Source organism: Rhodococcus sp. IEGM1339, from assembly GCF_050321925.1.
In the GTDB taxonomy this organism is placed as follows: Bacteria; Actinomycetota; Actinomycetes; order Mycobacteriales; family Mycobacteriaceae; genus Rhodococcus; species Rhodococcus pyridinivorans.
This window is the reverse complement of the sequence record NZ_JBNQFT010000002.1, coordinates 230,687-285,555: the sequence shown is the minus strand read 5'-3', so window position 1 is coordinate 285,555 and position 54,869 is coordinate 230,687. Positions and strand designations below refer to the sequence as shown.

Here is a 54,869-nt window from a genome sequence, read left to right as displayed (position 1 = left end):
TGGTGCGGGTGAACTCCCGGTTGACGGTCTTCGGCCTGGTCGGCGGCACGATCGGTGCCGGCGCGATCGCGGCGGCCGCGGCATGGGCATTCGGTTCGTCGGGCGCACTGTGGCTGTGCGCCGGGATTACCGCATTCGGCGCCTATCTGAGCATGCGTATCCCCGCCTGGGTCGAGGTCACCGAGGGTGAGGTGCCGGCGACGCTGTCGTACCACCGCTCCGACGCGCGCACCGAGGTGCTGAACGCCGACACCGTGACCGAGGTGATCGTCACCAAGTCCGGGAAACGGAAGCAGCCGCTGGGACGGGCGGTGGTGACCGGACTGTGGGGCAACGGCACGATCCGCATCCTCACCGGCTTCCTGACCTTATTCATGGCGTTCGTCGCGAAGAACACCACCGGACAGGATCCGCTCATGCAGGCCGCGATGCTCGGTGGTGTCGGTGCCGCCGCCGCGGTCGGCAACTTCGCGGGCAACGCGACCGGAGCGCGACTCGCGCTCGGACGGCCCGCTCTCATCGTCGTGCGGTGCACCGCCGCGGTCGTCGTCGTGTCCGCCGTCGTCGCTGCGACCGGCAACGTCCTGGCCGCCGCGCTGGCGGCGCTCGTGGCGGCGTGCGCCAGCGCGCTGGCCAAGGTCTCGCTCGACGCATCGCTCCAGCAGGACCTTCCCGAGGAGTCGATCGCGTCCGGATTCGGCAGGTCCGAGACGGTTCTCCAGCTCAGCTGGGTGTTCGGCGGAGCGATGGGTGTGCTGTTGCCGACCGAACTGTGGCTCGGGTTCGCTGTGGTCTCCGTCGTGCTGGTTCTCGGATTCGCGCAGACGGTGCTGACATACCGTGGGGGGACATTGCTGCCGGGATTCGGCGGCCGTCGACCCGAACGCGTCTCCACCGAGACGGCTGCCGGGCGGAGGCGCGCCGGTGGATCCCCCACCGAAGATTGGAACAGTTGAGTTGCAGGCCCGGACGAAGAAGACTCTCGCGCTGCTGCTGGTGGCCCTGGTGGTCGTGGTAGCGGGAGTCGCCGCCACGGTGTGGAAACTGGTCGATTCGGCCGAGCCCACGCTCCCCACCATCACCGCGTACGCACGGGGAAAGACCGTGACGGTCGATCCCGCGCAGCACTGCAATCTCTATCTCGAGGACTGCGTGGAGAACCCGATCGGTCAGCTCGACGTGCCGGCCGGCTACCCGCTGCAGCTGTCGCTTCCGAACGAGATCGCCGATGCTCCGTGGCGCATCCTCACCGTCTACGGCGACACGCAGACCGGGCAGACCTACATCGACGGCGCGATGTTCGAGGCCGGTGCACGCCGTGCCCTCACCGTGGAGAGCTCCCCGGAGCTGCAGTTGCTCGGAGTGGAGATCCAGCTGCCGTCGGCCGTCGTCGACGAGGCCGGTGAACCGATCGCGCACGCCGTGTGGGCCGTCAAGACGTTCTGAGTCCCGACCCCGCATACGACGACGGGCCGTCCTCGCACACGGCGAGGACGGCCCGTCGTGGTTCGTCCCTAGTGATCGAGCTCGCGCGCGATCGCCCGCATGACCTCGGAGATGCGCTGCCCGGTCTTGCGGTCGGGGTAACGCCCGCGCCGCAGATCGGGCTGGACCGCTGCTTCGAGCAGCTTGATCATGTCCTCGACCATGCCGTGCAGTTCGTCCGGCGCGCGGCGCTTCTGCTGGGCGGGAGCCTCGCGGCGACCCTGCCGCAACGTGGGCTGCTCGAGGAGCTCGACCTTCAGCGCCTGCGGACCCCGGCGGCCCACCGCCATACCGAACTCGACGCGCTGACCGGGCTTGAGCGCTTCCACTCCCTCCGGCAGTGCCGAGGCGCGGACGTAGACGTCCTCACCCTCGTCCTGGGACAGGAAGCCGAAGCCCTTCTCGACGTCGTACCACTTCACCTTGCCGGTCGGCACCGCGCTCACCTGCTCCTCGAAAGCTGTGCCCCACAGCGGGGCAACCCGTTTACCATGCAAAACAACGCGCCCCGGCTCGGTCGAGCGGGACGCGTAGACACCTGTCAGTGTACCCGCAGAGGTGGGTCCGCCCCCGAATCGTCTTCCCGCTCCCGGACGTCACCGTTCGTCCTTGCGGCGACTACCGTGGTCACGTGGGTACTTCATCTTCGGATTCGTCTGCCGCCCCGCGTAACGGCCTCCTGAAAGCCGCGATCGCCTGCTTCGTCGTCGGTGTGGTGGCGGTCGTCGCCATCTTCCTCATTCCGGCGGTCACCGACGGCACGCCCGGACTCGCGCTGTATCTGGTGACCCTCGCATGGCCGTTGGGTTTCGCCCTCGCCATCGCCTTCGCGCTGCGCTCGGGCCGGCGCGCTCGGAACGGAGACCGGACATGAGGATCCTGCTCAACATCATCTGGTTGATCTTCGGCGGGCTGTGGCTCGCGCTCGGCTACTTCGCGGCAGGTCTGATCTGCTGCATCCTCATCATCACCATCCCGTTCGGCATCGCGTCGTTCCGGATCGGTATCTACGCGCTCTGGCCGTTCGGCAAGACGACGGTCGACAAGCCGACGGCCGGCACCATGTCGCTGATCGGCAACGTCATCTGGATCCTGGTGGCCGGTATCTGGCTGGCCCTCGGCCACATCGCCACCGCGCTCGCCATGGCCGTCACGATCATCGGCATCCCGCTCGCCGTCGCCAACCTGAAGATGATCCCGATCTCCCTGATGCCCCTGGGGAAGGAGATCGTTCCTGTGGATGCCCGCCCGAGTTACATGTGATCTTTCTCACATAACGAGCCGATAACGAGCAGGGCTCGAAACGAAATTTCGGGTACCCGGACCCCACTACCTGGGACTTCATTCCCTGGTCCGCGCCACACACGTCTGTCGCCACACGAATCGGCGCGTTATCAATTGGTGACACTTCGCCCTCGGAACCGTTACCGTCATGTCCGGTCGAACCGCCTGGCTCGACCGGTCCGGAACCGCCGCGCCAAATTCCTGTCCCGTGGTTCCGGAAGTCCCGACGAACGATCCACAGGGGACAGGAAACGGGGGACCCACCGGTCTCCCAGGAACCGATCGGCCCACAGCCGGACGGTGTCCAGGAGGCCCGGGCCGACGCAAGCGCGACGGTCCTCGGGGTGAAGCCGAAGGCGCTCCCAACGGAGCGACACGGCCGGGCGACCTCTTCAGCCCGAACCCGACAGCTGACCTCGTAGGTGCGTACGGAGAGGAACACGGAACCGACATGAGCGGACGCCATCGCAAGCCCACCAATACCGGTCGTACCGTCGCGAAGTTCGCGCTGACGGGCGCAGTCCTCGGCGTCACGGGTGTCGCGTTCAGCGGCACGGCCGCTGCCGCCCCCGACTCCGACTGGGACCGCCTCGCACAGTGCGAGTCCGGCGGCAACTGGGGAATCAACACCGGCAACGGCTACCACGGTGGCCTGCAGTTCTCGCCGAGCACCTGGAACGCCTACGGCGGCCAGGAATACGCCGCCTCGGCCAGCCAGGCCAGCCGCGAGCAGCAGATCGCCGTCGCCGAGCGTGTCCTCGCCGGCCAGGGCTGGGGCGCATGGCCCTCCTGCTCGTCGAGCCTCGGCCTGTCGAGCGCGCCCACGCAGCGCTCCGTCGACGCAGCGCCCGCCGAGACCCCTGCGCCGGCCATCCAGAACGCTGTCCCGCAGCTTCCGGAGACCCCCGCTGTCCCCGCCGAGGTCCAGGGCATCCTGGCCGGCTTCGAGCAGGGCGTCACCGCACTCCAGGACGCCGGTGTCGAGCTCGACCCGAACATCCTGGACGCCGTTCGCGCGGTGCTCCCGCAGTAACACCCCGAACATCCCGGAAGGGCCTCGCACCGTTCACGGTGCGAGGCCCTTCCGCATATGCGGACGACCTTCGTTCATCCCTCACACACGACGACGCCCGGCCCCCACGAAGGGACCGGGCGCCGTACGGAAGAGTCTGTTCGGTGATCCGCGATCGGATCAGCGGTTGATCACCGTCTTCGGATGCGTGTAGGGCAGGTCCTCGACCGGCAACGGGAACACGGTGTCCTCACCGTACGGGGAGAGCGGACCGGAACGCGTGGACGACAGTTCGGTGACAGCGTGCTCACCGTCGGCCAGCTCGGGCCATCCGTGGTCGACGTAATGCTTTTTCGAAGAGGTAGCCATGCGCTCATTTTGGCAGGTGTGTTCGGGGCCTGCTACCGCAGGTCTCTAATCTGGAGGGGATGTCCCCGACCACGCCCGCTCCCGACACCGCCTCGGACTCCCTCGCCCGCTGGCTGGCAGGTCGACGCGACACGGATCTGGCCGCCACGCTGCGCGCCCGTCCGGATCTCGTAGTGCCGCCACCGGCGAGCATGAACGTGCTCGCGAGCCGGGCTCAGCAACGCGCCTCGGTGTTCCGTGCGGCCGACGAACTCGACACCGCCGCCTTCGGGATCATCGAGGTGCTGGCCCGTCTCGGAGCGGTGGACACCCCCGTCTCCCGCGCCGCCGTGCTCGACGAGGTCTCCGGCCGCATCAGCGCGAGGAATCTCGACCGGATCCTGTCCACCCTGCGCTCGCTGCTGCTCGTGTGGGGGTCCACCGACGAACTGCGTCTCGTCGCCGCCGCCGTGGACGCCGTTCCGTGGCGCGTCGGACGCACCGGCGACGTCACCGGACCGTCCCGGCAGGAGCTCGACGACCTCCTCGCGGCTCTTCCGCCCGAGCAGCGCAGCATCCTCGACACCCTGTCGCGTACGTCCCCGATCGGTCGGACCCGCGACGCCGCACCGGACACCCCCGCCGACCGGCCCGTGCAGAAACTGCTCGCCGCCGGACTGCTCTTCCGCATCGACGACGAGACCGTCGAACTCCCCCACCGGGTGGGCCAGGCACTGCGCGACGACGCTCCCTTCGATCCGGCGGCGCTCGCTCCCCCGCGCGCACCGAAACCCACCCGATCGACCGCCGACGTCAATGCGACCGCCGGCGGCGCCGCCCTCGAACTGCTGCGGCACTGCGAAGACGTTCTCGACACCCTCGGTGCGCAAGCCGCCCCCGTCCTCAAGGCCGGTGGGCTCGGTGTCCGCGAACTGCATCGCATCGGGAAGGCGGTCGGACTCGACGACGACGAGACGGCGCTCGTCGTCGAGGTCCTCGCGGGTGCCGGTCTGATCGCGCGGGGCCTCCCCGATCCGCCGACACCGGGGGACGACGATCACTGGGCACCGACCACCGCCACCGACGCGTGGCTCGCGTCCTCCCCCGCCTACCGCTGGGCCGTGCTCGCCGGTGCCTGGCTCGATCTGCCGCGCCGGCCCTGGCTGATCGGCCGGCGCGACCAGAACGACAAGCCGGTCGCCGCGCTGTCCGACGAGGTGAAGTCCCCTACTGCCGCCCGCGACCGACGGTTGCTGCTCGACGCCCTCTCCGACGTGCCGGCGGCGGGCACGGACGTCGCCGACCTGCGTACCGCTGCGGCGTGGCGTCGTCCTCGCTGGGCGAGTCGCTTCGACACGACGAGCGTCGTGGAGACCGTGCGCGAGGCGACGACACTCGGTCTCGTCGCGCACGGCATGCTCGCGTCGCCGGGCAAGGCGCTGCTGCACGGCGGCGACGCCGAGGCCGAGATGGCAGCGGTGCTCCCCGAACCCGTCGACTACGTGCTCGTCCAGGCCGACCTCACGGTCGTCGCCCCCGGACCGCTCGTCCCCGAACTCGGCGAGCGGATCGCGCTCGTCGCCGACGTCGAATCGGCCGGTGCCGCGACCGTCTACCGGATCGGCGAGAGCAGTATCCGGCGCGCGCTCGACGCCGGGCTCGGCGCGAGCGACCTGCACGGCCTGTTCGCGACGCATTCGCGCACCCCGGTGCCGCAGTCGCTCACCTACCTGATCGACGACGTCGCGCGTCGCCACGGACGCCTGCGGGCCGGTGTGGCGACGTCCTTCGTCCGCGCCGACGATCCGGCTCTGCTCACCGAGGTACTGTCCGCCCCGGTCGCCGCCACGCTCGCCCTGCGCGCGGTCGCCCCGACCGTCGCGATCTCGCAGGCGCCTCTTGCCGAGGTGCTCACCGAGCTGCGCGCCGCTGGTTTCGCTCCCGCCGGGGAGGACGCATCGGGAGCGATCGTGGATCTACGGCCCCGGGGTGCCCGCGTCGCGATGCCGCGTGCCCGGGCCCGCTATGCCGGGCCCACCGCGCCGAGCGACGAGCAGCTCGACACCCTCGTGCGCACGCTGCGCGCCGGCGACCGTGCGGAGTCCGCGACACCGACGGCCTCGGCACGTGGTGACGGCAGCCGGTCCGGCGGTGCGGCGACGCTCGCGCTGCTGCAACTGGCCGTGCACGGCAAGCGCAGCGTCACCCTCGGCTACGTCGACGCTCAGGGTGTGGCGACGCGCCGCATCGTCGACCCGGTGTCGGTGGGCGGCGGGCAGGTGCAGGCCTTCGACCCGGCGACCGGCTCGGTGCGCAGCTTCGTCCTGCACCGCGTCACGTCGGTGGCGCTGGTCGACTGACGACGGACCCGGGTGCGGTTGATCGAGCATCGCCTGGAACCGCCCACCACCGGCCCGTGGGCGGAGAGGCTCAGCGCTGCGTCGCGAACCCCACGAACGCCCCGCCGACGGTGAACTGGTTCTCCGGCCGTGGGAGCCCGTAGTGCCCACGCAGGGTGGATTCGGTGTACTCGGTGCGGAACAGACCGCGCTCCTGCAGGATCGGCACCACACCGTCGACGAACTTCTCGAGCCCCGACGGCAGCACGGCGGGCATGATGTTGAAGCCGTCGGCCGCGCCGCTGTGGAACCAGTGCTCGATCGTGTCGGCCACCTGCTCGGCCGTGCCCGCGAAGGTTCGATGGCCGCGACCGCCGCCCAGTCGTTCGATGAGCTGCCGCACCGTGAGGTTCTCCCGTCGCGCGAGCTGCACGATGAGCGTGTACCGGCTCTTGGCTCCCTCGATCTCGTCCTCGGACGGCAGGTTCTCCGGCAGCGGCTCGTCGAGCGGAAGCTGCTCCGGCCGCAACCCGAACCGGTCGGCGAGCTGGTGGCGCGCGTACTCGGGCGAGATCAGCCGGGCCAGTTCGGCGTCGAGTTCGCGTGCCTCATTCTCCGTATCGCCGATGACGGGCACGATGCCCGGGAGGATCAGCACCTGCCGCGGGTCGCGGCCGACCTTGCCGACCCGATCCTTCACGTCGTCGTAGAACGCCTTGCCCTCCTCGAAGGTGGGCTGAGCAGTGAAGATCGCCTCGGCGTACAGCGCGGCGAAGTCCTTGCCGTTCTCCGACGAGCCCGCCTGCACGAGCAGCGGATAGCCCTGCGGCGACCGCGGCACGTTGAGCGGTCCGGCCACCGAGAAGAACTCTCCCTCGTGTTCGAAGGTGTGGACCTTCGCGGAGTCGGCGTGGATCGCCGCCTCCTTGTCGGCGACGATCGCGTCGTCCTCCCAGCTGTCCCACAGCTTGGTCGACACCTCGACGAACTCGGCGGCCCGCGCGTAGCGGCTCTTGTGCGCCGGCACGCCGTCGAGACCGAAATTGCGAGCGGCGTCGTCACCGGCGGTAGTGACGATGTTCCAGCCGGCCCGTCCCCCGCTGACGAAATCCAGCGATGCGAATCGACGCGCGAGGTTGTAGGGCTCGTTGTAGGTCGTCGACGCGGTCCCGATGAGACCGATCCGCTCGGTGGCCGTCGCGATCGCGGTGAGGATGATCGTGGGTTCGAGCTTGCCGCTCGGACGCCGTTCGGGATTCGCGAACAGCACGGGGCTGTCGGCGAGGAACACCGAATCGAACCTGCCACGCTCGGCGGTGCGGGCGAGCGAGATGTAGTGCTGGATGTCGAGATTCGCGTTCGGGTCGCTCTCCGGCAGACGCCAGGCCGCTTCGTGATGGCCGACGGGCATGAGGAAGGCGTTGAGGTGCAATCGACGATCGGTCATGTCTTCTCCTGTCGTGAAAGGTCTTTCGTCACAGTTGCGTGATGACACCGAGGGCGGTGAGGAGGTCTTCACGGATGTCCCGGAAACCGGGATCCGTGATGTAACGGGGCTTGTCGAGATCCACGTGGCAGTCGACGGCGAGGCGCCCTTCGTCCAGCACGACGATCCGATCGGCGAGCACTATCGCCTCGTCGACGTCGTGAGTCACGAGCAGCACGGTGGGACGGTGCGCGCGGACGAGGTCGTCGAGCAGTCCGTGCATCCTGATGCGGGTCAGGGCGTCGAGCGCGCCGAACGGCTCGTCGGCGAGCAGCAACTGCGGCTCCCGCACCAGGGCCCGGGCCAGCGCGACACGCTGTTGCTCCCCGCCCGAGAGTTCGAGCGGCCAGGCGTCCTCGCGCCCGGCCAGGCCGACCTCGGCCAGCATCTCGGATCCCCGGCTCCTGCCCTGCCTGTCGAGCCCGAGCGTGACGTTGTCGAGCACGCGCAGCCAGGGCAGCAGGCGGGAGTCCTGGAAGGCGACGGAGACCTTCTCCGGTACCGCGAGGGCGCTGCCCCGGATCTCCACGTCGTAGTCGAGGCCGGCGAGCGCCCGACGCTCGACCAACCGGAGACCGGCGTCGGATGCCAGACCGAAGATGCCGTAGACGAGCAATCCGACGAGGATGACGTCCGGCTGACCGTAGTTCTGGGCGTTGAACATCATCTTGCCCAGGCCGCTCACGGCGTTGATGCTCTCGACCACGATCAGGGTGAGCCACGCACCGGTCACCGCCAGGCGCAGACCGAGGAAGAATCCGGGCAGCGCTCCTCGCAGCACCTCCTTCCACACGAACTGTGCGCGAGTGAGAGCGAGGACCTCGGCGAGTTCGACGTAGCGCTGTTCGAGGGCCGCGAGAGCGTTGTGCGTCTGGATGTAGATGGTCACGACCGTCCCGAGTGCGATCACCGTGATCTTGAAGGTCTCGCCGATGCCGAGCCACAGGATCAGCAGCGGGATGAGACCCAGCGTCGGGATCGCACGCTTGAACTGCACAGGGCCGTCGATCAGTGCTTCACCGGTGCGCGTCAGGCCGGATGCGAGCGCGAGCGCGGTGCCGATGACACATCCGATCACGAAGCCCAGCACGGCACGGCTCAACGATGCCAGGATGTGTTGTTGCAGAGTTCCTTCCGCGACGAGTTCGACCGCGCTGGTCACCACGGTCCAGGGAGCGGAGAGCTTGCGGTCGTCGATCCATCCGGCACCCGACCCGATCGCCCACACGACGAGCAGCAGAACCACGCCGGTCATGCGCGAGAACGGGACGGCCTTGCGGAGACCGAGCCGCCGGAGCGGCCTGATCCCCTCCGTCGGTGGCTGATCGGTGGGGTCCAGTGGGCGGGCGCCGACCTCCACCGGCCGTGTCAGTGTGCTGGTCACGAATCCGACCCCTTCCGGTACTCCTACGGAACCGACTCCGCGGCAATCGTTTCGAATCTGCGATCGAAGATCTGCTCGACGTCGAACTCGTCGAACCATCCGGCCTCATCGAGCAGTTCCGAGGTCTCCTGCGTCCATTCGATCGCGGAGTCCCAGTCGGTGGGATATGCCGGTTTCTGGCCGACGGTTTCGACCATCCGCCTGCCGTCCTCGTACGACACCCCCTCGCTCTCGACGTAGTACTTCCGAATCCACTCGTCCCGGTTCTCCCACGCCCAGACGTCACCCTGTGCCCACAACGGGATGAATTCCTTGATCGCCGCGACCTTCGCAGGATCCTCGAGCACGGACACCGGAGCCCACAGAACACTCAACGCGTCGACCTCGGGCGTGAACACCCCTCGCGCGCCCTCGGTTTCGTACTGGTTCAGGTACTTCGTGAGGGTAGGTTCCACCAGCGGTGCGACGTCGACCTGTTTCGCCTGGAGCGCCGTGAGGAACTGCGTGCTCGGTAGTTCGACGAATTCCACCTCGTCGAGACCGATTCCGGCCGACTTCAGCGTCCGGAGCACGACGACACCCTGGGCCTGCCCCGGCGACAACGCGATCTTCCTGCCGCGCAGGTCGTCCAACGAATCGATGTCTGGACCGGGTGCCGTCGCGAGCGAGTACTGCGGCGAATCCTTCTCGCGTACGGCGACGATCCTGGCGTCGAGCCCGGTGGCACGGGCCTGGATGGGAGGAATCGCCGCATTGACCGCGAGGTCGACGGCGTCGCCGCGGAACGCCTGGATGACGTCGGGACCGGCCGAGACGTCGGGCCAGTCCGACACCGTGAACGGCAACTCGTCGATACGACCGGTCGCTTCGAGCTGGATACGGGTGGGCTTGACGGCAATGCTCAACGACGTCCCCGGTGGAATCTCCTCGGGAATTTCGGCGTCGGCGGACAATCCCCCGGTCGAACCGCCGGCGCACCCGGTGAGCACGACGCTCAGTGCGGCCGCGACGACGATCGGAGCGCGCGATCTTCGAGAGCGCACGAGTGAGGACACGATCATGAGAACTCCTTGCGAAGGTGAGGGGCGCGACATCGCGCGAATACGCCGACGTGCGCCACCGGAAGACGAGCGGGAACCCGAGCGCGGGCCCGACCGCGAGGACAGCAGTCCCGGAAACCGCAGTCCCGAAATCAGCGGTCACGGTACGGAGAACAGCGACAGTGCGGACAGCCACGGAACCGCGATCGGTGGACGACACGACACCCACGGTGTTCGCGACGCGAGGCACTGCGGCCTGCGATCACGGTCCGGCCCATCGCTCTCCCCCGTCCGCCCGGGCTGTGGACGTCCTCTGTCTGCACAGCATCGCCGGTGACGGTATCGGCCGCGCGGAACTTCCCGACAGGGATCAGCGCACGGTGAAATCAACTCCGGACACCGGAGTACGGAACATTTCAGCGCCGTGTTCGGATGGCGCACAGAATAATTCGAGCGACTGGCTTTTTCCGGGAAATGACGTATGGTGTGGTCTTGTCGAGTGGTTGTTCATCGAAGATGGAGTGACAATGGCCGACAAGGGCAAGAATTCGAAGAAGCCAGCGAAGTCCCTGAAGGAACGTCGTCAGGAGAAGCGGCAGAAGGCCGCCGAAGCCGGCGAGTTCATTCGTAAGCGGAAGCGGAGCTGAATCCGGTTGCAGGCCATGGATCTCGAAATCGCAGCGCTCGAAGCGCTGTCCGACAAGATAAGTGGATTGTCCGGTCGGGAAACGGGCACCGACGCACAGCGGCACGGATATCGCGCCGCCTTGGCGCGTGCACGGGTGTTCGTTCTCGACGAGCGTGCCGGCGCGATGAAACAGCCGGCCTGAGAAAAGAGAAAATCGGTACTGGAATGAAGCGGACGCTGCATGCCCTGGACAAGATCCAGGAACGACTCGAATCGGAACTGGATTCGAGACCTCCCACCTCCGAGAAAGACGCCGGCTACCGGTCCGGTATCTCCGAGGCGCTGGTGTGCGTGATGGAGGTGCGGCAGTCGCTCGCACGGTGAGTACGCCGTGAAACCAGTCGGCCGTGCGTTCCCGCCACGGGGGAACGCACGGCCGTACACCGTCGTGGTGGCGCGGTACGGCCCGAACCTGGAGAATGGGAAAGTTCTACTTTCCATCCACAGGAGGCACTCGTGGCCGACGGACCGCTCATCGTCCAGTCCGACAAGACCGTGCTCCTCGAGGTCGATCACGACCGGGCGAACGAGGCGCGGCAGGCGATCGCACCGTTCGCCGAGCTCGAACGCGCCCCCGAGCACATCCACACCTACCGGGTGACGCCGCTGGCATTGTGGAACGCCCGTGCCGCCGGTCACGACGCCGAGCAGGTCGTCGACGCGCTGGTCTCGCATTCCCGGTTCGCCGTCCCGCAGGCGCTGCTCGTCGACATCGTCGACACCATGAGCCGCTACGGGCGCCTCCAGCTGGTCAAGAACCCCGCCCACGGCCTGACCCTGGTCAGCCTCGACCGGGCGGTGCTCGCCGAGGTCCTGAGAAACAAGAAGATCGCCCCGATGCTCGGTGCGCGCATCGACGACGACACCGTGATCGTGCATCCGAGCGAGCGCGGACGCGTCAAGCAGATGCTGCTGAAGATCGGCTGGCCGGCCGAGGACTTCGCGGGGTACGTCGACGGCGAGGCCCATTCGATCTCGCTGGACTTCGAGACGAACCCCTGGCACCTGCGCGACTACCAGGAACTGGCCGCCGACTCGTTCTGGTCGGGCGGCTCGGGTGTCGTGGTGCTGCCGTGCGGTGCCGGTAAGACGATGGTCGGCGCGGCCGCGATGGCGAAGGCCGGCGCGACGACGCTCATCCTCGTGACGAACACGGTCGCCGGGCGCCAGTGGAAGCGCGAGCTGATCGCCCGCACCTCCCTCACCGAGGACGAGATCGGCGAGTACTCGGGCGAGAAGAAGGAGATCCGCCCGGTCACCATCGCCACCTACCAGGTGATCACCCGCAAGTCGAAGGGTGAATACCGCAATCTCGAGTTGTTCGACTCCCGCGACTGGGGGCTGATGATCTACGACGAGGTGCACCTGCTGCCGGCGCCGGTCTTCCGTATGACCGCAGACCTGCAGTCCCGCCGCCGCCTCGGTCTCACCGCGACCCTCGTGCGCGAGGACGGACGCGAAGGCGACGTCTTCTCGCTCATCGGCCCGAAGCGGTTCGACGCGCCGTGGAAGGACATCGAAGCCCAGGGCTGGATCGCCCCCGCCGACTGCGTGGAGGTCCGCGTGACCCTCACCGACGCCGAGCGCATGGCGTACGCGGTCGCCGAGCCCGAGGAACGGTACAAGCTGTGCTCGACCGCGCGCACCAAGATCCCGGTCGTGAAGTCGATCCTCGAGCAGCACCAGGACGCCCCGACACTGATCATCGGTGCCTACATCGATCAGCTCGACGAGCTCGGTGAAGCGCTCGACGCCCCGGTCATCAAGGGTTCGACGAAGACGAAGGAACGCGAGGCGCTGTTCGACCGGTTCCGGTCGGGCGAGCTGAAGGTGCTCGTCGTGTCGAAGGTCGCGAACTTCTCCATCGACCTGCCGGAGGCCTCGGTCGCGATCCAGGTGTCGGGCACCTTCGGTTCGCGTCAGGAGGAGGCCCAGCGTCTCGGGCGGCTGCTGCGTCCGAAGCACGACGGCGGGCAGGCCCACTTCTACTCCGTGGTCTCGCGCGACACCCTCGACGCCGAATACGCCGCGCATCGCCAGCGGTTCCTCGCCGAGCAGGGTTACGCGTACCGGATCACCGACGCCGACGACCTGCTCGGACCGCAGATCGGCTGACGCGGAGCGTCCCTGCGCGACGCGTCACAGGGACTTCGTGTCACTGCGGCCGGTATTCCTGTTCGGGGCGGCCGGTGGTGCCGTAGCGCAACTGCATCCGCAGGCGTTTCTTCGCGACGAGCGCCGCGAGATAGCGCTGTGCGGTCGCGCGCGACACCCCGATCGTCACGGCCACCTCCCCAGCCGACATCGGTTCCGGTGATTCCCGGAGCGCCTGCATCACGAGCTCTTCGGTCATCGAACGCGAGGGTGCCGGGCGGGCGGCCGGCAACACCGGCCGCAGTGCGGCCAGCGCCGTGTCGATCTCGGTCTGGGTGAGCTCCTCCCCCGCGACGACCCTGCGGTACTGCGCGTAGGCCGCCAGCCGCCGGGCCAGTTCGGTGCTTGCGAACGGCTTGACCAGATACACCAGCGCACCGGCGGTGAGTGCCGCGCGCACCGTCGTGCCCTCGCCGGCGGCACCGAGCACGAAACTGTCGCATTCGAGGCTCCGGATCAGGTCGATCCCGGAGCCGTCCGGTAGGTACACGTCCACGAGGGTGAGATCGACGGGACCGGCCCGAACGGCGTCCCGGGCCGCCGCGATGCTCCCGGCGACCGCGCAGACCTCGAATCCCGCCACACCCGAGACCACGGAGGCGTGGAGTTCGGCGACCCGGAAGTCGTCGTCGACGACGAGGACCTTCAGATCCGTTCCGCCCATCCCGTGTCCCTTTCGTCGAGCATCCCGGGCAGCGTCGCCAGGAAGACCGCACCCCCGGTCGGATTCTCCGGCGTGCGCTGCCCGCCACGGTCCGCCAGCACGACGTCGCCGCCGTGCAGCCGCGCGATGCGCCGTGCCAGCGCCAGCCCCATTCCCCGGCCACCGGGCACCGTCGGATCGCTGCGGGTCGTTGCGCCCTCGGCGAAGACGTCGGGCAGCGCGGGATCGACGCCGTCGCCGGTGTCCGCGACACTCACGTGCAGGTCGGCACCGTCCTCCATCAGTTCCACCTCGACCTCGGCCGGAGCGCGCCCGCTCGTGCGTGCCGCCTCGATCGCATTGTCGAGCAGGTTGCCGAGCACCGTCGTGACGTCGACGGGTGCCCGCACGGTGGCGTGCGCCCACGTGTTCTCGCCGAGCACGAGCGTGACTCCCTGCTCGCGCGCATGCGCGGCCTTCGCGACGAGGAAGGCGTGCAGGTACGGGTCGGTGATCGCGTCGATGCCCTCGAGCTGTTCACCGAGCGGACCCGAACCGAGGATCTGTTCGATGTACTCGAGCGCCTGCTCCGCATGCCCCCGGCGGAGCAGTCCGTCGAGCAGGTGGAGCCGGTTCGCGAACTCGTGCCGTTGGGCCCGCAGTGCCGTACTCATCGCCTTGACCGCGTCGAGTTCGCGCGTGAGCGTCTCGATGTCGGTCCGGTCCCGCACCGACATCACCGTGCCGAGATCCCGGCCATCGCGCACCACACGCCGCGAAACGGCGACGACGACCCGGTCGCCGGTGGTCGCCGCGACCGGGATGCCCTCCGCGGAGCGCAGCACGTCGAGCAACCGCGGGGTCATTCCGAGGGTGTCGACACTGCGACCGATTCCGTCGTCGAGATCGAGCAGACGACGCGCCTCGGCGTTGACGACGGTGACGATACCGCGGGCGTCGGTGCCGACGACCCCGTCGGAGATCCCGTGCAGCACGACCTCCTGTTCGCGGACCAGCTCGGTGAGCTGTTCGGGTTCGAGTCCCAGAGTGAGCCGCTTCCAGCGGTTGGCGAGCAGCAACGATCCGACAGCACCGCACACGAGTGCTGCGAGCGCGATCAGGACGGCATCGGCGAGGTCGCTGCGCAGGTCGGCGCGCACCCGGTCGGTGGCGATGCCGACGCTCACCTCCCCGACCACCCTGCCCGAGACGGGATCGCTCACCGGCACCTTGGCCCGGACCGAATCGCCGAGCGTGCCCGACTCGCTGGTCACGATCTCCCGTCCGGCGAGTGCCTCGGTGGGGTCGGTGCTCACCCTCCGGCCGAGCTGTTCCGGATCGGGATGCGCGAGCCGGAGTCCCTGGTCGTCGGTGACCACGACGAACAACGCTCCGGTGGCGGTGCGGACGGCCTCGGCGGCCTCCTGCACCGCACCGGATGCGAGTTCCGGGTTGTCCGGGGAAACCACCCCGTCGTCGGCGGCCGAATAGCGTGCGACCTCGTCCCGCACGGTCGGGTCCGCGGACACCGACCGTGCGATCGCGAGCGCCCGCTGACCGTGCTCGTCGGTGACTCGGTCCTCGGTGGTGGTGGCGAACACCGTGAATCCGATGCCGAGTGCCACCGCCACCACCGCGGACTGGAGCAGAAGTACCTGGGTGCGAAGTTTCACGGCGTCGCTCCCGTTCGTCCCATCCGTCCAGTGTGGCCCGGGGCCGATCTCATCCGAACGGAATCTGCCCGAGTACCACCCCGACGACGAGCATCACGACCGACACCACTCCGGCGCGCCACAGCACCTTGCGGTGATGGTCGGCCAGTGGCACCCCGGCGAGGGTCACCAGCAGCAGAATCGCCGGGACCAGCGGGCTCTGCATGTGGACGGGCTGTCCGGTGATCGATGCGCGCGCCATCTCGACCGGTTCGATGCCGTACTGCGCTGCCGTCTCCGCCAGCACCGGGAGTACCCCGAAGTAGAAGGCGTCGTTGGTCATGAAGAAGGTCATCGGGATGCTGAGCAGGCCGGTGATGACGGCGAGGAACGGGCCGAGTGCGTCGGGGACGACGCCGGTGAGCCACAACGCCATCGATTCGACCATGCCGGTGCCTTGGAACACGCCGGTCAGGACGGCGGCGGCGAACACCATCGCGACGACCGACACGATGCTCGACGAATGGCGTGCGATCGCGGCGGACTGATCGACGACGCGAGGGAAATTCACGGCCAGCGCGATACCGGCGGCGATCATGAACAGCACGGGGATCGGCAGGATGTCGAGGCCGAGGACGACGAGCAGCGCCACCGTGAGGATCGCGTTGAAGGGCAGCAGACGCGGACGCAGGGTCGGACGTTCGGGGTCGAGTCCGGCAGCCAACCGACCGACCTCCCCGTCGGTCGTATCGGTGCCCTTTCCGACCGTCGTACCCACTCCGGACGGACCAGCGCCGAGCGGCATCAGGTCGGGCTTCCACGTGAGCTTTCCGAGACGGCGACGTTCGACGAAGCCCAGGTGAGCAGCGAAGCCCAGCACGACCACGAGTCCGACGACGAGCGACGGGATCATCGGGACGAACACGTCGGACGGGGACAACCCGAGCGCGCTGGCTGCACGGACCGTCGGCCCGCCCCACGGGATGATGTTCATCGTGGCGTTCGCCAGGCCCGCGACGACGGTGAGGACGACCGGGCTGACCTTCAGTTTCAGGTAGAGCGGCAACAGTGCGGAGGTGGTGATGATGAACGTCGTGGACCCGTCCCCGTCGAGGGAGACGACCATCGCCAGCACAGCGGTTCCGATCACCAGTCGTGCCGGGTCGTCGCGCACGAGCCGCAGGATGAGCCGCACGAGGGGGTCGAACAGGCCGACGTCGATCATGATGCCGAAGAAGATGATCGCGAAGAACAGCAGCGCCGCTGTGGGGGCGAGACTTTCGACGCCGTCGACGATCATGTCGCCGATGTCGGTGCCGGCTCCGGCGATCAGGCCGAACGCGACCGGGATCAGGATCAGGCCGACGACCGGGGTGGCCCGTTTCGACATGATCAGGTACATGAACGTGGCGACCATCAGGAAGCCGAGGACGACGAGCATGGCGGTGCCCACTTTCTGACGTGATCGGGGCCGGTCCGGGCACACGTCGACCACGGGTCGCGGGCGCGACCGGAGGTCTGGTGTGGGGGTCCGGCTCGAAGCCGTGAGGGTTGTGTGATCTCTGCTACAGCAGAGTGTGTGGCCACGTCCCTCACCGAGTCACCGTTGCGCGCGAAAGCGCCGTTGTGCGCATTCTGCTCGAGCCCGTCGTGGTCGGGCTCGCCGCCGGAGGCCGACAGTGGTCGGCCCAAGGGCTCCAATAAGCTGGTGGCGTGCGCCGCTTCGACTTCCCTGTGGACCTGCCCCATGCCAAGGCCGTGAACCAGACCCTCGCGGATGTCCGTCGTCTGCGGTGGTCGGCGATATTCGTCGGCCTGGTGTGCGTCGCGGGTGCGGTGGGTCTGTTCCTGCTCGGCGAAGCCTGGGCGTACATAGTCGCCGCCGTGCTGGCGGTCGCGGCCGCGACGTCGGTGTGGGTGGCGCTGTGGGCGCCGCGCAAGGTGGGGACCATCGAACAGCTCTACCGCGACAGCCCTCTCGTCCCGGCCGTCGTCGCCGCCGAGCGTGCCCGCGGGCTGACGCTGCTCGCGCTCGTCGACATCGCCAAGCCCGAGACGTCCGGCCGGCACTTCGCCCTGGTCACCCGCAATGTGGAGGCGGTGCCGGGTCACCGGATCGCGGTCGGTGAGCGCGTGCCGTGTGCCGCGGTCCTTTCCGACCGCACGACCCGCAACGACTCGGGGGTGTGGCAGATGGTCGGCCCCATGCCGATCGCCTGGGGTACCCGTGATCAGAAGGTCATCGCCGACGCGGTCGCGCAGATCCCCGAGGTGGAGTGGCGCGTGCTGAAGGACAAGCTGAAGATGGTGGGCCAGGTCGATGCCACCGACGAGCGTCGCCTCGAACTGGCGAGCAAGGAACTGCCGCCCGAACTGCGGTGACGGGGGCGTGCCCCGGGACGTTGTGGGTCGCCGGATTGTCGGCCGACGACCCACACGGCCCGTGAACGGCTGGCTCCTCCAGCGCTCAGGGGCAGTGGGCATCACGCGAGGTGCGGGAGCACTTCCTTCTCGAGCAGTTCCAGCCCCGAGGTGTCGTAGGCGGCCTCGGGAACGTAGAAGATCGCGTACTCGAGCCCCTGCTTCTTCAGCGCGGTGAGGTTCTCGACGATCTGCTCGGGGGTGCCGACGGCGGGCATCCCCCGGAAGGCGTCGAGCGCCCCGTCGGCCTTCTCCGCCCCGACGATCGGTTCGAGACGGGCCCGCAGTGCCTCGAGCCGGTCCTGCACCTCGGCTTCGGTGCGGCCGATCGCCACGTTGTAGTTGGCCGATCGCACGATGGCGTCGAAGTCGGTGCCGACCTCGGCGCAGTGCTCGCGCAGGATCTCCGACTTGCGCGCGAACCCTTCGGGTGTGCCGTCGAAGTTGGTGTACTGCGCGTACTTCGCGGCGATCTTCAAGGTCACCTTCTCGCCGCCGCCGGCGATCCACAGCGGAATACCGCCCTCCTGCAGCGGAAGCGGGCGGACGATGGCTCCATCGACGGTGTAATGCCTACCTGAGAACGTCGCGGAACCCGTGGTCCACGCCTGTCGGAAGATCTGCACGCCCTCGTCGAGTCGGCGCAGCCGCTCACCCGGCGACGGGAATCCGTAACCGTATGCGCGCCATTCGTGTTCGTACCATCCGCCACCGATCCCCATCTCGATGCGCCCGCCGGAGATGATGTCGGCGGTGGCCGCGACCTTCGCGAGATAGGCGGGGTTGCGATAGGCCATGGCGGTACACATCTGGCCGATGCGCACACGCTCGGTGACGGCGGCGAAAGCCGACACGAGGCTCCATGCCTCGTGGGTGGCCTCGTCGGTGGGCGCAGGGACGGTGTGGAAGTGGTCGTACACCCAGATCGATTCCCACGGTCCGCGATCGGCGCGGAGCGCGAGATCGCGCATCACCTGCCACTGGTCGGAGGGGTCGATGCCGACGAGGTCCAGTCGCCAACCTTGGGGGACGAACAATCCGAAACGCATACGTGTCCTAGGGTCGAAGTGACGTTGTGCAGTGCCGGTTCGGCCGGCGCCACCTGTTCCAGTGTGCGCCGCGGCCATGGCGAGTATCGCGGAACGAAGCGGAACATGCAGGCCGCTCCGAGCAGAGCCAGACCGCCCACGGTCAGGGCACCGGCGGCCAGGGACAGGGTGGCGACGGCGCCGACGGCGAACGGACCGACGAACATGCCGGTGTCGTGGGTGAGCCGCCAGGCCGCCAGGAACTCTGCCCGGGTCGCAGGTGGTGCCGTGTCGGCACCGAGCGTCATGATCACCCCGTTGCCCAGACCGTTGCCGATGCCGAGCACCACCGCGACCGCCGCGAGAGACGCCAGGTCGTCGGCGACCGGCAGGATCAGGAAGGCCACCCCGATCACGAGCAGCGACGGCACCGCGACGGCCCGTCGCCCGTACCGGTCCATCAGTTGCCCGGCCGGATACGAACAGAGCAGGTCGACGGCACCGCCGATCCCGAAGACGATCGAGACGGTGGCCGCGTCGAGTCCGATATGACTCGCCCACAGCGGCAGCACCGCTTCGCGCGATGCCCTGGCCGCACCCATCAGCAGCGACGCGACGCCGAGTGTGCCGAGCAGTCGGCGGTGCCGTCGCAGGATCGTGCCGAGCGAGGTGTGCGTGCGCTCGCCGGTTCCGGCGTCCGTTCGTCGCCCGGTGTCCGGCGCCCGCGCCATGAGGACGCCCGACAGCACCACACCCACGGCCTGTACCGCGAGGCCGCCCCGAACTCCCACAAGGTGGATGACACCGGCGCCGAGGAACGGACCGAGGAAGAAACCGAGTCGCCACATCGTGGCGAAGGCCGCCATGGCCCGTGCTCGTCGCTCGATCGGCACGGCCTCGGCGAGATAGCTCTGTCGCGCCAGACCCCACACCGCGTTGGCGAACCCGGTGAGCACCGCGCCCGCGGCGAGAACCGCCGGTGTCCAGGCCGTGAGGGAGACCAGGACACCGACGGTTCCCAGGGCGGTACCTGCGAGGATCGCGCGACGCTCCCCCAACCGCGCGACGATGCTTCCCGCCGGCAGGTCGCCGATCACGGCGCCGAGCGCGACGAGTGCGACGACCACCCCCGCCACGGGCACCGACGCGCCGAGTTCGCGCGCGAGCAGTGCCACGACGGGGGCACCGGCACCCTGGCCGATCCCGAAGATAGCCGACGGCACGAAGACCGTGGTGATCAGCGATTTCGGGTCGAATCCCTCCGTCATGCGGCCACGACTCGGGGCTCGGACGGTTCGGCGGGGATCACTGGTCGGCGCGCCACCGCGACAGGCGGCGTTCGATCGCGACGAGGACGCCGTTGAAGACGAGCCCGACGAGCGAGATCGCGATGATGCCCGCGTACATGTCGGGGATCCGGAAGTTCAGCTGCGACGCGGTGATCAGGTAGCCGAGACCGGCCTTCGCGCCGACCATCTCGGCGGCGATGAGCACCAGGATCGACGAGGCCGCCGCCATCCGGACACCGGTGAAGATCGTCGGCACGGCCGCGGGCAGCACGACCTTCTGGAACAGGCGGTGCGCCGGAAGACCCAGCGATCGCGCGGACTTCACCAGCAGCGGATCCACCGTGCGCACACCGGAGATGGTGTTGAGGAGGATCGGGAAGGTGCACGCATAGATCACCAGCGCGACCTTCGAGGTCTCCCCGATACCCAGGATCAGGATGAACACCGGGAGCAGCGCGAGGGCGGCCGTGTTGCGGAAGACCTCCAGGATCGGGTTCAGCAGATCCGCGACCGGCTTGTACCAACCGATCGCCACCCCGAGCGGCACCGCGATCGCGACGGCGACGAAGAACCCTACGAGCGCGCGGGACAGGCTCGCCGCCAGATGGTCGGCGAGCTGACCGTTGCCGATCAGGTCGAGGAACGCTCCGACCACGGTGGTGAACGGCGGCAGGAACACCTCGTCGACGAGCCCGACCCGGGGAGCGATCTCCCACAGCGCCAGGAAGGCGACGATCGCGACGGCCGGCTTGACGAAACGCCACACCAGGGCACCGGTACGCCGCCCGACGCTGCGCACCGAGGATCCGGCCGGCGTGACTGCGGGTGTGATGCGGTCGTCGAGCTCGGGCTTCGTCAGAACGGCACTAGTGCTGGACATGCTGGGCCTCTTCCGTTGCTGTGGCGAGTTCGAGGTCGTGCGCGCGGGCCACCTCCGAGTGCAGCAGCGACCAGATGTCGTGCCGCAGCGCCCGGAATGCTTCGCTCGAGCGGACGTCGTCGACGTTCCGGTCGATGTCGACGTCGACGACGGTCTTGATCCGACCCGGTCGGGACGTGAGGATCGCGACGCGCTGTCCCAGATAGACGGCTTCGTCGATGCCGTGGGTGATGAACAGGATCGTCTTGCCGGTCTCGCGCCGGATGCGGAGCAGTTCGTCCTGCAAGGATTCGCGGGTCTGGGCGTCGAGTGCCGCGAACGGCTCGTCCATGAGCAACACTTCGGGATCGAAGGCGAGGCTGCGTGCGATGGCGACGCGCTGCTTCATGCCTCCCGACAACTCGTGCGGGTAGCGGTCGCCGAATCCGTGCAGGCCTACGAGATCGAGGTAGTGCCCGGCGAGATCGCGACGCTCCCGCTTGGGCAGACCCTTCGCCTCCAGACCGAATTCGATGTTGCTACGGGCCGTGCGCCACGGGAGCAGTGCGTACTGCTGGAAGACGATTCCACGATCCAGGCCGGGGCCAGAGATGGGCCGGCCGTCGAGCAGGATCTGCCCCGAGGTCGGTGTGGTGAGACCACCGAGAAGGTCGAGCAGGGTGGACTTTCCGCAACCGCTCGGTCCGACCAGGACGAGGAACTCCCCGTCGGCGAGGTCGAGACTGATGTCGTCGAGCGCGGTGAAGGTGTCGTTCGTGCCGCGCACCGGGAACTTCTTGGTGACGTGGTCGATCCGGAGTTTGGGCTCGCTCACTTCGCCTCCTCGAGGGGTTCGCCGTTCGGGCCGCTGGTGGGCTCGTAGGTGCCGTTGGCGTAGGGGTTGAATTCGTTCGTGTAGACGTCGTCGAGTTCGATCTGCCCTTCGTCGAGCTCGCCGTTGCGCGTGAGCCAGTCGATCCACGTCCGGATCTCCTGGTCGGTGATCACCCCACCGGGGCCGGCGACGCCGGGGCTGCGCCAGTACGCGACGAGGCTCGTCGACTCGTTGCGTCCACGACCGTCGATGATCTCCTCGAACTTCGCAATCACCTCTTCGCGCGGGGTCACCTGGGTCCAGCGGATGGCACGGGCCGTGCCCTGCACCAGGTCGGCGACGACATCGCGGTTCCGCTCGATGAAGTCGTTGCGGAACACGAGTGTCCCGTAGGAGAACGACCCGAAGAGGGACTCGTCGGTGAACAGCGGCCGGATGCCGCCCCGTTCCACCGCGGTCTCGCGGAACACGCTGCCGAGCGTCCCGACGTCGATCTGTCCTTCGCGTAGAGCCTGCTCGGTGTTGACGGGCGGGACCACGATGAGCTCTACCTGCGCGATCTCCTCGGGGGTCAGGCCCTGCTGAGCGAGCCACTCCCGCACCAGGAATTCGTGGTGGGCACCGAGGGTGTTCATGCCGACCTTCTTGCCGATCAGATCGCGCGCGGTGCGGATCGGGCTGTCCTCGAGGACGAAGTAGCCGTTGAAGGTCTGCTCGTCGGACCCGTAGTAGGCGAGCACGGAGGTCAGCGGTGAGTTGCCGGCCTGCGCCTTGATCACGGCACCGTTGAACGCGCCGCCGAAGTCGACCTGGTTCGTCGCGGTGTTCTGGAGCGACTGGGGGCCGTTGCCGTTGTCGCCGATCCATTCGAGCCCGACGTTCTCGAAGTATCCGAGCGCTTCGGCGAGTTCAGGGAACCCGACCTGTCCGGCCGAGCCCTCGTAGCGGAGAACGGTCTTGCCGTCCGCAGTGGTGGTGGCCTCGGAACCCGAGCAGGCCGTGGCGACGGAGGCGAGGGTGAGGAAGGCTGCAGTCGCAGCGACGACGCGCAGCAGATTTCTGCGCAGGGCGGATGCGGGCATCAGGATTCGAGTCCTCGTGTCGGCCCGTGGTGCGGGCACGGTGATGTGATGCCCGAGCATGCCGGGCACGGTGATGTGATGCCCGAGCATGCCGGGCACGGTGATGTGATGCCCGAGCATGCCGGGCACAGCGAACTACGCACCGGCGGTGCGGTGACGGGCGCTGCTGTTCGTCAGCGGCAAGAGATGTGGTTGTCTCTCAGCGACAACACAACCGACACTCGGACACGGTCCGTCCCCCTTCGAAGTTCTGCGACCGTGACAGCATCCCCGCCCCGCGTGCAGGATCGCAACGATTGTGCGCAGCGTGATCGGAAGTGGCCGATTCCTGCCCCGCGCACGGCGAAGGCCGACACATCGACTGTGCCGGCCTTCGTTGCAGTAGGGACGATGCAGCAGGGGTCAGGAGCGGAAAAGCGAGAACAGGCTCCGCCGGCGCCGTCCGCCGTCCGCGTTGCCGGAACTGCACGTGCAGCGATCGGCTGCGGGAACGGACGCCATCACGGCGTCGACATGCTGCCCACACCCTCCCCAGCCGGTGCTACCGCAGGTCGGGCACGTCACGGGAAAACACATGAGAATCTCCTCGTATCGATTGTCGTATGGGGGTCAGGCGGACAGGCGGGAAGCGACCCAGGCGTTGTAACCGCCGAGCAGGTCGGTGACGTTCTCGAAACCCTGCGCACGCAGCAGTGATGCCGCCACGCTCGAACGCCACCCACCTGCACAGTGCACCACGATCGGTTTACCGACCGGTACCTGTTCCAGACGGGCGCGCAACTGTGCCAACGGAATCGGAACCGATCCGGGAATCACACCGGATTCGCGTTCACCGGGATTGCGGATGTCGACGAGGGTGACCGCATCGTCGGCGAGCAACCGGTCGAGTTCTTCGACCGTCGTCCGTCGGGCGGTCTCGATCAGGCCGGTGAGTTCGGCGGGGAAGACACCGTCGCGATCGACGTTCAGATAACCTGCCGCACCGTCGGATCCGATGCGGGCGAGACGCACCGCGGCATTCTGTTCTTCACCGGGATAGGTGATCAGCACGATCCTCTCACCGACCTCGGCGACCATGCCGCCCGTCTCCGCGAAACGGCCGTCGAATCCGACGTTCACCGAGCCGCGCAGGTGCCCGGCGGCGAAGTCGTCGACACCACGCGCATCGAGAACACGTGTGCCGGCGACGAGTTCGTCTTTCACCTGTTCCGGCGTCAACTCGGGAATCGCGCGGTCCTGCACCAGGAGCGGGTGCATCCGCTTGTTCATCGCCGCGTCGACCGAGAAGTACGACGGAGCTGCCGGCTGGCCTTCGGTGACCAGGCCGACGAAGTCGTCCTCGCTCATGGGCTGCACGGACGGGTTGGTGGCGCGCTGCTCGCCGATGGTCGAGGTCAGTTCGCTCGACAGGTTCTTCCCGCAGGACGAACCGGCACCGTGAGCAGGCATGACGACGACTTCGTCGGGCAATGTCAGCAGCTTCTCGTGCACGGTGCGGTACATCGCGCGAGCCAGATCGGCACTCGAGCCGTCGCCGAGGTTGACCAGATCGGGACGTCCGACGTCGCCGATGAACAGCGAGTCCCCGGTGAGCACTGCGGCCGGGACGGCGCCGGAATGCTCGCGCACCAGCACCGATATCGACTCCCAGGTGTGGCCCGGGGTGGACAGGATCTCGAGTTCGACCTCCCCCAGCGACAACTTCTCGCCGTCACGCAGACGGCGGATCGGGTAGTCGGTCTCCGCCGCTTCACCGAATCCGATCCACGCACCCGTGGCGTCGACCAGCTCGAGATGACCGGAGACGAAGTCCGCGTGGAAGTGGGTGTTGATCACACCCTCGATGGTCAGGCCGTACTTCTCTGCGTCGGAAAGATATTCGGTGATGTCGCGGCGGGGATCGACCACGACCGCCCTGCCCGTGTTCTCGTCACCGATGAGGTAGGACGCATGGGAGAGGCACTCGATGTAGTACTGCTCGAGAATCATGGATTCCTCCGAATGAGTCGATTCGACCTCGTTGTGGACAAGCCTGCCATATACCCCCTAGGGTATGTCAAGTACCCCCGGGGGTATTGAGATAGAGGCACGGCCTTCGCGCAGCGACCGTTCCCGTCTCCCCTCCCGATCCCCACCCCACCGAAAGGCACCCATGACCGAGTCCTCGACGACCACCATCGACCCGAACACCCTGCGCGAATCACTGAATGCCGCCGGCCACGTGCGCATCGTCGACGTCCGTACACCGGGCGAGTTCGAGTCGGTGCATATCCCCGGCTCCTACAACGTGCCGCTCGACCTGCTGCGGGAGCACCGCGACGAATTCTGCGCACATCTCGACGAGGGCATCGTGCTGGTATGCAGATCCGGACAGCGCGCAGGGCAGGCCGAGCAGACCTTGCGGGCAGCCGGCCTTTCCCACATCCGCATCCTCGACGGCGGCGTTCTGGCGTGGGAATCAGCCGATCTCCCCGTCAACCGCGGTTTCGAACGGTGGGATCTCGAACGCCAGGTCCGGCTGGTCGCCGGTTCGCTCGTGCTGTCGTCGATTCTCGGCAGCGTCGCAGCCCCGAGACTGAAGTGGCTCGCGGCGGGAATCGGTGGCGGGTTGGCTTTCGCGGCACTGTCGAACACGTGCGCAATGGGCCTGCTGCTCGCCAGGCTTCCGTACAACCGCAGCGCCGCGTGCGACGCGCAGGCCGTCCTCACGCAACTGATCGCATCGAAGCAGCCGACTCCATCCGACTACCGGGAGTGAGTGCGCCCGACGTGGAGACGACCATGACACTCGCATTCGGTTTCGGTGCCGCGATCGGCGTACTACTGGGCCTGCTCGGCGGTGGCGGCTCGATTCTCGCAGTGCCGGCACTGGTCTTCGGCATGGGGCTGAGCATCGAGGAGGCCATCCCGATCTCGTTGATCGTCGTCGGCGCAGCTTCGACGGTAGGTGCGCTGCCGAAGGTGCGGGCCCGTCAGGTCCAGTGGCGGCTGGCCGGCATCTTCGCTCTCACCGGTCTGCCCGCCACCTTCGTCGGCAGCGCGGTGGGACGGTTGCTCCCGGAGCGCGTACTGCTCGTCGGATTCGCGGTGGTGATGGTGGCGGCGGGAGCGCGGATGCTCGCCGAGCGTGGGAACACCGGGACCGCGTGCTCGACGGACGGTTCCGGGATCGACTGGCGCCGATGCGTTCCGCGCTCGGCGTCGGCAGGCCTGGCAGTGGGTTTCCTCACCGGCCTGTTCGGTGTCGGCGGCGGATTCCTCATCATCCCGGCCCTGGTCCTGCTTCTCGGCGTGACGATGCCGGTCGCGGTGGGCACCTCGCTGGTGGTCATCGTCGCCAACTCGGCTTCCGGACTCGTCTCGCACCTGAGCGGCACGAGCATCGACTGGTCGATCACGGCCGCCTTCGCAGGGGTGGCGATCGTCGGCTCGCTGGTCGCGAGCCGGTTGGGTTCCCGTATCGACACGGGTCGACTACAACGCTGGTTCGCATTGCTCGTGTTCGCGGTGGCTACCTACGTGCTCGTCGATGCCGTCTTCCTGCGACAATAGCCCGTAACATACCCCCGGGGGTACACTGGCGGCAGGTCTACGAAAGGACATTTCCATGGTCGGCGACGAAGACAGCATCGCACTGGTACTCAACCGGTTGCGCAGAGCCCAGGGCCAGCTCGCGGGAGTGATCTCGATGATCGAACAGGGCCGCGACTGCAAGGACGTCGTCACGCAGCTCGCAGCCGTGTCGCGCGCGTTGGACCGCGCCGGATTCAAGATCGTGGCAACCGGCCTGAAGGAGTGCATGAGCGGCAACGCCGAGGAAGGCAAGGAGCCGATGACCGAGGCCGAGCTCGAGAAGCTCTTCCTCGCCCTGGCCTGACCGGCGCTTCGAGAGGAAGGCAGAAATTCATGGCACTCGCACTGACGGCCACGCTGCGCACATCGTTCGGCGATGCGGTCGAACGCACCCGCAAGGCACTGTCCGAACAGGGGTTCGGGATTCTCACCGAGATCGACATGAAGGCCACCCTGAAAGCAAAACTCGGTGAGGACATGGAGGATTACGTGATCCTCGGTGCGTGCAATCCGCCGCTCGCCCACCGTGCGGTGACGGTCGATCGGCAGATCGGGCTCCTGCTCCCCTGCAACGTCGTGGTCCGCACCGACCCCGAGGACCCCGACACCGTGGTGGTCGACGCGATGAACCCGCAGATGATGGTGCAGGTCGCGGACAGTCCGGGACTCGCAGATGTGGCCGATGACGCCACCACCGCCCTGCAGGCCGCCATCGATTCACTGAAAGCGGACACGGTGGCGGACTGACAGACGCGCTGCGGAGGTCGACGACGAGGCGCTCGCGTCGATCGCCGGCAGTTCCTCGTTCCGATGGTGCTGCCGGACTACGGCTCGACGCGGTAGTACCGGCCTTCTTCGTCCAATCGCGTACGCAGCGCTTCCAACACCGGCCGCTGCCCCTTGTGCAGTTTCGTCTCGGCATCCGCCGCGACGATCCAGCGCGCATCGTCGACCTCCGGGATCGTGATCCGCTTACCGGACTTCGGCGGCCATTCGACCTCGCACGTGTTGCTTTCGACGAATTCCAGCTCGTCCGTCGTCTCTCCTGCGTAGATGCTGACGATCTTGCCGGACGACTGCCGGTAGCGACCGAGCAACGACAGCGGCACGTCCGGCGGTTCGACCCCGCACTCCTCGGTGAACTCGCGCAGGGCGACCTCCCGGGGGTCCTCCTCCGGCCCGTACTCCCCCTTCGGCACCGACCAGGCCGCTTCGTCCTTCCCCTTCCAGAACGGGCCGCCGGGGTGGACGAGCCACACGCTGAGCAGACCGGTGTCGTCGACGCGGTAGAACATCAGACCTGCGCTGGTGACGGCCATCATTGCTCCTGTATGCCTGCGACAGGTTGACGCAGAATGGTTTTCAGCTTCTCGGGGGCCGTGCGGCGAGGGTCGGACAGATAGATCTCGTGGTGGTCGCCGGCGAACGTCACCCCTCGTTCGGGCATCACCTGCGTGTGCAGGCACTGCAGGACGGGGCCTTCGTCGTCGTACGGCCCGACGTGCAGGATCTGCAGCGCCCTGCCCTCCGCCAGCCGGAACGGCCGCATACGCGGCAGGGACGGGAGCGGATTCTTCTTCGCCCGGGCCTTGTCGCCCGCCATCTCGATCGCGTCGTTCATCATGTCGCCGGTGATCCAGGGCGGCTGCGCGATGAGCATGCGCCACGACCAGGAGTCCTTGTCCCGCGTGAGGAAGGTGGTCATGTCCTCACTCCACCACAGGCCTTCGAGAGGTCCGACGACGAAATCCCGCCCGAGTTCCTTCTTGGAGGTGAACTTCAGGGTGTACGCCACCGAGTAGAGGGCCTCGACGGCATCGGCGTACTCCTCGGAACCGTTCGGATCACCCTTGCCGTCCACGGCGAGGTAGTCGAACTCGGGAGCGTGCACCTCGGCGAAATCCTCGGCCGAGCACGAGTACAGCTCGCGGTGCTCACGCTTGATGTCGTATTTGTCCACGGCGCCCCTTCCGTTCGAGGACGAGAATAGGCGCCCGACAGCATCCGTACGCGCGATCGACACCCCTTCGCCCCGCAGCCGATCGCGTCTAGCATCGTCCCCATGCTCGACGAGAGCACCCAGAAGACATTCGAGGAGAACCGCACCCACCTGCTGTCGGTGGCGTACCGCCTCACCGGCAGCATCGCCGACGCCGAGGACGCCGTGCAGGACGCATGGCTGCGACTCGTGGGCGCGGATGTCTCCGAGGTGCGCGACCTGCGTGCCTGGCTGACGACAGTCGTGGGACGGTTGTGCCTCGACAGACTGCGCTCGGCCGCGGTGCGCCACGAGACCTACGTGGGCCAGTGGCTGCCCGAACCCGTCGTGGCGCCCCTCGGCTCCCTCGCTCCCCCGGACCCGCTCGACGAGATCGTGCGCGACGAGGACAACCGCCTGGCCGCGCTCGTCGTCCTCGACAGCCTGACGCCGGCACAGCGCGTGGCGTTCGTGCTCCACGACGCGTTCGACATCTCGTTCGACGACATCGCCCGCATCCTCGGCGTCGCCACCCCGACCGCCCGCCAGCTGGCCTCCCGCGCCCGCCGTACGGTCTCGGCCGTTCCACCGCCGAGTTCACCGGCCGAACACGAGGAGGCCGTCGGGCGGCTCGTCGCGGCCTTCGCGGGCGCCGACCTCGACGCCGTCGTCGCCGCGCTCCATCCCGACGCCCGCATGATCGGCGACGCCGGCGGCACGACCCGTACGGCGCTGAACGTCGTGGTCGGAGCCGAGAAGGTCGCGCGGTTCATCCTCGGACTGCTGCGGCTCTACGGAGCCGAGGCGTTGACGGCCTTCGAACCGGTCCTCGTCAACGGCGAGATGGGTCTGTTGAACCGCGGTCGCCCGGCCGAGGACGGTCGGCCGGGCTTCCCTCCGCGCGTAACGGCGTGGACCGTGCGGGACGGACGGATCTGGGCGGCCTACGACATCGCGAACCCCGAGAAGCTCGGACGCGGAGTGCTCCTGCCCTACAGCATCTTCGACTAGGCGTCATGCGTTCCCGGCTTCGTCGGCCCAGGGTACCCGGCAGGCGTCCGTGCTGAATCCCTGATCGTGGATGCCCAGCGCCGAGTTCATGCGCGCACGCATGTTCTCGAGCGCGATCTGATAGGTGAGTTCGACGACGCCCGCCTGCCCGAAACGACGCTCGAGGTCGGCGACCTGTTCGTCGGTGACCTCCTTCGCCACGTCGCCGGTCATCGCATCGGCATAGGCGATCGCGGCTTTCTCGTCGTCGCTGTAGAGATCGGAGGTCTCGTACTCGGCGATGTGGGTGAGTCGTTCGGTGTCGAGTCCGTCCAGTCGCTGCAGCATCGTCCCGAAGTCGAGGCACCACGAGCATCCGACGGTCCACGCCACGCGGTAGACGGCGATCTCCCGGACCGCGGCGGGCAGGACGGTGGAGGCGCGTTGGGCGAGCATCTCGTGGACTCCGCTCGTACGCATCAACCGCGGATGGTGCGCGGCCACCGCGAAGGGTTCGGGGACCGAACCGAACCTGCGGCGGGCGAGCGCATACATCGCACGGGTCATCGGACCGGTGCGGTCGGGAGCGACGGCTTCGAGTCGTGCCATGACGGTGTCCTTCCGGTGCGACCGACGGATACTCCGCCGGTTCGAGGTGGCCTACATCATGGAGACGAGGCAGACCTCACGGATGTGACACCGCGGGCGCTACGCTGCAGGAATGGCTGATTCGACGACTTCGGGACGAGTTCGTACGGTCTCCCGGTTACGACCGTTCGCCTCGACGATCTTCGCCGAGATGACCGAACTCGCCGTCCGGCACGGCGCGATCAACCTCGGGCAGGGATTTCCCGACGTCGACGGCCCGCCCGCAATGCTCGAGATCGCCCGCCGCGCCATCACCGAGGGGGTCAACCAGTACCCGCCCGGGTCCGGCATGCCGGTCCTGCGCGAGGCGATCGCCGCCGACCGCGCCGCACGGTACGGCCTGCACCACGACCCCGAATCCGAGGTGCTCGTCACCGTCGGTGCCACCGAGGCGATCAGCGCCGCCATCCTCGGGCTCGTCGAACCCGGAGAGGAGGTGCTCCTCACGGAGCCGTACTACGACTCGTATGCGGCCTCGGTGGCGCTCGCCGGCGCGACGCGACGGACCGTGCCGCTGACCCGTTCCGGGAACGGTTTCGTGCTCGACGTCGACGCCCTGCGCGCCGCCGTCACCGACCGGACACGGATGCTGGTCGTCAACAGCCCGCACAATCCCACCGGCACCGTCTACGACCGTGAAGCGCTGACCGCCCTGGCCGAGCTCGCCTGCGAACGCGAACTGCTGGTGCTGTCCGACGAGGTGTACGAGCATCTGGTCTTCGACGGCCGCACGCACATCCCGCTCGCATCGTTGCCCGGCATGGCCGAACGGACGATCACGGTCTCGAGTGCCGCCAAGACCTTCAACGTCACCGGATGGAAGATCGGGTGGGCGATGGGCCCGCGCGAGCTGATCGACGGGGTGCGCGCCGCGAAACAGTTCATGACGTTCGTCGGTGGGGCGCCCTTCCAACCGGCGGTCGCACATGCGTTGACGCACGAACAGGAATGGATCGCGTCGATGCGCGCCGACCTCGAGCGCAAGCGAACGTTCCTGTCCCACGCACTCTCCGAGGCCGGCCTGAGAGTGTTCGACTCCGCCGGAACGTATTTCGTGTGCGCCGATCAGACACCCCTCGGCCGGACCGACGCGGTGGCCTTCTGCCGGGAACTTCCGGGCCGCATCGGGGTGGCCGCGGTACCGGTGAGCGTCTTCGTGGACGACACCGCGCCATGGAACCATCTGGTGCGCTTCGCGTTCTGCAAACGGGACGAGGTGCTCACCGAAGCGGTGGCACGTCTGAACGGATTGCAGGAGGCGCGCTAGATGTTGCGACCGACCATCCCGTCGGACTTCGTGTCGCGAGCGGTACAGGTGGGAGCCGAGGAGGGCATCGATCTGCAACCGGCCCTCGAGGCAGCACGCATCAGCCGCGCGGTGCTCACCCATCCCCATGCCCGGCTCACGCCCGCCCAGGTCAGTCGTTTCACGCAGGTGGTCTGGCAGATCACCGACGACGAACTCTTCGGCATCGCAGCGGCTCCCGTGCCCCGCGGCACCTTCCGGGTTATGTGCCTGACCCTCATCCACCGACCCGATCTCGACCACGCTCTGCAACGGATGATCGAGGTGAACCATGTCATCCGGTCCCTGCCGCAGTTGAGCCTGACCCCGGGTGCGTCCACCACCTTCCTGGACGTGGAACTGCCGGAGGTCGTGGACGACAAGACCCGCGTGGTGGTGGATTTCCTTCTCATGCTGCTGCACCGCTTCGCCGCGTGGCTGGTGGGTGGGCGTGTCCCCCTCGGGTCGGTGTTTCTGCCGTACACCGAACCCGATCCCGTCCTGGCCCGCAGTTACGACGCGATCTTCGGCGTGCCGGTGACCTTCGGTGCGGGACGGGCCGCGCTCGAGATCGACAATGCTGCACTGAAGTCGCCACTCGTGCAGACCGAGGAATCACTCGAGGAGTACCTGCGGGATTCTCCGAATCTCATTCTCTCCGAACGTGAATACGAGTCGACGGTGTCGTCCCAGGTGCGGCGGATCTTCGAATCGGGCATCGACGGCCGGACGGCGACCGCCGAGGACATCGCCGGCAGGCTCGCGGTGAGCCCTCCCCATCTGCGACGCCTGCTACGCCAGGAGGGCACGTCGCTGGGGCAGTTGCGCGAGGAGGTCCTCCGCGACCTCGCGATCGCGGGCCTGAGACGCGGTGAAGCGGTCGACGATCTGTCGTCCCGGCTCGGTTTCTCCGAGCCGAGCGCCTTCCGCCGTGCGTTCAAGAGGTGGACCGGAAACACCCCTCGCGCATACCGAGAGCACCGCTGACGCGCATCGGCTGCCGACCGTCGCGACGCCGCCGGATACCCGGCCGGTTCCGGAACGAAACTCGATTCGACCAGGAGTTATGGGCGAGGAGTCGGTACGCGGACATGTCGGGGCCCGGCTTGCATTCCTGCATTTTCAGTGGGAACGTCGGAAGCGAACCGTCATCGACTTTCGAGAGGGTGATCTACGAGCTATGCGCACGACCGTTCGCGACGACTATCCGACCCGCGGTCGCACCGCCTGCGAGTCCGTCGAGAGGAAGGATCCCGTCGTCTGGGGTTCGGCTGCCGGCGGGCCGCTCGACGCCGAGGCCGTGATCGAGTACGACCGCCGCGGGTTCCACACCGCCGAAGGACTTCTCGCCGCCCACGACGTCGGGAACCTTCTGGAGGAGACCTCACGACTCGGCCGGGAACTCGGCGACGACGACCGTGTGGTCCGCGAAAAGGGCAGCGGCGACGTCCGCTCGGTCTTCGACGTGCACCGGCTCAGCGATCTTGTGGACTCGATCGTCCGCAGGCCCGAAATCGCCGGAATCGCACGGCAACTGCTGGGATCCGAGGTGTACGTCCACCAGTCGCGGCTCAACGTCAAGCCCGGCTTCCGCGGTGGACCGTTCTACTGGCATTCGGACTTCGAGACGTGGCACGCAGAGGACGGCATGCCCAAGCCGCGTGCTCTGAGCATCTCGATCGCCCTCACCGAGAATTACGGCTACAACGGCGGTCTGATGATCATGCCGGGTTCGCACAAGACGTATGTTTCGTGTGCCGGTGAGACGCCGGACGACTACTACCGGGAGTCGCTGGTCACCCACGTTCCGCCGACAGGTTCGCCCGACGAGGACACCCTCACCCGTTTGGCCGCCGAGCACGGTATCGCGACCTTCACCGGCCCGGCGGGGTCGGCGACGGTCTTCGATTCGAACTGCATGCACGGTTCCAACGGGAACATCACTCCGTTCCCGCGCTCGAATCTGTTCGTCGTGTTCAACAGCGTCGAGAACACGCTCGTCGAGCCGTTCGCCGCCTCGAGGCCGCGTCCTCCCTATCTCGGCAGCCGCGATTTCACGCCGCTGAGGTGACCTGAGGCGAGAAGATCCCACGATGATGGCCGGGACGGTCCTGCGGCGTCCCGGCCACCCGTCGTCAGGGGGACGGCGTGCGGCCCTTCGTGTCGATCGGCATCGCACGTCCGCCGGAGCCGAAGATCGCTCGCCGGAGGGTGAATCTGCCCAGGTCGGGGTCGTAGGGCCGGTATGCCGCATACACGAGAACGTGGAGACGTGACTGTAGACGGATGAGCCTGAGGATCTCCGGCGTCAGGCGGCCGTGCAGTTCGAAGGTGTCGATTCCCGACTGGATATAGGCCGCGTACTCACGGGGCGGGGTGTAGGCCCGACGCGGCGACAGGTCGGCGTACAGATCGGTCAGCTGGGCGATCTCGATGTCCACCTCACGCAGACACAGTGCCAGATCCAGATCCTCGTGGATTCTCGGGTCCGTACTGACGACCTCCCGGACACGCTCCCACGCCGAGCGTCGCAGTGCCATGTTCGCGCCGTGCAGATTGTCGATCCGCCGTTCCCCGCCGAATGTTCCTTGCGCGACCCGTTTGTCGATGTACCACTGTTTGAGCCTGCGGTAGGGGGAATCGTAGGAGTTGCTGAGTCCGCTGATCGCTCCCACCTCGGCGGTGTCGTCGCGGGCGAAAAAACTGCGGACGGTGTGCGCCCAATCGGGACGAACCCGCGTGTCCGCATCGATCCGTCCGATGAGATCTCCTGTGGCCGCGTCGTATCCGGCATTGCGGGCGAATGCGACACCCGGTCTTGGCTCGACGATCCGTCGCACGAGGGGCTCGCCGGCGGCGATGGCTTCGATGATCTGCGCGGTGCGATCGGTCGAATTGTTGTCAACGACCAGGATTTCGTGGATCTCCGACTTCTGGGCGAGCAGCGCCGCAAGGCATTTCGCGATGTAACGCTCCTCGTTGTGGGCCGGCACGACGATCGACAACCTGTTCGTAGTCATGGAAACGACGCTACCGAACCGACGAGGGCCGGCGGTTCGTCATCGCTGACGACTCCGCCGGCCCTTCGCGCCGCAGACGGTTCAGCCGCGACGGGTGCGCACGGCCTGCGCGAGGCGGTCGAGCTGCGCGGCGGTGGTGTCCCAGTCGATGCACGCGTCGGTGATCGACTTGCCGTAGTCGAGCTTGTCGGCCTCGCCGAGGGTCAGGTCCTGACGTCCCGCCTCGATGAAGCTCTCGAGCATCAGTCCGACTATGCCCTTCTCACCGGCCTCGATGCGCTCGGCGACATCGGTGACGACGTCGACCTGCTTGTTGTGGTCCTTGCGGCTGTTGCCGTGGCTTGCGTCGATGACGACACGCTCGGGCAGACCGGCCTTGCGCAGGCGGGCCATCGTGTCGGCCACGGTCTCGGCGTCGTAGTTCGGCCCCGCGCTGCCACCGCGCAGGATGACGTGGCAGTCCGGGTTGCCTACGGTCTCGATCAGCGCGGCCTGACCGTCGAGGTCGGTGCCGGGGAAGACGTGGCTGGCCGCTGCGGCACGGGTGCCGTCGACCGCGACCTGCACGTCACCTTCGGTGGAGTTCTTGATGCCGACGGGCATGGACAGCGCGCTGCACAGCTGGCGGTGAACCTGACTCGCGGCGGTGCGGGCGCCGATGGCTCCGTAGGTGACCAGGTCGGCGTAGTACTGCGGAAGGATCGGGTCGAGGAACTCGCAGCCGACGGGCAGGCCGAGACCGGAGACGTCGAGCAGCAGCTTACGGCCGATGCGCAGACCGGTGTTGATATCGAAGGTGCCGTCGAGGTGCGGGTCGTTGAGCAGGCCCTTCCACCCGAGCGTGGTGCGCGGCTTCTCGAAGTACACACGCATCACGACGTGCAGGTCGTCGCGCAGCTCCTCGGCCTTGGCGGCCAGACGGCGCGCGTAGTCCATCGCAGCGGCGGGGTCGTGCACGGAGCAGGGGCCGACCACGACGACGAGACGGTCGTCGGTGCCGTTCAGGATGTCGACGGTGCCGGCGCGGCCCGAACGGACGGTCGCTGCGACGACGGCGTCGGGTGCGTACTCGGCACGGATCTCGGAGGGTGCGACGAGAGGGCTGACCTTGACGGTGCGCTGTTCGTCGAGATTCGACGTGGAGATTTCGGTGGTCGCGGTTCCGGTGCTGGGGCTCATCGATGGTTCCTGTTCTCGGTGGTTCGGATTCCGACCCGAGAGAACCTGAGATTCCGACGAGCCGGTCTGGATCCGGCTCGTAGGTGAAGAAGTCAGCGCGCGGTCACGCCGACCGACCCACCCCGGGCCGGCCTGCTAAACCAGAAATATGCACGCTGCATAGCCCCGGACTGTACCAGGACGGCCGATGCGCCTGTCAAACCGCCCCCGCACGGGAACGAAGAGGTGCCCCGTCAGCGTGGGCCCGTGGGCAGGACGACACGCCCGAAGGTCGTGCTCAGCACCCCGGCAGCGGAGGTGTACCAGGCGCCGGCGGCAGCGGCGAGCCCGAAATAACCCCCGACCCTCGTCGGACAGGTCTGCTCCAGTAGCGCTCCGAGGGCGAGGAAGACGTTGCGCTTCAGGAACTCCCACATTCCGGCGGCGATCGACCTACCGAACTTCTAATGTGGCGAGCATGAGCACGCACGTCGTCCGCAGCCGCCATGTCGCTCGGGTCGTCCGATGCCCACCGCGCCGGGTCTACGAGTTCGCCGCGGATCCCGACAACCTGCCGAAGTGGGCGGCCGGTCTGGCACAAAGCGAGGTGCGGCGGATCGGCGACGCCCTCGTCGCGGACTCCCCGATGGGCGAGGTCACCGTGCGGTTCGTCGGCGCCAACGATTACGGGGTGCTCGACCACGAGGTGACACTGCCGTCGGGTACGACGGTGCACAACCCGATGCGGGTACTCCCCCATCCGGACGGTGCCGAAGTCGTCCTCACCGTCCGGCAGATCGAACTGACCGACGACGAGTTCGACCGCGACACGCGCATGGTGGAAGAGGACCTCGCGCGACTCGCGGCGCTCCTCGAGTCGTGACCCTTCGGAACAGGAGAACGTGAATGGCCCGCAAGATCGCCACCAACACCGCAGTCGGCCTGCAGGAACTGCTGGACTTCGTCCGGCCCCGGCACCGAATGATCCTCATGACGCAACGCGACGACGGCACACCGCAGGCCTCCCCCGTCACCGGCGGCGTCGACGACCGCGGACGCATCGTGATCGCGACCTATCCCCGGCGCGCCAAGACCCGCAACGCCCGCAGCCGGCCCGAGGTCGGTGTCGTCGTGCTGTCCGACGACTGGAACGACGCGTGGGTGCAGGTCGACGGAACCGCGGAGGTGATCGATGCCCACGACGACGTCGAACCGCTCGTCGAGTACTTCCGCAACATCGCCGGGGAACATTCGGACTGGGACGAGTACCGGCAGGCCATGCGCGATCAGCGCAAGTCGCTGATCCGGATCACCCCGACCCGCTGGAGCCCGGTGGCCACGGGAGGCTTCCCACCCGAACTGGCATAGATACCTCACCGCCCGCGTCGACCACGTGCCCCCGCGATCCGTCGCAGGGGCACGTTGCGTTCCTCGGACAACTTCCGGAGCAGGACGAACGCATCGTCGGCACCCACCGCGAAGCGTTCCATGAGATCACCCTTCGGACCGCGCGCCGCTCGACCGCTCCCTGTTGCCGACCTCCCCCGATGCCACGCCACATACTTGCATCGACCTCCCGGCGTGCCGAAGAACCCTAGTGCGAAGAGCAGGTCGCATTGGTCACGAGCGGCCGGCGGTCTACCGCCACGGCACGCGTTCCGGGTCGCGCAGCATCCGCCGTGCCGTGGACATCCGGTGCACCTCGTCGGGGCCGTCGTAGATACGGGCGTAGCGCGCCCGCCGGTACATCCCCTCGAGCGGCGTGTCGGCGGTGAGACCGAGCGCCCCGTACACCTGGATCGCACGGTCGACGACATCGTGCAGCATCTGCGCGCCGCGGAACTTGATGAGCCCGATCCGGACCCGGGCGTCCTCCCCCGCATCCATCACCCGCGCGGCGTCCAGCGTCATCAGACGGGCGGCCTGGATGTCGGCGGCGGATTCGGCGATGTAGCGCTGGATCTCACCCTTCTCGGCGAGCAGCGATCCGTGGGCGAAGCGGGAGTTGGCGCGCGCACACATGAGTTCGAAGGCCCGTTGGGCCTGGCCGAGCCACCGCATGCAGTGGAAGATCCGTCCCGGCCCGAGCCGGTCCTGCGCGACGACGAAGCCGTTGCCGCGTTCACCGAGCACGTTCTCCTCGGGAACGCGCGCACCGTCGTACCGCACCTCGTAGTGATCGCTCGGGTCGTGCCCCATCGTGGGGATCGCCCGCACGATCTCGAGTCCGGGGGTGTCGATGGGCACGATGATCGCGCTGATGCTGCGGTGCAGCGGAGTCGACTCGGGTTCGGTCCGGGCGAAGACCGTGCAGTAGCCGGCCTGCGCGGCGCCGGTGGTGAACCACTTGTGCCCGTCGATCACCCATTCGCCGTTCTCGAGCCGGGCGGTGGTCTGCACGAGCACGGGGTCGGATCCCGCCACCTCCGGCTCGGTCATGCCGACAGAGGGCAGGATGTCGCCGGAGACGAGCCCTGGGATCCAGCGCTCGCGTTGTTCGGCGGTGCCGTGCCGCTGGATCATCAGGGCGTCCTGCATGGACACCGATCCCACCGCGAGCTGACCGTACTCGGAGCGGCCGATGATCTCGTTGAGGTAGACGAAGTCGAGGAAGGGAACCCCGCCCCCTCCCATCTCCTCGGGATGCCCCAGAGCCCACAGCCCGAGTTCCTTCGCCCTGGCCTTCAGCCCGACGAGCGCCTCGGCGGCCTTGTCGTCGTGACGGCTCAGGACGGGTTCGAGAGGAATCACCTCGTCGTCGATGAACGAACGCATGCGGGAGCACAGCTCGGCCACCCGCCCTTCGGGCCGGTTCGCAGTCATGCCCGCCAATCTATCGGCGCACACGTGCACTCACATAGCGTTCCGTCCGCTCCGGGTGTGGAAATCCGTCCGCCGGGGCATTCTGGGGCGAGTCCATCCTGCGACGCGACGAGCACGGAGGTGCCATGCCGGATCCGTCCGACCGAGTACCCGAATACGAACTCACCGAAGACGGTCATCTCGTCGAGAGCCGGGCGGAGGACTTCGCCCATGCGCGCAGCCTGCCCGTCGACCCGGACTGGTTCAAGACCGCGGTGTTCTACGAGGTTCTCGCCCGCGCTTTCAACGACTCGAACAACGACGGCACCGGCGACCTACGGGGGCTGACCGAGAAACTCGACTACATCGCATGGCTCGGCGCCGACTGCATCTGGCTGCCGCCCTTCTACGATTCACCGCTCCGCGACGGCGGCTACGACATCCGCGACTTCCGGGCGGTGCTACCGGAATTCGGCACGGTCGAGGACTTCGTCATCTTCCTCGACGAGGCGCACAAACGCGGTATCCGCGTCATCACCGACCTCGTCATGAACCACACGTCCGACACGCACGCGTGGTTCCAGGAATCCCGGAGCGACCCCGACGGGCCGTACGGCGACTTCTACGTGTGGTCGGATGTCGACGACCGATACCAGGAAGCCCGCATCATCTTCGTCGACACCGAGACGTCCAACTGGACGTGGGATCCGGTGCGCAAGCAGTACTACTGGCACCGGTTCTTCTCGCACCAGCCCGACCTGAACTACGACAACCCCGAAGTGCAGGACGCGATGCTCGACGTCCTGCGGTTCTGGCTCGATCTCGGCATCGACGGGTTCCGCCTCGACGCGGTCCCCTATCTGTTCGAGCGTGAGGGGACCAACTGCGAGAACCTCCCCGAGACGCACGCCTTCCTCAAGAAGTGCCGTGCGGTGATGGATGCCGAATATCCCGGCCGGGTGATGCTGGCGGAGGCGAACCAGTGGCCCACCGACGTCGTCGAGTACTTCGGCGAACCCGAGATCGGCGACGAGTGCCACATGGCGTTCCACTTCCCGCTGATGCCGCGCATCTTCATGGCGGTGCGGCGACAGAACCGTTTCCCGATCTCGGAGATCCTCGCCCAGACCCCGCCGATCCCGAAGACCGCCCAGTGGGGCATCTTCCTCCGCAACCACGACGAGCTGACCCTCGAGATGGTGACGGACGAGGAACGCGACTACATGTACGCCGAGTACGTCACCGACCCGCGGATGCGCGCGAACATCGGCATCCGCCGTCGTCTGGCGCCGTTGCTGGAGAACGACCGCAACCAGCTCGAGCTCTTCACCGCTCTGTTGCTGAGCCTGCCGGGCTCCCCCGTCCTGTACTACGGCGACGAGATCGGCATGGGCGACAACATCTGGCTCGGCGACCGCGACGCGGTGCGGACCCCGATGCAGTGGACCCCCGACCGCAACGCGGGCTTCTCCCGCGCCGATCCGGGCCGGTTGTACCTGCCGGTGATCATGGATCCCACCTACGGGTACCAGGCGGTGAACGTCGAATCGCAGATGAACTCGACGAACTCGCTGTTGCACTGGACGCGGCGGATGATCCAGGTCCGCAAGCAGCATCCGGCCTTCGGTGAGGCCTCGTTCACCGAACTCGGCAGCGCGAATCCCGCGATCCTGTCCTATCTGCGCGAGATGTCGCCCGGCCCGGAACGCAACTACAGCGACGTCATCCTGTGCGTGAACAACCTGTCGCGCTATCCGCAGGCGGTCGTCCTCGATCTGTCGCGCTTCGCCGGGTGGATCCCGGTGGAGCTGACCGGGTCCGTCCCGTTCCCGACGATCACGGAGGAGGGTTACATGATCACCCTGCCCGGTCACGGATTCTTCTGGTTCGCCCTGCAACCCGATCCGTCCAAGGAGGGACCGGGCGAACACCCGGTGAGCAGCGAAGCGGAAGCGGCGGTGCAGCCGTGACGACCAACAACGAGCTCTACCCGGACGAACGGCTCGTCGAGGATCTGCGCGAATGGATGCCGCACCAGCGATGGTTCGCGGCCAAGGGCCACACCATCACCGGGATCGGTGTCGTCCTGCGTCATCCGCTCGTGGAGGAGTCCGGTTTCGGGGCCGACCATCTGATCGTGAAGGTCTCGTTCGACTCGACCGCGGACCAGATCTATCAAGTGCCCTTCGGTTTCCGTTCCCATCTCCCCGAGGAACTGCAGTCGTGGAGCGTGGTCGGCCCCGACGACTCCCACGACCACGGCCTGCACGTCTACGACGGCCTCCGCGATCAGGAGATCCTCGACCGGTATTCGCGCAATCTGGCGAGCGGCACCCCCGCCGGCCCGGTGGACCTCCACACCGTGCCGGGTGCGGTCATCGAACCGGGCCTGCGTGGGCGTGCGCTGAGCGCGGAGCAGTCCAACACCTCCGTGGTCCTCGGAGAGACGTTGCTGCTCAAGATGTTTCGTCGGCTCACGCTCGGCATCAATCCGGACGTCGAACTGCCGCTCGCGCTCGGCGAGGACGGATGTCGGTCGATCGCCCCGATCCGGGCATGGATCGAAGCGGAGGTCGACGGGGTCCGCACCACGCTGGCGATGGTGCAGGACTTCGCGGCGAACTCGGCCGACGGCTGGTCGATGGCACTCGGCAGTGTCCGGGACCTGCTCCTGGAAGGAGACCTGCGCGCCGACGAGGTGGGCACCGACTTCGCCGGGGAATCCCATCGCATCGGTGCGGCCGTGGCGGATGTGCACGCCCATCTCGGCTCCGCGCTCGGCACCGACGAGCGCGCCGCCGCCGAACTGGCCGAGGGCATGATCCGCCGGCTCGAGGGTGCGGCGGCCGAGGTCCCCGAGCTCGCCGAACTCACCGACGCGGTCCGGGCCCGGTTCGATGAGGTTGCGGCGCTGGGTCAGGTTCCGGTGCACCGCATCCACGGCGACCTGCATCTCGGGCAGGTGCTGCGTACCCCCGAGCGCTGGTTGCTCATCGACTTCGAGGGCGAACCCGCGAAGTCGCTCGAGGAGCGCCGCAAGCCCGACAGTCCGTTCCGGGACGTGGCGGGAATGCTGCGGTCGTTCGACTACGCCGCGCATCATTCGATCCGTGAATCCGAACAAGGCACGGCGGTGGAGTCGCAGCGGGAGTTCCGGGCCCGGGAGTGGGCCGAACGCAACTGTGCCGCCTTCTGCGACGGCTACGCAGCTGCCTCGGGCACGGATCCACGGGGCTCCGACGTCCTGCTGCGTGGTTACGAGCTCGACAAGGCGGTCTACGAGGTGGTCTACGAGGCTCGGCACCGTCCCTCGTGGCTTCATCTGCCGCTCGAGGCGATCCGTCGTCTCACCGCCCGCTGACCACCCCCCGAACGCGGGAAGGGGAGAGATGCCGTGGCATCTCTCCCCTTCCTCGTCGTGCGGGTCAGCTCACCTGGAGCAGCAGTTCGTCTTCCACGACGTCCGCCGTGACCCGGTTGCCCTCGGCGAGCGCGTCGTCGAGCAGCATGTCGGCGATGCGGTCGTCGACCACCCGGGAGATCGAGCGGCGCAACGGACGGGCACCGAACTCGGGCTGGTGACCGTTGCGGGCGATCCACGCCACCGCGTCGGCGGTGAACTCGAGGTCGATCCCCCTGCTCTGCAGCCGCTTCCGGCTGTCGTCGAGCAGCAGCTCGGTGATCCGGTGCAGCTGGTCGTCGTCGAGCTTGCGGAACATCACGATCTCGTCGATGCGGTTGAGGAACTCCGGCCGCATCGATTCGCGCAGCCGTCCCATGACCCGGTCACGCAGCGGCTTCTCGGCCGCCTCGGCGTCACCGGTGGTGAAGCCGAGCGCGCCTCCGCGGCTCGAGATGATGTCCGAACCGAGGTTGCTGGTCATGATGACGACGGTACTGGTGAAGTCCACCGTGCGTCCCTCACCGTCGGTGAGGCGACCGTCGTCGAGGACCTGCAGCAGTGTGTTGAACACGTCCGGGTGCGCCTTCTCGATCTCGTCGAGCAGCACCACCGAGTAGGGGTGGCGACGCACCTGTTCGGTGAGCTGTCCGGCCTCGCCGTAACCGACGTAACCGGGAGGGGCGCCGACGAGACGGCTCACGGTGTGGCGTTCGCCGAACTCGCTCATATCGATGCGCAGCATGGTGCGCTCGTCACCGAAGAGCACCTCGGCGAGGGCCTTCGCGAGCTCGGTCTTGCCGACGCCGGTGGGACCGAGGAACAGGAAGCTGCCCACCGGACGACGCGGGTCGCTCATGCCGGAGCGGCTGCGCCGCACGGCACGTGCCACGGCGTGGACGGCTTCGTCCTGTCCGACGACGCGCTTGTGCAGCTCGTCCTCGAGAGTGCGCAGCCTCTCCTTCTCGGCGCGGGTCATCCGCGATGCGGGGACTCCGGTGGCCCGCGAGACGATCTCGGCGATCAGCTCCGGGTCGACGGTCGGAGTTCCCTCTCCGGTGCCCTCGCTGTCGCCACCGTCGATCCGAGCCTGGACGCGAAGGATCTCGTCGCGGATGCGCGAGGCATCCTCGTACTGTTCGGCCTCGACGGCGCGATCCTTCTCCGCTTCGAGTTCGTCCAGCCTCGAACGCAGTTCGGTCACGTCGGTGCGCGGCACCCGCAGGCGCAGTCGTGCACCGGCCTGGTCGACGAGGTCGATCGCCTTGTCCGGCAGGTGCCGGTCGGGCAGGTACCGCATCGACAGGTCGACGGCCGCTTCGAGCGCTTCGTCGGTGTACCGGACCTTGTGGAACTCGGCGTACCGATCGGCGAGACCCTTCAGGATCGCGACGGCGTCGTCGCGTGCCGGCTCGTCGACCGTCACGGGCTGGAAACGGCGTTCGAGCGCCGGATCCTTCTCGATGTGCTTGCGGTACTCGTCGAGGGTGGTCGCACCGACGACATGCAGTTCACCGCGGGCGAGCTTCGGCTTGAGGATGTTCGCCGCGTCCATCGCGCCCTCGTTGCCGGCGCCTGCGCCGACGACGGTGTGGATCTCGTCGATGAAGACGATGAGCTTGCCCTGCTGGGCGGTGATCTCGTCGAGCGCTGTGGTGAGACGTTCCTCGAAGTCGCCCCGGTATCGGGTTCCGGCGACCATCGCCGTCAGGTCGAGCTGGACGATCCGCTTGTCCTGCAGGATGTCCGGGACGTCCCCGTCGACGATGCGCTGGGCGAGTCCTTCGACGATGGCGGTCTTGCCGACGCCGGCCTCACCGACGAGCACCGGGTTGTTCTTGGTGCGTCGCGCGAGGATCTCGATCGTCTGCTCGATCTCGTCGGTACGGCCGATGACGGGGTCGATGCCGCCGCCGCGCGCCCGCTCGGTGAGGTCGACGCCGAATTTGTCGAGCGTCGGCGTCGGGGTCTCCTCCGCGGCGGGAGCTGCGGGGGTGGGCTGCAGTGCGGTCTGCAACGCCTGCGGGGTCACGCCCAGGGACGCCAGCAGGCGTCCGGGAGCGCGGGTCTGGTCGGCCGCGAGCGTGAAGAACAGGTGCTCGGGGTCGATGTAGGTGGAGCCGAGCGCACGCGAGAGCTGGTGCGCTTCGAGGAGTGCGGTCTTCACGGCACCGGTCAGTGCGGGTGCGGAGACGGCCTCACCGGGGCGGCTCTGCGGCAGCCGCTGGTCGACGGCGGCAGCGACGTCGGCGGGGTCGGCTCCGGCGCGCGTCATGACCGTGCGGGACGGATCCTGCTCCGCCATCGCGCGGAGGAGGTGCAGCACGTCGAGTTCCGCGTCACCACGGTCGGTGGCGTAGCGCGCTGCGTGGGCGAGGAGGTCCTGGGTACCGCGGCTCATGAAACGTGTGATGTCGATTCGGCCGGGGTCACCAGGCCCGAAGAATGCCGGCATTCCGAAGCCTTTCTGTCGAACTTGAGCCATTCTCACTCAACTAACGTGCCCAGAGCGCTCTCAATTCCCACATGGAAGTGATCCGGAACACGTATCGAGTTGTGGCCATTAATGTTGTGTACAACAAAACGGGGCGCTACATTCATTCCCGTGCCGTCTCCACTCGAACTCGACCAGCAGGTGTGCTTCGCGCTCTACCGCGCCTCCCGCACCATCACGGCCGCATATCGGCCACATCTCGATCGGCTGGGCATCACCTACCCGCAGTACCTGGTGCTCCTGGCGCTGTGGGAACGCGATGCGCGAGGCGTGCAGGATCTGTGCGACTCGCTCGATCTCGACACAGGCACACTCTCCCCCCTGCTCAAACGGCTCGAGGCCGCCGGATACGTCGAACGACGCCGGCAGCAGACCGACGAACGTCGTGTCGTCGTCCACCTCACCGAAGCGGGAGATGCACTCCGGACAGAGGCCACGGACATCCCCGGCTGCGTGACGCGGGACAGCCGGTTCGACGTCGACGAACTGGTCGCGCTGCGCGAGACGCTCCACCGCCTGACCGCCGCGTTGCAGGAAGCACCCGGCGCACTCTCGAAGAAAGGCAGGACATCGTGAACATCATCTACACCGCCGAAGCACTCGCCACCGGAGCAGGCCGCGACGGCCACGCCCGCACCAGCGACGGCAAGCTCGACCTCGACCTGTCCATCCCCACCGAGATGGGCGGCAGCGGGAAGGGCACCAACCCCGAACAACTCTTCGCCGCCGGGTACGCCGCGTGCTTCCACTCGGCACTGCAGATGATCGCCCGACAGGAGAAGGCGGACGTCAGCGACTCCGCGGTCGGCGCCCGCGTCGGCATCGGCCCGACCGACGGCGGCGGATTCGGTCTCGCCGTCACCCTCGAGGTGACTCTTCCGAACCTCCCCCGCGAGCAGGCGCTCGAGCTCACCGAGAAGGCCCATCAGGTGTGCCCGTACTCCAACGCGACCCGCGGCAACATCGACGTCACCCTCGAGGTGACGGAGGACTGAGTCACCCTCGAACGTGACGGAGGACTGAGTCACCCTGCGCTGCGCACATGTCCGCGCCGACCCGTAGCGTGGACACGTGCGCACGCAGGACCGGTCGCAGCTCGCGCTGTTCGCGACCGAACTCGATTTCCCCCTCGACGACTTCCAGGCCGAGGCCTGCCGAGCCCTCGAGGACGACCGCGACGTCCTGGTGTGCGCCCCCACCGGGGCGGGCAAGACCGTCGTCGGTGAATTCGCCGCCCGTCTCGCGCTCGCAGCGGGCGGACGCTGCTTCTACACCACCCCCATCAAGGCGCTGAGCAACCAGAAGTACCTCGACCTGTCGCGTCGCTTCGGCGACGACCGCGTCGGTCTGCTCACCGGCGACATCTCGCTGGACCCGCACGCGCCCGTGGTCGTCATGACCACCGAAGTGCTGCGCAGCATGCTGCACGGCGGCTCCCCGCTCCTGCACGGACTCACCCACGTCGTCATGGACGAGGTGCACTATCTCGCCGACCGCGAGCGCGGTGCGGTGTGGGAGGAAGCGATCCTCTCCCTTCCCGATGACGTGCGGCTGACCAGCCTGTCGGCCACGGTGAGCAACGCCGAGGAGTTCGGCGGCTGGCTGCGCGGCGTCCGTGGCGACCTCGCGGTCGTCGTCGAGGAGACCCGGCCCGTCCCGCTCACCCAGCACATGCTCGCCGGCGGGCGGCTGTTCGACCTGTTGTCCCCGTCCGGCACCGTCGACGAGACCCTCGAGCGGTACATCGCCCACCGTCAGCTCGTCGAGGCCGCGCCCGGCCCCGCGACCGGCCGTGGACGACGACGGCGACGTGCGCGCGGAGCACCCGGACCGGCCGGTGCCGACCTGCCCGAGGTCGTCGCCCGGCTCGAGGCCGAACAACTGTTGCCGGCCATCTGGTTCCGGTTCAGCCGCAACGGGTGCGACGGCGCCGTCGCCGAATGCCTCGAATCGTCGGTTCGGCTCACCGAGGCGGCCGACGTCGCCGAGATCCGCGCGGTCGCCGACCGGCACACCGCAGCGCTGCCGCCCGCAGATCTCGACGCCGTCGGTCACGCCGAGTGGCTCGAAGGACTCGAACGCGGTTTCGCCGCGCACCACGCCGGTCTGATCCCGGCCTTCCGTCACACCGTCGAGGAGTTGTTCGCCCGCGGTCTCGTGCGGGTCGTGTTCGCCACTGAGACCCTCGCCGTGGGGGTGAACATGCCGGCGCGCACCGTCGTCCTCGAACGCCTCGTCAAACCCACCGCCGACGGACCGGTGCGCCTCTCCCCCGGCGAGTACACCCAGCTCACCGGTCGCGCCGGTCGGCGCGGCATCGATGTCGAAGGCCACGCCGTCGTGCTGTGGAGTCCCGAGGCCGCTCCCGCGACCGTCGCCGGCCTCGCCGGCGCACGCTCGTACCCGCTCCACAGTTCGCTGCGCGTCGGCTACAACACCGCGGTCAACCTGGTCGCCGGTCGCGGCATCCCCGGCTCCCGCGAGTTCCTGCGACGCTCGTTCGCCCAGTTCCAGGCCGAACGATCCGTCGCGGCGCTCACCGACGCCGTCCGCGCAAACACGACGGCGCTGCGTGATCTCGACACCGAACTCGGGGACGCCGAGGGCTTCACCGAGTACCGGCACCTGTGCGACCGGCTCGCCGAGGCACGACGCTCCGGTTCGGCCGAGCTGGTGACGTCGCTGGCACGGGCGGTGCGGTCGCATCCTGCGCATCGACGCGGCGATAGGGAGCGCCTCCTCGCCCTCTCTGCGCGACGCGCCGCGGTGCACGGCGACACCGAACGGATGCGGTCGCAGATCGACACGGTCACCGGACGCCTCGTCGAGACCTTCGATCGCACACTGGATCTGCTCGAGGAGCGGGGTTATCTGCTCCGCGACCCGATGGGCGGGTCGGCCTACGTCACCGACGACGGTCGTCGTCTGGGCCGGATCTACTGCGCGAACGACCTTCTCGTCGCCGAATGCGTGCGGACGGGCGCGTGGTCGGGGCTGACACCGGCCGAACTCGCCGCCGTCGCCTCGAGCGCTCTGGGCGAGACCCGGCGCCGCACCGTCGGAGTCCCGGGACGCACCACCCCGGCGATCGACGAGGCGCTGCGCGCCACCTCACGGCTGTGGAGCGAACTCGCCGGACGCGAAGAGCGTCTCGGCCTGGAAGTGGGGCCGGATCCGGATCCGATCGCCGTCGCCGCGATCCACCGCTGGGCACGCGGGGACGGACTCGCCGCCGCCCTGCGCACCGCATCGGATACGGGGCTCTCGGCAGGCGATCTGGTCCGGCGTTATCTGCGCACCCTCGACCTCGTGGATCAGACCGGACTGTGCCGACGCGACGATCTGCCGCCGGTCTCGTTCACCCTGACCTGAGAACTGCAGGATCTACGGTATCGAAAGATCTAGGGCATCGAGTACTCGACGGAGCACACCCGCTCCGACAGTTCCCACAACCTCCGCGCCAGGATCTCGTCGCGTGACCGCGAGGTGGACTGCACCCGCTTCGGCCGGCCGCGCATCTCGAAGAAGGAATCCGGCCCGTAGTAGCCACCCGGCTCCGCATTCGGTGAGGTCGCCGCGTAGAGCGTCGGGAGCGCACCCTGCTGCGGGGACTGCCCGATGATCGGGGTGACGAGTTCGACGATCTTCCCGTGCCAGGACTCGCTGCGGTACTGCAGATTCGTCGACGAATAACCCGGATGCGCGGCAAGCGAACTCACGCTCGATCCGGCTGCGGTCAGGCGTCGCTGCAGTTCGTACGCGAACAACAGGTTCGCGAGCTTCGACTGCCCGTAGGCGAGCCACCGCTCGTAGCGGCGACGTTCCCAATCGATGTCGTCGAGATCGATGCTGCCGATGCGGTGCATCGTGCTGCTGACCGTCACCACCCGGTCGGTGATGCGGTCGAGCAGCAACCCGGTGAGCGCGAAGTGGCCGAAGTGATTGGTCCCGATCTGCATCTCGAAACCGTCGGCCGTCCGCCGCAGCGGTACCGCCATGACGCCGGCGTTGTTGACCAGGACGTCGATGCGTTCGTGCTCGGCACGCACCTCGTCGGCGAACGCGCGGATCGACGAGAGATCCGCCAGGTCCAGACGGCGCACGGTGGCGCGGTCGCCGAGATCGGCCGCGACCGACTCACCCTTGGCGACATCGCGGCAGGCGAGCACCACTTCGGCACCGGCGCGGGCCAGCGCCCGGGCGGTCTCGGCACCGAGTCCGCTGTTGGCCCCCGTCACGACCATCGTGCGTCCCGACAGATCCGGAATGTCGTTCGTGGTCCACCCCATGCCGCCACCCTACGGACGCGGGCCGCGTGGCGACATCCCTGTTTCCGGCGTCGACGGGCCCGATGGATCGCGTCCTGGCCGTGGGGCGCACCTGCTCGTAGACTTCCCCGGAACTCACGACCGCAGGCGCGCGGGGGCGCATGCACGACAGGGAGGTTCCATCGATGGGGCACCACCCCGGACGTCCGGACCGCGAACTCGCCGCAGCGTTGCGGAACGGGGAGCCGGACGCCACGGCAGCGGTCTTCGACCGTTTCGCCCCCGGCCTGTACGCGTACGCGTGCGGCTTCGTCGCCGTGTCGTCGGCCTCGGACGTGGTGTACGACGCGGTCTGGACGGCGACCGCGCGGATCCGGTCGCTGCGCGACGAGAGTCTCCTGCGGGCCTGGCTCTACGCCGTGGTCCGTGCCGAATGCATCCGCGTGCTCGAGCGCACCGGCTCCGCCCTCGAATATCTCCCCGCGGCCGACCCCGCCTATCAGGCCGCTTCCGAGGTGCTCGACGTCCGTGAGGCGGTCCACCTGCTCGACGGCACCGCGCGCGAGGTCGTCGACCTGACGGTCCGGCATCACTTCTCGTTCCACGAGATCGAGGCGTTGCTCGGTTCCGCCGGCGACGGGCGTGTCCTCGCCCATGCGCAGGACTTCGTCGACCGTGCGGTGCCGCGCGTGCCGAATGCGCTCGGAACGTTCTCGCTTCTCCCCTTCACCCCTCTGCCCGCGCACCTGCGGGGACGGCTGCTCGCGGTGCAGCCCTCGGAGGCGGAACTGCTCGATCTCGGGCGCCGCCTCGAACCGCTGGACCGGGAGGGCTTCCCCCGTCGCGATCGCCGGGCGAAGCGCACCGTTCCCGTCATCGCGGCATCGGTGGCGGTGTTCGCGGTGCTGGGCGTCGGTGCGTTGTTCGTGTTCCCGCAGGCCGAGCCCGTCGAGCGGCAGGTCCTGCGTCCTGCCGCCGAGCCGACGCTCGACATCGGGTCGCCGGTGGCGACGACCACGACCGCAGTGGCGATCGAGACCACGACCACCGAGCCGGCGGAGACGACGACGGGGGAACCCGAGGTCGAAGCACCGGTGGTGACCACCACCTCGGCACCGACCGCCGAGCCCGCTGCGGAATCCACCGCCGCCCCCACCACCACGGCGACGTCGACCGCCGGTGGCTTCACCAGGCGCGGCGGGCCGGGTCGCGGGACCGAGCCGGACGAGGACCGCCCCCGCCGGGACACCGAGGAGAGCGACGCTCCGAACACCGGGACGCCTCGCCCCACCACGGGTACGCCCACCACGCCGCGGCCGATGCCGACGCTGCCGACCTTCCCTCCGCGCGGCGGCGCATGAGGGCGCATCCCTGTCACACGGCGGAGACGAGGACGTAACACGACGGGTCTACCTTCGCGGAGTCGAGCACTCGCATTCCGGTGACGAAGGAGGACCCGGTCGTGGCACCACGCCGTAGATCCGCGTTGCTGGACGAGCTCCGCGTCGACGTACCGGGCCGCCCGCAGGACGTGATCCTCGAGGAGCTGCGCCGCGCCTTCCTCTCGGGAGCCGCACCCCCGGGCACACCGATCCCCGTCGGGGAGGTCGCGGAGTTGTTCGGGGTGAGCCGCATCCCGGTCCGGGAAGCACTCAAGACCCTCATCGGCGAAGGTCTCGTGACCCACCGGCAGAACCACGGATACATCGTCGCCCAGCTGACGATCGCGGAGCTGCGCGAGATGTACCTCGTCCGTGAGACTCTCGAATCGGCGTCGCTCGCGGCGGCCGTGCGCAACGCCACCGAGGAGGACGACCGGCGCGTCGAGGAGTCGCACCGTCTTCTTGAATGCGCTGTGCAGGAAGGCGATTCGCGCGGCTATCACCGCGAGAGCCGCGTCTTCCACATGGCCCTCACCCGGCCGTCCCGCATGCACCGCCTGTTGCACATGCTCGAATATGCCTGGAACATCACCGAACCCGTGCAGCCGATGGTGCACGTGAGCGATTCCGAGCGCGCCGAACTCCATCGCGCGCACGAGGCGATGCTCACCGCTTTCCTGGCGCGCGACACCGACGCGCTGCTCGCGGCGTCCGAACACCACAACCGGCACCTCGACGTCGCCATCTCCGGCCTCACCGCCGAATCCGGCCTGCTTCCCGCGGAAGATATACATTTCGGGTAACTCTCCGGCAACATCGCCCCGTTACGGTCTGCACATCGGAATTCACCACCGCCGTTGATGTTCCGTCGATCGATTCGCTCCGCCCACCGGCCTCGCACCGGGGCACGGGCGGCTCCCCCTCGCACAGGAGCAGGCATGACCGAAGTGCTGACACCGGGCGCCGGTAGCGTCCCCACCGCACCCCCGCCGCCCACGACCGGATACGACCCGCGGTTGACCAACGACGACCTCGCCCCGCTGAAGAACCAGCGGTGGGGCTCGTACAACATCTTCGCGTTCTGGATGTCCGACGTCCACAGCGTGGGTGGGTACGTCACCGCCGGCAGCCTGTTCGCTCTCGGTCTGGCCAGCTGGCAGGTCCTCGTGGCCCTGCTCGTGGGCATCACGATCGTCTACTTCTTCTGCAATCTCGTCGCCAAACCCAGCCAGGTCACGGGCGTGCCCTATCCGGTGATCTGCCGCAGCGTCTTCGGCGTTCTCGGCGCGAACATCCCCGCGATCATCCGCGGCCTGATCGCGGTGGCGTGGTACGGGATCCAGACCTTCCTCGCCTCGGCGGCACTCGACGTGGTGCTGATCAAGCTGTTCCCCTCGCTCACGCCGTACGCGGTGGTCGAGGACTACGGATTCGCCGGCCTGTCCGCACTCGGATGGGTCAGCTTCCTGACGCTCTGGGTGCTGCAGGCCTGCGTGTTCTGGCGTGGCATGGAGTCGATCCGACGGTTCATCGACTTCTGCGGCCCTGCCGTCTACGTCGTGATGTTCCTGCTGTGTGGTTACCTGATCTCCCAGGCCGGTTGGAGCGCGATCGATCTGACCCTCGGCGAAGTCACGCACACCGGATGGTCGTCGGTGCCGGTCATGCTCGGCGCGATCGCCCTGGTGGTCTCGTACTTCTCCGGCCCGATGCTCAACTTCGGCGACTTCTCCCGGTACGGGAAGTCCTACGCCGCGGTGAAGAAGGGCAACTTTCTCGGTCTGCCCGTGAACTTCCTGGTCTTCTCGCTGCTCGTGGTGATCACCGCATCGCTCACGCTGCCCGTCTACGGCGAATTGATCACCGACCCCGTCGAGACCGTCGCCCGCATCGATTCGACCTTCGCGATCGTGCTCGGCGCACTGACCTTCGCCATCGCCACGATCGGCATCAACATCGTCGCGAACTTCATCTCCCCGGCCTTCGACTTCTCGAACGTCAGCCCGCAGAAGATCAGCTGGCGCGCCGGCGGCATGATCGCCGCGGTGGGCTCGGTGCTCATCACCCCGTGGAATCTGTACAACAACCCCGAGGTCATCCACTACACCCTGGAAACCCTGGGCGCGTTCATCGGTCCGCTGTTCGGCATCCTCATCGCCGACTACTACCTCGTGCGCAAGCAGAAGGTGATCGTCGACGACCTGTTCACGATGTCGGAGAAGGGCGCGTACTTCTACCGCAAGGGCTACAACCCGGCCGCGGTGATCGCGACCGTCGTCGGCGCCGTCGTCGCGATGATCCCCGTGCTGTTCAACGATGCGCCCGGCATGGGAACCGCCGCCCAGTACAGCTGGTTCATCGGCTGCGGTCTCGGGTTCGTCGTCTACCACCTGCTCGCGACCCGCACCCGCCTCGCAGTCCGCCTCCCCGACCGGGTCGCACAGGAAGCAGTCTGATCCTCCATGTTCATCAAGGTCGTCAACCCGAACACCACGTGGTCGATGACCGCCACGATCGAGGCGTGTGCCCGGGCCGTCGCAGGTCCGGGCACACGCGTCGAGGCGGTCAGCCCTACGATGGGACCTCCGTCGATCGAGAGCCACTACGACGAGGCGCTCGCCGTGCCGGGCATCCTCACCGAGATCGAGAAGGGTGAACGCGACGGCGTCGACGGCTACGTCATCGCGTGTTTCGGCGATCCCGGGCTGGACGCGGCGCGCGAGCTCGCCGGCGGGCCCGTCGTCGGCATCGCCGAGGCCGCCATGCACACCGCCGCGGTCCTGGGGCGCGGATTCTCCGTCGTCACGACGCTGGCCCGCACGACCGGACGCGCGTGGGACCTCGCGCACCGCTACGGCATGCGCGACGCGTGCCGGGGCGTGCACGCGTGCGACCTGCCGGTGCTCGCCCTCGACAGCGATCCCGACGCACGCAAGATCGTCACCGAGGCGTGCCTCGACGCCCTGTACGAGGACGGTTCCGACGCCATCGTGCTCGGCTGCGCCGGGATGGCCGACCTGTGCGCGCACATCTCCGCGGAGATCGGAGTGCCGGTGGTGGACGGTGTCGCGGCCGCGACGCTGACCGTGCAGTCGCTGGTCACGATGGGGCTGGCGACCGGCAAGCGAGGAGAGTTCGCGGCTCCCCCACCGAAGCGCTATGCGGGACTGCTCGACGGGTTCACGACGGGCGGGTGAAGCCCCTCCCGTGTCCTCACAGCCGGTGAAGCCCCCTACGATCGGGACGTGCCGTCCATCCACCATGCACCGCTGAGGAAGACCGACCCCGAGAGCCTGTACCGGATCATGGCTCTGCGGACCGACGTGTTCGTCTTCGAGCAGGGCATCACCAGCGAACCGGAACTCGACGGCCGCGATCTCGACCCGACCACCGAACTGTTCTGGACGCGGGAGGGCGATGAGGTCCTTGCGACGCTGCGCGTGCTCCACGACGACGGGGACATCGCCCACATCGGCCGTGTCGCCACCGCCCGGCACGCACGCGGGCGCGGCCTCGCCGCGGAGCTGATCGAGGCGGCGCTCGGGACCTGTCCGGGAGTCGTCGACATCTCGGCGCAGGCGTATCTGGAGCACTGGTACGCGCGATTCGGGTTCGTGCGCACCGGAGCGAACTACCTCGAGGCCGGGATCGACCACGTGCCGATGCGCCGCACCCCGTGACCACAGGGCGCCCGTCGGGGTGCGGTCACGGGGTGCGGGCGACGACGCGTATCAGCCGATCTCGAAGTGGACTCCTGTGAGTTTCTCCGACAACTCCCACAGCCGCGTCGAGGTCTCGCGGTCGCGGGCGCGACGCCCCACGCCGGCGACACCGGGCGCTCCGTAGAGCAGGAGACGCGGACCGATGTAGCCGCCCGCGATACCCGGATCGGAGGCGGCGAGCACGACCGATTCGGCCCCCTGGTCCGGGGTGCGCTGCAGGATCGTCTTGCCGAAACCGAACAACCGGTCGAACCACGTCCCCGTGTGACTGCCCACCTCGGTCGCCGCGTAGCCCGGATGGGCCGCGACGGCGCGCAGCGGTGAGCGGACCGCGGCGAGGCGTCGTTCGAGCTCGAGCGCGAACAACAGATTCGCGAGCTTCGACTGTGCGTACGCCGCGGCGCGGTTGTACGGGCGGCGTTCCCAGTTGAGGTCGTCGAGATCGATCCGGCCGATCAGGTGGGCGGCGCTCGACACCGTGACGACACGACCGGTGATGCGCGGTAACAGCAGTCCGGTCAGGGCGAAGTGTCCGAGATGGTTCGTTCCCATCTGCATCTCGAACCCGTCGGCGGTGCGACGCAGCGGCACCGCCATCACCCCTGCGTTGTTGACCAGGACGTCGATCCGCCGATCGGCGAAGGCGTCCGCGAAGGCACGGATCGCCGAGAGGTCGGCGAGATCGAGCGACATCATCTCGGCCCGGGGGCCGATCTCCTCGGCGATGCGCTTGCCCCGGTCGACGTTGCGACCGGTGAGGACGACGGTGGCGCCGGCAGCCCCGAGGGCGCGGGCCGTCGCTTCGCCCACACCGCTGGTGGCCCCCGTCACGACGACGGTGCGACCGTCCAGCGATGTGGTGGCGTCAGGCGCCAATCGAGGACTTGAGCATCGGGAGCATCGCCCACAGCTCGTCCTGCCAGTAACCCCACGAATGGGTACCGACGATCGGGAACGAGAAGTGTGCGGTGTCGATGCCCAGGGTCAGCAGGCGCACCTGGAAGGCGCGGTTCTGCGTGCGGGCGAGCGCTTCGAGACCCATGGCGTTGGTCGTGTTGAAGCTGCCCACGAGCGAGTTCGGCCGGTCGTACTGGCCGGGCAGACCGCTCGCCGCGGAGAC

56 protein-coding genes, 2 pseudogenes and 1 riboswitch (2 of these 59 running past the window's edge) are annotated in these 54,869 nt (G+C 68.0%); of the genes and pseudogenes, 31 read left to right on the top strand and 27 right to left on the bottom strand.

The annotated features are described in order from the left end of the window. A protein-coding gene (locus ACQR3U_RS04070; protein ID WP_006551675.1) for an MFS transporter crosses the window boundary here: on the top strand, positions 1–956 show its 3' portion. Its footprint begins 721 nt before the window's first position; only the last 956 of its 1,677 coding nucleotides appear in the window; the start codon falls outside the window, past its left edge; the stop codon is at positions 954–956. Between the two features lies 1 nt (position 957). Next, the gene (locus tag ACQR3U_RS04065; protein WP_230809758.1) at positions 958–1,446 is read left to right on the top strand and encodes a DUF2771 domain-containing protein; all 489 of its coding nucleotides are present in this window, start codon (positions 958–960) and stop codon (positions 1,444–1,446) included. A gap of 68 nt (positions 1,447–1,514) precedes the next feature. On the opposite strand, the gene ACQR3U_RS04060 is transcribed toward ACQR3U_RS04065, so the two are convergent. After that, entirely contained in the window at positions 1,515–1,922 is a 408-nt protein-coding gene (locus ACQR3U_RS04060) for a cold-shock protein (protein ID WP_006551677.1), read from the bottom strand. Positions 1,923–2,116: 194 nt separating this feature from the next. Between ACQR3U_RS04060 and ACQR3U_RS04055 the strand changes: the two genes are divergently transcribed. The 3 genes from ACQR3U_RS04055 (at position 2,117) to ACQR3U_RS04045 (ending at position 3,802) form a co-directional block, all read left to right on the top strand. Then, positions 2,117–2,359: a hypothetical protein gene (locus tag ACQR3U_RS04055; RefSeq protein ID WP_230809757.1), complete on the top strand. Its 243-nt coding sequence runs from the start codon at positions 2,117–2,119 to the stop codon at positions 2,357–2,359. Further along, positions 2,356–2,748: a YccF domain-containing protein gene (locus tag ACQR3U_RS04050; protein ID WP_024103083.1), complete on the top strand. Its 393-nt coding sequence runs from the start codon at positions 2,356–2,358 to the stop codon at positions 2,746–2,748. Before ACQR3U_RS04055 ends, ACQR3U_RS04050 begins: the two co-directional genes overlap by 4 nt. A gap of 321 nt (positions 2,749–3,069) precedes the next feature. After that, a riboswitch (cyclic di-AMP (ydaO/yuaA leader) is annotated at positions 3,070–3,210 on the top strand. A 10-nt stretch (positions 3,211–3,220) separates the two neighbouring features. Continuing rightward, entirely contained in the window at positions 3,221–3,802 is a 582-nt protein-coding gene (locus ACQR3U_RS04045) for a transglycosylase family protein (protein ID WP_006551680.1), read from the top strand. Positions 3,803–3,961: 159 nt separating this feature from the next. On the opposite strand, the gene ACQR3U_RS04040 is transcribed toward ACQR3U_RS04045, so the two are convergent. Then, positions 3,962–4,150, bottom strand: a complete 189-nt coding sequence (locus tag ACQR3U_RS04040; RefSeq protein WP_006551681.1) for a hypothetical protein — start codon at positions 4,148–4,150, stop codon at positions 3,962–3,964. A 59-nt stretch (positions 4,151–4,209) separates the two neighbouring features. Here ACQR3U_RS04040 and ACQR3U_RS04035 point away from each other — a divergent pair, with 59 nt between their 5' ends. Continuing rightward, positions 4,210–6,489 (top strand): helicase-associated domain-containing protein, encoded by a 2,280-nt coding sequence (locus tag ACQR3U_RS04035; protein ID WP_006551682.1) that lies wholly within the window; start codon positions 4,210–4,212, stop codon positions 6,487–6,489. Between the two features lie 70 nt (positions 6,490–6,559). Here ACQR3U_RS04035 and ACQR3U_RS04030 read toward each other — a convergent pair whose 3' ends face one another. The 4 genes and pseudogenes from ACQR3U_RS04030 to ACQR3U_RS04015 all read right to left on the bottom strand — a co-directional run bounded on the left by ACQR3U_RS04030 (position 6,560) and on the right by ACQR3U_RS04015 (position 10,399). Continuing rightward, positions 6,560–7,915: an LLM class flavin-dependent oxidoreductase gene (locus ACQR3U_RS04030; RefSeq protein ID WP_064852751.1), complete on the bottom strand. Its 1,356-nt coding sequence runs from the start codon at positions 7,913–7,915 to the stop codon at positions 6,560–6,562. 28 nt (positions 7,916–7,943) lie between these two features. Beyond that, a pseudogene (locus tag ACQR3U_RS04025) lies at positions 7,944–8,510 on the bottom strand (ABC transporter ATP-binding protein); the annotation flags it as partial. Then, positions 8,499–9,338: pseudogene (locus ACQR3U_RS04020) on the bottom strand (ABC transporter permease); the annotation flags it as partial. The pseudogenes ACQR3U_RS04020 and ACQR3U_RS04025, both read right to left, overlap by 12 nt. 23 nt (positions 9,339–9,361) lie before the next feature. Continuing rightward, on the bottom strand, positions 9,362–10,399 hold the full coding sequence (locus ACQR3U_RS04015; RefSeq protein WP_230809756.1) for an ABC transporter substrate-binding protein: 1,038 nt from the start codon (positions 10,397–10,399) through the stop codon (positions 9,362–9,364). 188 nt (positions 10,400–10,587) lie between these two features. Here ACQR3U_RS04015 and ACQR3U_RS04010 point away from each other — a divergent pair, with 188 nt between their 5' ends. The 4 genes from ACQR3U_RS04010 (at position 10,588) to ACQR3U_RS03995 (ending at position 13,181) form a co-directional block, all read left to right on the top strand. Continuing rightward, entirely contained in the window at positions 10,588–11,025 is a 438-nt protein-coding gene (locus tag ACQR3U_RS04010) for a hypothetical protein (RefSeq protein ID WP_152641002.1), read from the top strand. Between the two features lie 15 nt (positions 11,026–11,040). Continuing rightward, positions 11,041–11,208 carry a hypothetical protein gene (locus tag ACQR3U_RS04005; RefSeq protein ID WP_230809755.1) on the top strand — a complete coding sequence of 56 codons (168 nt, stop codon included), beginning with the start codon at positions 11,041–11,043 and terminating at the stop codon, positions 11,206–11,208. Between the two features lie 23 nt (positions 11,209–11,231). Further along, positions 11,232–11,390, top strand: a complete 159-nt coding sequence (locus ACQR3U_RS04000; protein WP_019289943.1) for a hypothetical protein — start codon at positions 11,232–11,234, stop codon at positions 11,388–11,390. Between the two features lie 132 nt (positions 11,391–11,522). Further along, positions 11,523–13,181 (top strand): DNA repair helicase XPB, encoded by a 1,659-nt coding sequence (locus tag ACQR3U_RS03995; RefSeq protein ID WP_230809754.1) that lies wholly within the window; start codon positions 11,523–11,525, stop codon positions 13,179–13,181. 40 nt (positions 13,182–13,221) lie between these two features. Here the strand turns inward: ACQR3U_RS03995 and ACQR3U_RS03990 are convergent, their stop codons facing one another. The 3 genes from ACQR3U_RS03990 to ACQR3U_RS03980 are packed head-to-tail and all read right to left on the bottom strand — an operon-like array spanning position 13,222 to position 16,956. After that, the gene (locus tag ACQR3U_RS03990; RefSeq protein WP_230809753.1) at positions 13,222–13,884 is read right to left on the bottom strand and encodes a response regulator; all 663 of its coding nucleotides are present in this window, start codon (positions 13,882–13,884) and stop codon (positions 13,222–13,224) included. After that, the gene (locus ACQR3U_RS03985; RefSeq protein WP_230809752.1) at positions 13,866–15,536 is read right to left on the bottom strand and encodes an ATP-binding protein; all 1,671 of its coding nucleotides are present in this window, start codon (positions 15,534–15,536) and stop codon (positions 13,866–13,868) included. Before ACQR3U_RS03985 ends, ACQR3U_RS03990 begins: the two co-directional genes overlap by 19 nt. Positions 15,537–15,585: 49 nt before the next feature. After that, entirely contained in the window at positions 15,586–16,956 is a 1,371-nt protein-coding gene (locus ACQR3U_RS03980; RefSeq protein ID WP_230809821.1) for a CitMHS family transporter, read from the bottom strand. 272 nt (positions 16,957–17,228) lie between these two features. Between ACQR3U_RS03980 and ACQR3U_RS03975 the strand changes: the two genes are divergently transcribed. Further along, on the top strand, positions 17,229–17,897 hold the full coding sequence (locus ACQR3U_RS03975; protein WP_230809751.1) for a DUF3239 domain-containing protein: 669 nt from the start codon (positions 17,229–17,231) through the stop codon (positions 17,895–17,897). Between the two features lie 101 nt (positions 17,898–17,998). Here ACQR3U_RS03975 and ACQR3U_RS03970 read toward each other — a convergent pair whose 3' ends face one another. The 6 genes from ACQR3U_RS03970 to ACQR3U_RS03945 form a co-directional block, all read right to left on the bottom strand. After that, entirely contained in the window at positions 17,999–18,985 is a 987-nt protein-coding gene (locus tag ACQR3U_RS03970; protein ID WP_006551691.1) for an LLM class F420-dependent oxidoreductase, read from the bottom strand. Further along, the gene (locus ACQR3U_RS03965; protein WP_230809750.1) at positions 18,907–20,232 is read right to left on the bottom strand and encodes an MFS transporter; all 1,326 of its coding nucleotides are present in this window, start codon (positions 20,230–20,232) and stop codon (positions 18,907–18,909) included. The genes ACQR3U_RS03970 and ACQR3U_RS03965 overlap by 79 nt, the downstream gene beginning before the upstream one ends. 37 nt (positions 20,233–20,269) lie before the next feature. Then, positions 20,270–21,133: an ABC transporter permease gene (locus ACQR3U_RS03960; protein WP_006551692.1), complete on the bottom strand. Its 864-nt coding sequence runs from the start codon at positions 21,131–21,133 to the stop codon at positions 20,270–20,272. Then, positions 21,120–21,947 (bottom strand): ABC transporter ATP-binding protein, encoded by an 828-nt coding sequence (locus tag ACQR3U_RS03955; protein ID WP_024103071.1) that lies wholly within the window; start codon positions 21,945–21,947, stop codon positions 21,120–21,122. Before ACQR3U_RS03955 ends, ACQR3U_RS03960 begins: the two co-directional genes overlap by 14 nt. Then, entirely contained in the window at positions 21,944–23,029 is a 1,086-nt protein-coding gene (locus ACQR3U_RS03950; RefSeq protein ID WP_230809749.1) for an ABC transporter substrate-binding protein, read from the bottom strand. Before ACQR3U_RS03950 ends, ACQR3U_RS03955 begins: the two co-directional genes overlap by 4 nt. 609 nt (positions 23,030–23,638) lie before the next feature. After that, on the bottom strand, positions 23,639–25,018 hold the full coding sequence (locus tag ACQR3U_RS03945) for an MBL fold metallo-hydrolase (protein WP_230809748.1): 1,380 nt from the start codon (positions 25,016–25,018) through the stop codon (positions 23,639–23,641). A 163-nt stretch (positions 25,019–25,181) separates the two neighbouring features. Here ACQR3U_RS03945 and ACQR3U_RS03940 point away from each other — a divergent pair, with 163 nt between their 5' ends. Genes ACQR3U_RS03940 through ACQR3U_RS03925 form a run of 4 tightly spaced genes read left to right on the top strand, consistent with a single transcriptional unit; the run spans position 25,182 to position 27,349 of the window. After that, positions 25,182–25,787 (top strand): rhodanese-like domain-containing protein, encoded by a 606-nt coding sequence (locus ACQR3U_RS03940; RefSeq protein WP_230809747.1) that lies wholly within the window; start codon positions 25,182–25,184, stop codon positions 25,785–25,787. A gap of 23 nt (positions 25,788–25,810) precedes the next feature. Beyond that, entirely contained in the window at positions 25,811–26,581 is a 771-nt protein-coding gene (locus tag ACQR3U_RS03935) for a sulfite exporter TauE/SafE family protein (protein WP_230809746.1), read from the top strand. Between the two features lie 55 nt (positions 26,582–26,636). Further along, positions 26,637–26,906, top strand: coding sequence for a metal-sensitive transcriptional regulator (locus ACQR3U_RS03930; protein WP_024103066.1), 270 nt, complete (start codon positions 26,637–26,639; stop codon positions 26,904–26,906). A gap of 29 nt (positions 26,907–26,935) precedes the next feature. Continuing rightward, positions 26,936–27,349: a DUF302 domain-containing protein gene (locus ACQR3U_RS03925; RefSeq protein WP_064255923.1), complete on the top strand. Its 414-nt coding sequence runs from the start codon at positions 26,936–26,938 to the stop codon at positions 27,347–27,349. A 77-nt stretch (positions 27,350–27,426) separates the two neighbouring features. Here the strand turns inward: ACQR3U_RS03925 and ACQR3U_RS03920 are convergent, their stop codons facing one another. Then, positions 27,427–27,921: an NUDIX hydrolase gene (locus tag ACQR3U_RS03920; RefSeq protein ID WP_024103064.1), complete on the bottom strand. Its 495-nt coding sequence runs from the start codon at positions 27,919–27,921 to the stop codon at positions 27,427–27,429. Beyond that, on the bottom strand, positions 27,921–28,562 hold the full coding sequence (locus tag ACQR3U_RS03915) for a GyrI-like domain-containing protein (protein WP_230809745.1): 642 nt from the start codon (positions 28,560–28,562) through the stop codon (positions 27,921–27,923). Before ACQR3U_RS03915 ends, ACQR3U_RS03920 begins: the two co-directional genes overlap by 1 nt. A gap of 102 nt (positions 28,563–28,664) precedes the next feature. Here ACQR3U_RS03915 and ACQR3U_RS03910 point away from each other — a divergent pair, with 102 nt between their 5' ends. Next, on the top strand, positions 28,665–29,591 hold the full coding sequence (locus ACQR3U_RS03910; RefSeq protein WP_230809744.1) for a sigma-70 family RNA polymerase sigma factor: 927 nt from the start codon (positions 28,665–28,667) through the stop codon (positions 29,589–29,591). A gap of 3 nt (positions 29,592–29,594) precedes the next feature. On the opposite strand, the gene ACQR3U_RS03905 is transcribed toward ACQR3U_RS03910, so the two are convergent. Next, positions 29,595–30,179, bottom strand: a complete 585-nt coding sequence (locus tag ACQR3U_RS03905; protein ID WP_230809743.1) for a carboxymuconolactone decarboxylase family protein — start codon at positions 30,177–30,179, stop codon at positions 29,595–29,597. A gap of 112 nt (positions 30,180–30,291) precedes the next feature. On the opposite strand from ACQR3U_RS03905, the gene ACQR3U_RS03900 reads away from it, so the two are divergent. The 3 genes from ACQR3U_RS03900 (at position 30,292) to thpD (ending at position 33,574) form a co-directional block, all read left to right on the top strand. Next, positions 30,292–31,485 carry a pyridoxal phosphate-dependent aminotransferase gene (locus ACQR3U_RS03900; RefSeq protein ID WP_230809742.1) on the top strand — a complete coding sequence of 398 codons (1,194 nt, stop codon included), beginning with the start codon at positions 30,292–30,294 and terminating at the stop codon, positions 31,483–31,485. Beyond that, complete coding sequence (locus ACQR3U_RS03895; protein ID WP_006551717.1) at positions 31,486–32,490, top strand: AraC family transcriptional regulator; 1,005 nt, start codon at positions 31,486–31,488, stop codon at positions 32,488–32,490. It abuts the gene before it with no gap. 193 nt (positions 32,491–32,683) lie between these two features. Further along, complete coding sequence (gene thpD / locus ACQR3U_RS03890; protein ID WP_006551718.1) at positions 32,684–33,574, top strand: ectoine hydroxylase; 891 nt, start codon at positions 32,684–32,686, stop codon at positions 33,572–33,574. A 64-nt stretch (positions 33,575–33,638) separates the two neighbouring features. Here thpD and ACQR3U_RS03885 read toward each other — a convergent pair whose 3' ends face one another. The 3 genes from ACQR3U_RS03885 to ACQR3U_RS03875 form a co-directional block, all read right to left on the bottom strand. Then, positions 33,639–34,523, bottom strand: coding sequence for a glycosyltransferase family 2 protein (locus ACQR3U_RS03885; RefSeq protein ID WP_039587627.1), 885 nt, complete (start codon positions 34,521–34,523; stop codon positions 33,639–33,641). An 81-nt stretch (positions 34,524–34,604) separates the two neighbouring features. Further along, on the bottom strand, positions 34,605–35,702 hold the full coding sequence (locus tag ACQR3U_RS03880) for a 3-deoxy-7-phosphoheptulonate synthase (RefSeq protein ID WP_217580158.1): 1,098 nt from the start codon (positions 35,700–35,702) through the stop codon (positions 34,605–34,607). A gap of 233 nt (positions 35,703–35,935) precedes the next feature. Continuing rightward, positions 35,936–36,118, bottom strand: a complete 183-nt coding sequence (locus ACQR3U_RS03875; RefSeq protein ID WP_230809741.1) for a GPR1/FUN34/YaaH family transporter — start codon at positions 36,116–36,118, stop codon at positions 35,936–35,938. A 41-nt stretch (positions 36,119–36,159) separates the two neighbouring features. Here ACQR3U_RS03875 and ACQR3U_RS03870 point away from each other — a divergent pair, with 41 nt between their 5' ends. After that, entirely contained in the window at positions 36,160–36,564 is a 405-nt protein-coding gene (locus tag ACQR3U_RS03870; RefSeq protein WP_024103059.1) for an SRPBCC family protein, read from the top strand. A gap of 23 nt (positions 36,565–36,587) precedes the next feature. Beyond that, positions 36,588–37,049 (top strand): PPOX class F420-dependent oxidoreductase, encoded by a 462-nt coding sequence (locus ACQR3U_RS03865; RefSeq protein WP_006551722.1) that lies wholly within the window; start codon positions 36,588–36,590, stop codon positions 37,047–37,049. 5 nt (positions 37,050–37,054) lie between these two features. Here the strand turns inward: ACQR3U_RS03865 and ACQR3U_RS03860 are convergent, their stop codons facing one another. Both ACQR3U_RS03860 and ACQR3U_RS03855 read right to left on the bottom strand, forming a co-directional pair. Next, positions 37,055–37,171, bottom strand: a complete 117-nt coding sequence (locus ACQR3U_RS03860; RefSeq protein ID WP_019289975.1) for an ANTAR domain-containing protein — start codon at positions 37,169–37,171, stop codon at positions 37,055–37,057. 148 nt (positions 37,172–37,319) lie between these two features. Continuing rightward, on the bottom strand, positions 37,320–38,504 hold the full coding sequence (locus ACQR3U_RS03855; protein WP_230809740.1) for an acyl-CoA dehydrogenase family protein: 1,185 nt from the start codon (positions 38,502–38,504) through the stop codon (positions 37,320–37,322). A 125-nt stretch (positions 38,505–38,629) separates the two neighbouring features. Between ACQR3U_RS03855 and treS the strand changes: the two genes are divergently transcribed. After that, on the top strand, positions 38,630–40,453 hold the full coding sequence (treS, locus tag ACQR3U_RS03850; RefSeq protein WP_230809739.1) for a maltose alpha-D-glucosyltransferase: 1,824 nt from the start codon (positions 38,630–38,632) through the stop codon (positions 40,451–40,453). Between the two features lie 56 nt (positions 40,454–40,509). Then, complete coding sequence (locus ACQR3U_RS03845) at positions 40,510–41,844, top strand: maltokinase N-terminal cap-like domain-containing protein (RefSeq protein ID WP_230809820.1); 1,335 nt, start codon at positions 40,510–40,512, stop codon at positions 41,842–41,844. 64 nt (positions 41,845–41,908) lie between these two features. Here the strand turns inward: ACQR3U_RS03845 and ACQR3U_RS03840 are convergent, their stop codons facing one another. Further along, on the bottom strand, positions 41,909–44,338 hold the full coding sequence (locus ACQR3U_RS03840) for an ATP-dependent Clp protease ATP-binding subunit (RefSeq protein WP_230809738.1): 2,430 nt from the start codon (positions 44,336–44,338) through the stop codon (positions 41,909–41,911). A gap of 150 nt (positions 44,339–44,488) precedes the next feature. Here ACQR3U_RS03840 and ACQR3U_RS03835 point away from each other — a divergent pair, with 150 nt between their 5' ends. From ACQR3U_RS03835 to ACQR3U_RS03825, 3 genes are all read left to right on the top strand, one after another. After that, positions 44,489–44,953, top strand: coding sequence for a MarR family winged helix-turn-helix transcriptional regulator (locus ACQR3U_RS03835; RefSeq protein ID WP_006551726.1), 465 nt, complete (start codon positions 44,489–44,491; stop codon positions 44,951–44,953). Then, positions 44,950–45,372: an organic hydroperoxide resistance protein gene (locus ACQR3U_RS03830; protein WP_006551727.1), complete on the top strand. Its 423-nt coding sequence runs from the start codon at positions 44,950–44,952 to the stop codon at positions 45,370–45,372. The genes ACQR3U_RS03835 and ACQR3U_RS03830 overlap by 4 nt, the downstream gene beginning before the upstream one ends. Positions 45,373–45,448: 76 nt before the next feature. After that, the gene (locus ACQR3U_RS03825) at positions 45,449–47,749 is read left to right on the top strand and encodes a DEAD/DEAH box helicase (protein WP_230809737.1); all 2,301 of its coding nucleotides are present in this window, start codon (positions 45,449–45,451) and stop codon (positions 47,747–47,749) included. 29 nt (positions 47,750–47,778) lie between these two features. Here the strand turns inward: ACQR3U_RS03825 and ACQR3U_RS03820 are convergent, their stop codons facing one another. Beyond that, a complete protein-coding gene (locus ACQR3U_RS03820; RefSeq protein WP_230809736.1) occupies positions 47,779–48,666 on the bottom strand; it encodes an oxidoreductase in 888 nt (295 codons plus the stop codon). A gap of 164 nt (positions 48,667–48,830) precedes the next feature. On the opposite strand from ACQR3U_RS03820, the gene ACQR3U_RS03815 reads away from it, so the two are divergent. From ACQR3U_RS03815 to ACQR3U_RS03795, 5 genes are all read left to right on the top strand, one after another. Continuing rightward, positions 48,831–50,006, top strand: a complete 1,176-nt coding sequence (locus tag ACQR3U_RS03815; protein WP_006551730.1) for an RNA polymerase sigma factor — start codon at positions 48,831–48,833, stop codon at positions 50,004–50,006. 101 nt (positions 50,007–50,107) lie between these two features. Then, positions 50,108–50,830 carry a GntR family transcriptional regulator gene (locus ACQR3U_RS03810; RefSeq protein WP_230809735.1) on the top strand — a complete coding sequence of 241 codons (723 nt, stop codon included), beginning with the start codon at positions 50,108–50,110 and terminating at the stop codon, positions 50,828–50,830. Positions 50,831–50,965: 135 nt separating this feature from the next. Then, positions 50,966–52,483 carry an NCS1 family nucleobase:cation symporter-1 gene (locus ACQR3U_RS03805; RefSeq protein ID WP_006551732.1) on the top strand — a complete coding sequence of 506 codons (1,518 nt, stop codon included), beginning with the start codon at positions 50,966–50,968 and terminating at the stop codon, positions 52,481–52,483. Positions 52,484–52,489: 6 nt separating this feature from the next. Beyond that, on the top strand, positions 52,490–53,224 hold the full coding sequence (locus ACQR3U_RS03800) for an aspartate/glutamate racemase family protein (RefSeq protein ID WP_006551733.1): 735 nt from the start codon (positions 52,490–52,492) through the stop codon (positions 53,222–53,224). Between the two features lie 48 nt (positions 53,225–53,272). Continuing rightward, positions 53,273–53,707, top strand: a complete 435-nt coding sequence (locus ACQR3U_RS03795; RefSeq protein WP_019289985.1) for a GNAT family N-acetyltransferase — start codon at positions 53,273–53,275, stop codon at positions 53,705–53,707. A 51-nt stretch (positions 53,708–53,758) separates the two neighbouring features. Here ACQR3U_RS03795 and ACQR3U_RS03790 read toward each other — a convergent pair whose 3' ends face one another. Continuing rightward, the gene (locus ACQR3U_RS03790; RefSeq protein ID WP_230809734.1) at positions 53,759–54,625 is read right to left on the bottom strand and encodes an oxidoreductase; all 867 of its coding nucleotides are present in this window, start codon (positions 54,623–54,625) and stop codon (positions 53,759–53,761) included. Next, positions 54,615–54,869, bottom strand: partial view of an alpha/beta hydrolase gene (locus tag ACQR3U_RS03785; RefSeq protein WP_051121583.1) — the 3' portion only. It continues 735 nt past the right edge of the window; the window shows 255 of its 990 coding nt (coding positions 736–990); its start codon lies off the right edge, out of view; the stop codon is at positions 54,615–54,617. Before ACQR3U_RS03785 ends, ACQR3U_RS03790 begins: the two co-directional genes overlap by 11 nt.

What these genes read in the sequence shown, in the direction of transcription:
- treS (WP_230809739.1), top strand. Translation starts at nt 38,630, where the DNA reads ATGCCGGATCCGTCCGACCGAGTACCCGAATACGAACTCACCGAAGAC.
- ACQR3U_RS04000 (WP_019289943.1), top strand. Translation starts at nt 11,232, where the DNA reads ATGAAGCGGACGCTGCATGCCCTGGACAAGATCCAGGAACGACTCGAA.
- ACQR3U_RS04030 (WP_064852751.1), bottom strand. Translation starts at nt 7,915, where the DNA reads ATGACCGATCGTCGATTGCACCTCAACGCCTTCCTCATGCCCGTCGGC.
- ACQR3U_RS03885 (WP_039587627.1), bottom strand. Translation starts at nt 34,523, where the DNA reads ATGACTACGAACAGGTTGTCGATCGTCGTGCCGGCCCACAACGAGGAG.
- ACQR3U_RS04035 (WP_006551682.1), top strand. Translation starts at nt 4,210, where the DNA reads ATGTCCCCGACCACGCCCGCTCCCGACACCGCCTCGGACTCCCTCGCC.
- ACQR3U_RS03855 (WP_230809740.1), bottom strand. Translation starts at nt 38,504, where the DNA reads ATGACTGCGAACCGGCCCGAAGGGCGGGTGGCCGAGCTGTGCTCCCGC.
- thpD (WP_006551718.1), top strand. Translation starts at nt 32,684, where the DNA reads ATGCGCACGACCGTTCGCGACGACTATCCGACCCGCGGTCGCACCGCC.
- ACQR3U_RS03865 (WP_006551722.1), top strand. Translation starts at nt 36,588, where the DNA reads ATGGCCCGCAAGATCGCCACCAACACCGCAGTCGGCCTGCAGGAACTG.
- ACQR3U_RS03820 (WP_230809736.1), bottom strand. Translation starts at nt 48,666, where the DNA reads ATGGGGTGGACCACGAACGACATTCCGGATCTGTCGGGACGCACGATG.
- ACQR3U_RS04005 (WP_230809755.1), top strand. Translation starts at nt 11,041, where the DNA reads ATGGATCTCGAAATCGCAGCGCTCGAAGCGCTGTCCGACAAGATAAGT.
- ACQR3U_RS03815 (WP_006551730.1), top strand. Translation starts at nt 48,831, where the DNA reads ATGGGGCACCACCCCGGACGTCCGGACCGCGAACTCGCCGCAGCGTTG.
- ACQR3U_RS03895 (WP_006551717.1), top strand. Translation starts at nt 31,486, where the DNA reads ATGTTGCGACCGACCATCCCGTCGGACTTCGTGTCGCGAGCGGTACAG.
- ACQR3U_RS03930 (WP_024103066.1), top strand. Translation starts at nt 26,637, where the DNA reads ATGGTCGGCGACGAAGACAGCATCGCACTGGTACTCAACCGGTTGCGC.
- ACQR3U_RS03935 (WP_230809746.1), top strand. Translation starts at nt 25,811, where the DNA reads ATGACACTCGCATTCGGTTTCGGTGCCGCGATCGGCGTACTACTGGGC.
- ACQR3U_RS03880 (WP_217580158.1), bottom strand. Translation starts at nt 35,702, where the DNA reads ATGAGCCCCAGCACCGGAACCGCGACCACCGAAATCTCCACGTCGAAT.
- ACQR3U_RS03870 (WP_024103059.1), top strand. Translation starts at nt 36,160, where the DNA reads ATGAGCACGCACGTCGTCCGCAGCCGCCATGTCGCTCGGGTCGTCCGA.
- ACQR3U_RS03840 (WP_230809738.1), bottom strand. Translation starts at nt 44,338, where the DNA reads ATGCCGGCATTCTTCGGGCCTGGTGACCCCGGCCGAATCGACATCACA.
- ACQR3U_RS03990 (WP_230809753.1), bottom strand. Translation starts at nt 13,884, where the DNA reads ATGGGCGGAACGGATCTGAAGGTCCTCGTCGTCGACGACGACTTCCGG.
- ACQR3U_RS03940 (WP_230809747.1), top strand. Translation starts at nt 25,182, where the DNA reads ATGACCGAGTCCTCGACGACCACCATCGACCCGAACACCCTGCGCGAA.
- ACQR3U_RS03910 (WP_230809744.1), top strand. Translation starts at nt 28,665, where the DNA reads ATGCTCGACGAGAGCACCCAGAAGACATTCGAGGAGAACCGCACCCAC.
- ACQR3U_RS03875 (WP_230809741.1), bottom strand. Translation starts at nt 36,118, where the DNA reads ATGTGGGAGTTCCTGAAGCGCAACGTCTTCCTCGCCCTCGGAGCGCTA.
- ACQR3U_RS03970 (WP_006551691.1), bottom strand. Translation starts at nt 18,985, where the DNA reads ATGCGTTTCGGATTGTTCGTCCCCCAAGGTTGGCGACTGGACCTCGTC.
- ACQR3U_RS04015 (WP_230809756.1), bottom strand. Translation starts at nt 10,399, where the DNA reads ATGATCGTGTCCTCACTCGTGCGCTCTCGAAGATCGCGCGCTCCGATC.
- ACQR3U_RS03965 (WP_230809750.1), bottom strand. Translation starts at nt 20,232, where the DNA reads ATGACGGAGGGATTCGACCCGAAATCGCTGATCACCACGGTCTTCGTG.
- ACQR3U_RS03980 (WP_230809821.1), bottom strand. Translation starts at nt 16,956, where the DNA reads ATGCTCGTCGTCCTCGGCTTCCTGATGGTCGCCACGTTCATGTACCTG.
- ACQR3U_RS03960 (WP_006551692.1), bottom strand. Translation starts at nt 21,133, where the DNA reads ATGTCCAGCACTAGTGCCGTTCTGACGAAGCCCGAGCTCGACGACCGC.
- ACQR3U_RS04040 (WP_006551681.1), bottom strand. Translation starts at nt 4,150, where the DNA reads ATGGCTACCTCTTCGAAAAAGCATTACGTCGACCACGGATGGCCCGAG.
- ACQR3U_RS03845 (WP_230809820.1), top strand. Translation starts at nt 40,510, where the DNA reads ATGCCGCACCAGCGATGGTTCGCGGCCAAGGGCCACACCATCACCGGG.
- ACQR3U_RS04045 (WP_006551680.1), top strand. Translation starts at nt 3,221, where the DNA reads ATGAGCGGACGCCATCGCAAGCCCACCAATACCGGTCGTACCGTCGCG.
- ACQR3U_RS03920 (WP_024103064.1), bottom strand. Translation starts at nt 27,921, where the DNA reads ATGGCCGTCACCAGCGCAGGTCTGATGTTCTACCGCGTCGACGACACC.
- ACQR3U_RS03805 (WP_006551732.1), top strand. Translation starts at nt 50,966, where the DNA reads ATGACCGAAGTGCTGACACCGGGCGCCGGTAGCGTCCCCACCGCACCC.
- ACQR3U_RS03900 (WP_230809742.1), top strand. Translation starts at nt 30,292, where the DNA reads ATGGCTGATTCGACGACTTCGGGACGAGTTCGTACGGTCTCCCGGTTA.
- ACQR3U_RS03800 (WP_006551733.1), top strand. Translation starts at nt 52,490, where the DNA reads ATGTTCATCAAGGTCGTCAACCCGAACACCACGTGGTCGATGACCGCC.
- ACQR3U_RS03925 (WP_064255923.1), top strand. Translation starts at nt 26,936, where the DNA reads ATGGCACTCGCACTGACGGCCACGCTGCGCACATCGTTCGGCGATGCG.
- ACQR3U_RS04050 (WP_024103083.1), top strand. Translation starts at nt 2,356, where the DNA reads ATGAGGATCCTGCTCAACATCATCTGGTTGATCTTCGGCGGGCTGTGG.
- ACQR3U_RS03905 (WP_230809743.1), bottom strand. Translation starts at nt 30,179, where the DNA reads ATGGCACGACTCGAAGCCGTCGCTCCCGACCGCACCGGTCCGATGACC.
- ACQR3U_RS03950 (WP_230809749.1), bottom strand. Translation starts at nt 23,029, where the DNA reads ATGCCCGCATCCGCCCTGCGCAGAAATCTGCTGCGCGTCGTCGCTGCG.
- ACQR3U_RS03860 (WP_019289975.1), bottom strand. Translation starts at nt 37,171, where the DNA reads ATGGAACGCTTCGCGGTGGGTGCCGACGATGCGTTCGTCCTGCTCCGG.
- ACQR3U_RS03945 (WP_230809748.1), bottom strand. Translation starts at nt 25,018, where the DNA reads ATGATTCTCGAGCAGTACTACATCGAGTGCCTCTCCCATGCGTCCTAC.